At 69.8% G+C, this 46,660-nt stretch carries 43 protein-coding genes; 26 read left to right on the top strand and 17 right to left on the bottom strand.

The genetic code is table 11. From position 1 onward, the window contains the following. Positions 1-843: transposase (locus tag ACE3N6_RS09775; protein WP_374245222.1), on the top strand; the 843-nt coding region annotated here is incomplete at its 5' end. A gap of 65 nt (positions 844-908) precedes the next feature. Here ACE3N6_RS09775 and ACE3N6_RS09770 read toward each other — a convergent pair. The 8 genes from ACE3N6_RS09770 to ompR all read right to left on the bottom strand — a co-directional run bounded on the left by ACE3N6_RS09770 (position 909) and on the right by ompR (position 6,201). After that, on the bottom strand, positions 909-1,688 hold the full coding sequence (locus ACE3N6_RS09770) for a peptidylprolyl isomerase (protein WP_374245220.1): 780 nt from the start codon (positions 1,686-1,688) through the stop codon (positions 909-911). Positions 1,689-1,718: 30 nt separating this feature from the next. Next, positions 1,719-1,982: a BolA family protein gene (locus ACE3N6_RS09765; RefSeq protein ID WP_374245218.1), complete on the bottom strand. Its 264-nt coding sequence runs from the start codon at positions 1,980-1,982 to the stop codon at positions 1,719-1,721. Beyond that, positions 1,979-2,278, bottom strand: coding sequence for a YciI family protein (locus ACE3N6_RS09760; RefSeq protein ID WP_374245216.1), 300 nt, complete (start codon positions 2,276-2,278; stop codon positions 1,979-1,981). Before ACE3N6_RS09760 ends, ACE3N6_RS09765 begins: the two co-directional genes overlap by 4 nt. After that, entirely contained in the window at positions 2,278-2,814 is a 537-nt protein-coding gene (locus ACE3N6_RS09755; RefSeq protein ID WP_374245214.1) for a septation protein A, read from the bottom strand. Before ACE3N6_RS09755 ends, ACE3N6_RS09760 begins: the two co-directional genes overlap by 1 nt. Positions 2,815-2,957: 143 nt before the next feature. Beyond that, positions 2,958-3,371 carry a group II truncated hemoglobin gene (locus ACE3N6_RS09750; protein WP_374245212.1) on the bottom strand — a complete coding sequence of 138 codons (414 nt, stop codon included), beginning with the start codon at positions 3,369-3,371 and terminating at the stop codon, positions 2,958-2,960. Further along, complete coding sequence (locus ACE3N6_RS09745; protein WP_374245210.1) at positions 3,361-4,071, bottom strand: MBL fold metallo-hydrolase; 711 nt, start codon at positions 4,069-4,071, stop codon at positions 3,361-3,363. The genes ACE3N6_RS09750 and ACE3N6_RS09745 overlap by 11 nt, the downstream gene beginning before the upstream one ends. Positions 4,072-4,110: 39 nt before the next feature. Next, on the bottom strand, positions 4,111-5,460 hold the full coding sequence (locus tag ACE3N6_RS09740) for an ATP-binding protein (RefSeq protein WP_374245208.1): 1,350 nt from the start codon (positions 5,458-5,460) through the stop codon (positions 4,111-4,113). A gap of 9 nt (positions 5,461-5,469) precedes the next feature. After that, positions 5,470-6,201, bottom strand: coding sequence for a two-component system response regulator OmpR (gene ompR / locus ACE3N6_RS09735; protein ID WP_374245206.1), 732 nt, complete (start codon positions 6,199-6,201; stop codon positions 5,470-5,472). Between the two features lie 163 nt (positions 6,202-6,364). Between ompR and ACE3N6_RS09730 the strand changes: the two genes are divergently transcribed. The 7 genes from ACE3N6_RS09730 to ACE3N6_RS09700 all read left to right on the top strand — a co-directional run bounded on the left by ACE3N6_RS09730 (position 6,365) and on the right by ACE3N6_RS09700 (position 10,821). Continuing rightward, on the top strand, positions 6,365-6,688 hold the full coding sequence (locus tag ACE3N6_RS09730; RefSeq protein WP_374245204.1) for a hypothetical protein: 324 nt from the start codon (positions 6,365-6,367) through the stop codon (positions 6,686-6,688). Between the two features lie 47 nt (positions 6,689-6,735). Further along, the gene (gene tsaB / locus ACE3N6_RS09725; RefSeq protein ID WP_374245202.1) at positions 6,736-7,434 is read left to right on the top strand and encodes a tRNA (adenosine(37)-N6)-threonylcarbamoyltransferase complex dimerization subunit type 1 TsaB; all 699 of its coding nucleotides are present in this window, start codon (positions 6,736-6,738) and stop codon (positions 7,432-7,434) included. 2 nt (positions 7,435-7,436) lie between these two features. After that, entirely contained in the window at positions 7,437-7,883 is a 447-nt protein-coding gene (gene rimI, locus ACE3N6_RS09720) for a ribosomal protein S18-alanine N-acetyltransferase (protein ID WP_374245200.1), read from the top strand. 29 nt (positions 7,884-7,912) lie between these two features. After that, positions 7,913-8,695: a uracil-DNA glycosylase family protein gene (locus ACE3N6_RS09715; protein WP_374245224.1), complete on the top strand. Its 783-nt coding sequence runs from the start codon at positions 7,913-7,915 to the stop codon at positions 8,693-8,695. Positions 8,696-8,805: 110 nt separating this feature from the next. Next, positions 8,806-9,423: a LemA family protein gene (locus tag ACE3N6_RS09710; protein WP_374245198.1), complete on the top strand. Its 618-nt coding sequence runs from the start codon at positions 8,806-8,808 to the stop codon at positions 9,421-9,423. 37 nt (positions 9,424-9,460) lie between these two features. Continuing rightward, positions 9,461-10,324 carry a YgcG family protein gene (locus ACE3N6_RS09705; protein ID WP_374245196.1) on the top strand — a complete coding sequence of 288 codons (864 nt, stop codon included), beginning with the start codon at positions 9,461-9,463 and terminating at the stop codon, positions 10,322-10,324. After that, the gene (locus ACE3N6_RS09700; RefSeq protein WP_374245194.1) at positions 10,324-10,821 is read left to right on the top strand and encodes a TPM domain-containing protein; all 498 of its coding nucleotides are present in this window, start codon (positions 10,324-10,326) and stop codon (positions 10,819-10,821) included. Before ACE3N6_RS09705 ends, ACE3N6_RS09700 begins: the two co-directional genes overlap by 1 nt. A gap of 22 nt (positions 10,822-10,843) precedes the next feature. Here ACE3N6_RS09700 and ACE3N6_RS09695 read toward each other — a convergent pair whose 3' ends face one another. Further along, on the bottom strand, positions 10,844-13,726 hold the full coding sequence (locus ACE3N6_RS09695) for a PAS domain S-box protein (protein ID WP_374245192.1): 2,883 nt from the start codon (positions 13,724-13,726) through the stop codon (positions 10,844-10,846). 107 nt (positions 13,727-13,833) lie between these two features. Here ACE3N6_RS09695 and tadA point away from each other — a divergent pair, with 107 nt between their 5' ends. From tadA to ACE3N6_RS09680, 3 genes are read left to right on the top strand one after another with little or no spacing between them, the layout of a single operon-like run. Beyond that, positions 13,834-14,331 (top strand): tRNA adenosine(34) deaminase TadA, encoded by a 498-nt coding sequence (gene tadA, locus ACE3N6_RS09690; RefSeq protein WP_374245190.1) that lies wholly within the window; start codon positions 13,834-13,836, stop codon positions 14,329-14,331. After that, positions 14,325-14,804 carry a L,D-transpeptidase family protein gene (locus ACE3N6_RS09685; protein ID WP_374245188.1) on the top strand — a complete coding sequence of 160 codons (480 nt, stop codon included), beginning with the start codon at positions 14,325-14,327 and terminating at the stop codon, positions 14,802-14,804. The genes tadA and ACE3N6_RS09685 overlap by 7 nt, the downstream gene beginning before the upstream one ends. Next, positions 14,801-15,226, top strand: coding sequence for a GNAT family N-acetyltransferase (locus tag ACE3N6_RS09680; RefSeq protein ID WP_374245186.1), 426 nt, complete (start codon positions 14,801-14,803; stop codon positions 15,224-15,226). The genes ACE3N6_RS09685 and ACE3N6_RS09680 overlap by 4 nt, the downstream gene beginning before the upstream one ends. A gap of 56 nt (positions 15,227-15,282) precedes the next feature. Here the strand turns inward: ACE3N6_RS09680 and ACE3N6_RS09675 are convergent, their stop codons facing one another. From ACE3N6_RS09675 to ACE3N6_RS09655, 5 genes are read right to left on the bottom strand one after another with little or no spacing between them, the layout of a single operon-like run. Continuing rightward, positions 15,283-15,954 carry a dienelactone hydrolase family protein gene (locus ACE3N6_RS09675; RefSeq protein ID WP_374245184.1) on the bottom strand — a complete coding sequence of 224 codons (672 nt, stop codon included), beginning with the start codon at positions 15,952-15,954 and terminating at the stop codon, positions 15,283-15,285. A gap of 46 nt (positions 15,955-16,000) precedes the next feature. After that, positions 16,001-17,080: an AmmeMemoRadiSam system radical SAM enzyme gene (gene amrS, locus ACE3N6_RS09670; RefSeq protein ID WP_374245182.1), complete on the bottom strand. Its 1,080-nt coding sequence runs from the start codon at positions 17,078-17,080 to the stop codon at positions 16,001-16,003. Between the two features lie 4 nt (positions 17,081-17,084). Beyond that, on the bottom strand, positions 17,085-17,654 hold the full coding sequence (gene amrA / locus ACE3N6_RS09665) for an AmmeMemoRadiSam system protein A (protein WP_374245180.1): 570 nt from the start codon (positions 17,652-17,654) through the stop codon (positions 17,085-17,087). After that, positions 17,641-18,459 (bottom strand): AmmeMemoRadiSam system protein B, encoded by an 819-nt coding sequence (amrB, locus tag ACE3N6_RS09660; RefSeq protein ID WP_374245178.1) that lies wholly within the window; start codon positions 18,457-18,459, stop codon positions 17,641-17,643. Before amrB ends, amrA begins: the two co-directional genes overlap by 14 nt. A gap of 43 nt (positions 18,460-18,502) precedes the next feature. Then, positions 18,503-19,771: an MgtC/SapB family protein gene (locus tag ACE3N6_RS09655; protein ID WP_374245176.1), complete on the bottom strand. Its 1,269-nt coding sequence runs from the start codon at positions 19,769-19,771 to the stop codon at positions 18,503-18,505. Between the two features lie 142 nt (positions 19,772-19,913). Between ACE3N6_RS09655 and ispD the strand changes: the two genes are divergently transcribed. From ispD to thpR, 3 genes are read left to right on the top strand one after another with little or no spacing between them, the layout of a single operon-like run. Continuing rightward, on the top strand, positions 19,914-20,621 hold the full coding sequence (gene ispD / locus ACE3N6_RS09650; protein WP_374245174.1) for a 2-C-methyl-D-erythritol 4-phosphate cytidylyltransferase: 708 nt from the start codon (positions 19,914-19,916) through the stop codon (positions 20,619-20,621). After that, positions 20,618-21,109: a 2-C-methyl-D-erythritol 2,4-cyclodiphosphate synthase gene (gene ispF, locus ACE3N6_RS09645; protein ID WP_374245172.1), complete on the top strand. Its 492-nt coding sequence runs from the start codon at positions 20,618-20,620 to the stop codon at positions 21,107-21,109. Before ispD ends, ispF begins: the two co-directional genes overlap by 4 nt. Continuing rightward, on the top strand, positions 21,102-21,647 hold the full coding sequence (gene thpR, locus ACE3N6_RS09640; protein ID WP_374245170.1) for an RNA 2',3'-cyclic phosphodiesterase: 546 nt from the start codon (positions 21,102-21,104) through the stop codon (positions 21,645-21,647). The genes ispF and thpR overlap by 8 nt, the downstream gene beginning before the upstream one ends. Before the next feature lie 44 nt (positions 21,648-21,691). Here the strand turns inward: thpR and ACE3N6_RS09635 are convergent, their stop codons facing one another. The 3 genes from ACE3N6_RS09635 to ACE3N6_RS09625 form a co-directional block, all read right to left on the bottom strand. Further along, positions 21,692-22,522 carry a PEP-CTERM sorting domain-containing protein gene (locus ACE3N6_RS09635; protein ID WP_374245167.1) on the bottom strand — a complete coding sequence of 277 codons (831 nt, stop codon included), beginning with the start codon at positions 22,520-22,522 and terminating at the stop codon, positions 21,692-21,694. 214 nt (positions 22,523-22,736) lie between these two features. Next, positions 22,737-23,177, bottom strand: a complete 441-nt coding sequence (locus ACE3N6_RS09630; protein WP_374245165.1) for a host attachment protein — start codon at positions 23,175-23,177, stop codon at positions 22,737-22,739. Between the two features lie 91 nt (positions 23,178-23,268). Then, the gene (locus ACE3N6_RS09625) at positions 23,269-24,048 is read right to left on the bottom strand and encodes a zinc-dependent peptidase (RefSeq protein WP_374245163.1); all 780 of its coding nucleotides are present in this window, start codon (positions 24,046-24,048) and stop codon (positions 23,269-23,271) included. A 113-nt stretch (positions 24,049-24,161) separates the two neighbouring features. Here ACE3N6_RS09625 and ACE3N6_RS09620 point away from each other — a divergent pair, with 113 nt between their 5' ends. The 12 genes from ACE3N6_RS09620 to ACE3N6_RS09565 form a co-directional block, all read left to right on the top strand. Next, positions 24,162-26,369 (top strand): bifunctional (p)ppGpp synthetase/guanosine-3',5'-bis(diphosphate) 3'-pyrophosphohydrolase, encoded by a 2,208-nt coding sequence (locus tag ACE3N6_RS09620; RefSeq protein WP_374245161.1) that lies wholly within the window; start codon positions 24,162-24,164, stop codon positions 26,367-26,369. Positions 26,370-26,372: 3 nt separating this feature from the next. Next, on the top strand, positions 26,373-27,245 hold the full coding sequence (locus tag ACE3N6_RS09615; RefSeq protein ID WP_374245159.1) for a cation diffusion facilitator family transporter: 873 nt from the start codon (positions 26,373-26,375) through the stop codon (positions 27,243-27,245). A 23-nt stretch (positions 27,246-27,268) separates the two neighbouring features. Further along, the gene (yaaA, locus tag ACE3N6_RS09610) at positions 27,269-28,054 is read left to right on the top strand and encodes a peroxide stress protein YaaA (protein WP_374245157.1); all 786 of its coding nucleotides are present in this window, start codon (positions 27,269-27,271) and stop codon (positions 28,052-28,054) included. A 14-nt stretch (positions 28,055-28,068) separates the two neighbouring features. Next, positions 28,069-29,337: a DUF445 domain-containing protein gene (locus ACE3N6_RS09605; protein ID WP_374245156.1), complete on the top strand. Its 1,269-nt coding sequence runs from the start codon at positions 28,069-28,071 to the stop codon at positions 29,335-29,337. A 13-nt stretch (positions 29,338-29,350) separates the two neighbouring features. Then, the gene (locus ACE3N6_RS09600; RefSeq protein ID WP_374245154.1) at positions 29,351-30,493 is read left to right on the top strand and encodes a M14-type cytosolic carboxypeptidase; all 1,143 of its coding nucleotides are present in this window, start codon (positions 29,351-29,353) and stop codon (positions 30,491-30,493) included. 282 nt (positions 30,494-30,775) lie between these two features. After that, on the top strand, positions 30,776-32,287 hold the full coding sequence (locus ACE3N6_RS09595) for a methyl-accepting chemotaxis protein (RefSeq protein WP_374245153.1): 1,512 nt from the start codon (positions 30,776-30,778) through the stop codon (positions 32,285-32,287). A gap of 130 nt (positions 32,288-32,417) precedes the next feature. Next, positions 32,418-32,702, top strand: coding sequence for a hypothetical protein (locus ACE3N6_RS09590; protein WP_374245151.1), 285 nt, complete (start codon positions 32,418-32,420; stop codon positions 32,700-32,702). A gap of 255 nt (positions 32,703-32,957) precedes the next feature. Beyond that, the gene (locus ACE3N6_RS09585; RefSeq protein ID WP_374245149.1) at positions 32,958-34,307 is read left to right on the top strand and encodes an HlyD family efflux transporter periplasmic adaptor subunit; all 1,350 of its coding nucleotides are present in this window, start codon (positions 32,958-32,960) and stop codon (positions 34,305-34,307) included. A 1-nt stretch (position 34,308) separates the two neighbouring features. Further along, a complete protein-coding gene (locus tag ACE3N6_RS09580; RefSeq protein ID WP_374245147.1) occupies positions 34,309-36,459 on the top strand; it encodes a PqqD family peptide modification chaperone in 2,151 nt (716 codons plus the stop codon). Beyond that, positions 36,459-38,408 carry a preprotein translocase subunit SecA gene (locus tag ACE3N6_RS09575; protein ID WP_374245145.1) on the top strand — a complete coding sequence of 650 codons (1,950 nt, stop codon included), beginning with the start codon at positions 36,459-36,461 and terminating at the stop codon, positions 38,406-38,408. The genes ACE3N6_RS09580 and ACE3N6_RS09575 overlap by 1 nt, the downstream gene beginning before the upstream one ends. A 5-nt stretch (positions 38,409-38,413) precedes the next feature. Beyond that, positions 38,414-39,358: an efflux RND transporter periplasmic adaptor subunit gene (locus tag ACE3N6_RS09570; RefSeq protein WP_374245143.1), complete on the top strand. Its 945-nt coding sequence runs from the start codon at positions 38,414-38,416 to the stop codon at positions 39,356-39,358. A 5-nt stretch (positions 39,359-39,363) separates the two neighbouring features. After that, the coding region (locus ACE3N6_RS09565; protein WP_374245141.1) for a DUF4347 domain-containing protein at positions 39,364-46,660 on the top strand (7,297 nt) is incomplete at its 3' end.

Here is a 46,660-nt window from a genome sequence, read left to right as displayed (position 1 = left end):
GTGCTGCGCCAGACCTTCGAGAAGGAAGGCCGCAGCCTCAAGCGGCGGGCCGGCGGCTACGCCCACGCCAAACAGTACCGGCGCCTGCGCCGGGTGCTCAAGCGCCAGCGCACGATCCTGGGCCGGGTCATGCGTGACCTGGAACGCCGTTTGCCGACGCTGGCTGACGGCATGAAGGAGATCACCACCCTGTGGCTCGAGCGGGCCCGGCGCATCCACACCCAGCGGCCCAAGGACAAGAACAAGCTCTACGCCCTGCACGCGCCGGAAGTCGAGTGCATTGGCAAGGGCAAGGCCCGCCAGCCCTACGAATTCGGGGTCAAGGTGGGTATCGCCACCACCGAGAAAGGCAACCTGATCGTCGGCGCCCGGGCCTTTCCCGGCAACCCCTACGACGGCCACACCCTCGCCGAGCAGATCGAGCAGGCGACGATCCTGATGCAGGACGTCAAAGGCGCCCCGAAGCCCCACACCGCCATCGTCGATCTGGGCTATCGGGGGGTTGAAGTGCCGGGAGTCGAGATCATTCACCGCGGCCGGATCAAGAGTCTGAGCGCCCAGGCCCGCCGTCTGCCCAAACGCCGTCAGGCGGTGGAACCCGTGATCGGGCACCTGAAGGACGACTGCGGACTACGGCGGAACTGGCTGAAAGGATCGGAAGGGGATGTGCTGCACCCGGTGCTGTGTGCTGCCGGGTACAACCTGCGTTGGCTGATGCGGGCGGTGGCCCGTCTGGGGCTGAAGGCCCTTTTTGCGCTCTGGCTTCTGGTTGGGATGCTTGGGCGGGTGGTCAGCGACAACGCGGCCTGGCCGTCAGGCTGGGGGCTGGAAGCGGCGAATTGAATATTTCAGGACCGACTAAAAAAGCCGACGCACCAGCGTCGGCTTTTCAGGCGAGGTTCGTCGGGTTACTTGACGGTTGCCTTGGCGCGTAGGTCGGCGATATGGCGTTCGACACTCTGCTGCTCAAGACGTTGCTTGAGCTGGCCCTTCACTTCGTCGAAAGCCGGTGCCTTGAGGGCGCGGCTGTCTTCGAGCTTGATGACGTGGTAGCCGAAGTCGGTCTTCACCGGGGTGGCGGTGATCTTGCCCTTTTCGAGCTTGGTGAGTGCTTCGGCGAACGGCTTCACGAAGCTGGCCGGGTTGGCCCAGCCCAGATCGCCGCCCTTTTCGCGGGAGCCCGGATCTTTGGACTGCTTGGCGAGCTCGTCGAACTTTTCGCCCTTCTCGAGTTTGGCGATGATGGCCTTGGCGTCTTCTTCCTTCTCGACCAGGATGTGGCGGGCCTTGTATTCCTTGTCGCCAAGCTGGGACTTGATCTTGTCGTACTCGGCCTTCACGTCGGCGTCGGAGATCGGGTGGGTCTTGACGTAATCCTGCAGGTAGGCACGGATGAGGATGGCCTGACGGGCCAGATCCATCTGGGCCTGGACTGTGCCGTTCTTCTCGAAGCCTTTCTTGCGGGCTTCCTGGGACAGAATCTCGCGGCGGACCAGTTCTTCCTTGACGGCGTTGCGCAGTTGTTCGGAGTCAGGGGCGCCCTGAGCCTTCTGCTCCGAGATCATCACGTCGGCGCGGGCCTGGGGAATGGCGGTGCCATTGACGGTGGCCGCAGTCTGGGCAAGGGCGGGCAGGGCGACAAAGGCCGCGAAGAGGGAGACGACCAGACGGCTCGGGAGGGTTTTCATCGGTTTTCCTTGCTGGGTGTGTAGGGGTGTTCAGTGGTCTTGCGGGGTATCGGCCTGGATGGCGAGGGCGTGGATTTCCTTGCGCATCATCTCGCCAAGGGCATCGTAGATCAGGCGGTGGCGCGCGACGGTGTTCTTACCGGCGAACGCGGCCGATACGATGGACAGGCGGTAATGACCGCCGCCGGAGCGGGCGCCGACATGACCGGCATGCAGGGCGCTGTCGTCGATGAGTTCGAGCCTGAGCGGCGCAAGCACTTCGAGGCGCCGGCGGATTTCGTCCGTGACGCTCACGGGAGGGTCTTCCGGAAGGGTTTGACGGTGCAGCGGGTGAATACCCCGGTCGTGATGTAGGGGTCGGCGGCGGCCCAGGCTTCGGCATCGGCCAGCGAGGGAAACTCGGCGACGATCACGCTGCCGGTGAATCCGGCCGGGCCGGGGTCGGGCGAGTCGATGGCAGGGCAGGGGCCGGCCAGGACGAGCCGGCCGTCGGCCTGCAAGGCCTGGAGGCGGGCAACGTGCTCAGGGCGCGCGGCCATACGCTTGTCCAGGGAGCCGGGGGCGTCTTCGCCGATCAGGACATACAGCATTACTTGGGTTCCTCTTCAATGTAGCGGGACAGCAGCATTCCCTGGGCCAGCACGAACACGAGCATCAGGCCCATGCCGCCGAACAGCTTGAAGTTGACCCAGGTTTCTTCGGAAAAATTGTAGGCGACAAACAGGTTGAGGACGCCCATCAGGGCGAAAAAGCCTGCCCAGGCAAAATTGACGCGCTGCCACAGGGGGTCGGGCAGCTTGAGCTGGGCCTCGAGCATCTTGCGGATGAGGTTCTTGTGGAGCACGAGCGCCGAGAAGATCAGCGCCACGGCAAAGAACCAGTACAGCACGGTGGGCTTCCACTTGATGAAGGTGGGGTTCTGGAAGACCAGGGTGGCGCCGCCGAAGATGCCGATGATGGCCAGACTGACCCACAGCATGGTGTCGACCTTGCGATGACGGAACCACACCCAGGCGATCTGCCCCACGGTGGCGGCGATCGCCACGGCGGTGGCGGCGAAGATGCCTGCCGACTTGTAGGCGGCGAAGAACAGGATGATCGGGAACAGGTCGAAGAGAAATTTCATCGCGGGACGCAGGGGCTCAACGGGTTGCCGGTTTGGCGACGGACGGGGTGGCGGGCAGGGCAATGCCCCGTCGGTCGTGAACGGTTGTACTGTACCGAATTACAGCCGATACTGGAAGCGCCCGGCCGAAAACGGCGGGCGATTTACTCACGGGGCTCCGGTGGATCAGCCTTGTTGCGCATGTGATCGGCCAGGCCTTCGATGGCGCCCCACAGGCGCGGGCGGAGCGGGTGATCGGGCAGGATCTCGTCGAGCGCCAGATTCATGCACATCAGCCACTGGTCGCGTTCGGCGGTGGTGATGGTGAAGGGCAGATGGCGGGCGCGCAGGCGGGGATGGCCGTTGGCCTGCTCGTAGAGCGGTGGGCCGCCGAGCCAGCCGCTCAGGTACATGAACAGCTTTTCTTCGGAGCTGGACAGGTCTTCCGGGTGCATCTGCCGGATGCCCCAGGCTTCCGGCAGCGTGTCCATCAGTTCGTAGAAGCGGTGCACCAGGCGGCGCAGGGTGGCTTCGCCGCCGAGCAGGGCGTAGGCGGTGGAGGCTTGCTCAGGTGCCATGGACATCCAGCGAGCGGCTACGGCCGCAGTTGAGGTTGGCGGGCAGCGCTTCGTCCATCATTTCGGGGCGGGGCAGGCTGAGGGCTGCCATCTGCTCGATGAAGCTCTGCCGGTTGTGGCCGACGAAGCGGGGGTTGCTTTCCTTTTCCTGGACGACGCAGGATACCCGGGCGCCGCGGTAGTCGTGACCGGGGTAGATCAGGGTCTCGTCGGGCAGGGTGAACAGCCGTTCGGTGACGCTGTCGTAGAGCTGGCCGGCGTCGCCGCCCTGGAAGTCGGTGCGGCCGCAGCCGCCGATGAGCAGCGCGTCGCCGGTGAAGATGCGGTCGCGCCACTGATAGGTGACGCAGCCGGGAGTGTGGCCCGGGGTGGGGATGACCCGGATCACCTGGTTGCCGAAGACGATGGTGTCGCCGTCGCCGAGCAGACGGTCTGCGCAGCCGGCCCCTCCGGCGCGGCCCATGGCGGTGCGGGCGCCGGTGACTTCGCGCAGACCGGCCGAGCCGGTGATGTGATCCGCGTGGATGTGGGTCTCCAGAATCCAGTCGAGCTGCAGCTCCTGTTCCTGCAGGAAGCTGATGTAGGCGCCCAGGTGGGCCTTGACCGAATCGATGATGACGGCGTCGCCGGTGACGGGATCGGCGAGCAGGTAGGTCAGCGTGGAACTGGCCTCGTCGAAGAACTGGCGGAACAAGATCATGGGGTTTGCGCCATAAAGGGGATTGCTCCGATTCTAGCTTTAACTTGGGTCCTTGGGCGCAGCCTGGAGCAGGATGCAGGCGTCCAGGCCGCCGCCGGGGCGCGGCGCCAGCTGGAAGTCGCCGAACTGCCCGCGGACGATCCGGTCCACGATGGCCAGACCCAGGCCGGAGCCCTTGGTGTTGCTGCGGGCGGCTTCGAGTCGGGTGAAGGGGCGCTTGACCCGCTCGGTCTCCGCCGCCGGAATGCCGGGGCCGCGGTCGAGCACGTGCAGGGCGGGGCGGTCGCCGGACAGCCTGATCTCCAGCTCGGGCGCCCCGCCAGCGTAGTGCAGGGCGTTTTCGACCAGATTGGTGACGGCCCGGCGCAGTGCCTGGGGGCGTGCCAGCGCAGGCGGCGCGCCGCCGTTCCGGACCGCGATGGCGACCCCCCGCCGGGCATACACGCCGGCCAGCTCGTCGGCCAGGTCGCCCAGGTCGACCGCGGCAAGCGCCTCGCCGCCGTCGACGCGGGAGAACTCGAGGAACTGCCCGATGATCCGGTCCATGTCCTCGATGTCCGACACCATCGCGTCCACGTCGGCGGGGTCGGCGCCGCACATCTCGATGCCCAGGCGCAAGCGGGCGAGCGGGGTGCGCAGGTCGTGGGAGACGCCGGCGAGGATCAGCGCCCGGTCGGCGTCGAGCTGCTGCAGGTCGTGGGACATCTGGTTGAAGGCGTGGGCCAGATCGGCCAGCTCGGTGGGGCCGCTCTCGGACAGGCGCGGCGGAATCTCGCCCCGGCCCACGGTGCGGGCCGCGCCGGCCATCGCCCGCAAGGGGCGGTTGAGGCGCGAGACGATCATGTAGGCCCCGAGCATCGCCAGGCTGAGGGCGGCCAGGCCCCACCACATCCACTCGCGGGCGTGGGGGCGGATGATGCGCTCGGCGGGCAGCATCACCCAGAAGTCGTTGTGGTCGGCCGGGTCGTCGGCCTCGATCCGGAAGCTCACCCAGAACCCCGGCAGGCCTTCCCACGACGACCCGAAACGGGTTTCGGCACCCAGTTGCAGGCGCACGTCGGTCATCACTTGGCGGAGCACGGCGGTGTCCTCGAGCGGGTCGATCTTGTCCTGGGGCTCTGCCGGATAGATGCGGATGCCTTCAAGGGTGGCGAGGTCGAGGAGCAGATCCTTGCGCAGCGCCGGGTCGGCGTTGAGCAGCGCGGTGCGGGTGAGGTTGATGATGCTGACGACGGTCTGGGCAGTCTGCCGGGCCCTGTTCTGCTGATCGAAGTGGCTGAAGATGACGGACCAGACGGTGACCGAGGCGAGCATCAGCACCGCCACCAGCAGGAAGATCCGCCACAGCAGCGAGCCGGGCAAGAGGGCGCGGAGGCGAAGCGACGACACGGACCGGCGTTACTGGGCGGTGTGCTTGTTGCCGTCCGGCACGAAGACGTAGCCGAAACCCCACACCGTCTGGATGTAGCGGGGCTTGCCGGGGTCTTCCTCGATGAGCTTGCGTAGGCGGGAGATCTGGACGTCGATGGAGCGGTCGAAGACGTCGTATTCGCGGCCCCGGGCGAGTTCCATCAGGCGGTCGCGGGACAGGGGCTGGCGTGGGTGCTGGAGCAGCACCTTGAGCAGCGCGAATTCGCCGGTGGTGAGCAGGGTCTCCTCGCCGTTGCGGATCAGCACCCGGGAGCCCAGCTGCACCACGATCTGGCCGAAGCGCACGTCTTCGTCCTCGGTGGCGGGGGCGCCTGGCGGGGTCTGCGGCTGGCGGCGCAGCACCGCGTGGATGCGGGCGACGAGCTCGCGGGGGTTGAAGGGCTTGGGCAGGTAGTCGTCGGCGCCCATCTCGAGGCCGACGATGCGGTCCACGTCGTCGCCCTTGGCGGTGAGCATCACGATGGGGATCGGGTTGTTGGTGCCGCGCAGGCGCCGGCAGATCGACAGGCCGTCCTCGCCCGGGAGCATCAGGTCGAGGACCATCAGGTCGAAATGCTCGCGCAGCAGGGCGCGATCCATCTGGGCGGCGTCGCTCACCGTCTTGACGGTGAAACCCTGTTCGCCGAGATAGCGCTTGAGCAGGTCGCGCAGGCGGAGGTCGTCGTCGACGACCAGAATGCGGTAGCTTTCTTTTTCCATGGGCCGAATCGTAGCGCCTCGCCCGCGCGGCCGCCACCGGGGCGGATGGGGGCGGGTAAGCAAACGTAAGTGTTTTCGGGGGTCTAACATCTCCTTACAAAGGCGGGTTCCATGCCGGGGAGGGGCTGCCAGAATCCAATCGGTCAGGTTAGGATTCAGCCCCATGGAACGTCTCATGAGATTCTCGAAACGACGTGCGCTCGGCTTTCTGGTGGCCGGCGCGCTGGGTCTGGGTGCCGCCGCAGCGGCCTCGGCCGACGGCGTCGAGCGGGCTGGGACGTGGCTGCGCTCCTACGCGGGCCCCTACGACCGGCAAGGCCAGTTGCGCGACGCGCAGGGTTTTGCCCCGACCGATCCGCCGCGCCGACCGGAGGCCGAGGAGGCCCGCAACCCGCGGCGCTGGTCATCTGAAGAGCGTCGCCAACTGCGCAACGACGTGCACGAGGCCGGACGCGATCTGTATGGCCCGGTGCGTCGGCGAGACTGAACGCCGGAAGCGGCTCGCCGCGCCGGAAACGGTAGAATGCGCGGGCCATGAAAATCCTCGCCATCGAAACCTCCACCGAAACCGCTTCCGTCGCCCTGCTCGAAGGGGAACGCATCGGCGAGCGGTCGGTTGCCGGTCGCCCCGGCCACTCAGAAACCCTTCTTCCCGAGATCCTCGGCCTGCTCGCCGACGCTGGCGTTGCGCTGGCCGATCTGGACGCCATCGCCTATGGCGCCGGGCCGGGGGCCTTCACTGGTCTGCGTCTGGCCTGCGGCGTGGTGCAGGGTTTGGCGATGGGGGCGAACAAGCCGGCGATTCCGGTGGGCACCCTGGAGGCGCTGGCGAGCCAGTGCGCGGATGAGTCCGGCGCGATCTTCATCGCCGTGGATGCGCGGATGTCTGAAGTTTACTTTGCGGCCTATGAGCGCCGGGACGGTGCGCTGATCGAGCGGCTGGCACCGGCCTGCGCGGCCCCCGCCGACGTGAGGCTGCCGGCGGAAGGCGAGTGGTTCGGCTTCGGGTCGGCGTTCAAGGCGTACGGCGACACCCTGGTGCCCGCCCTTGGCGAGCGCCTGAAGGGCTTCGACGCCTCGCCGCTGCCCCAGGCGTCGAGCGTGGCCCGGCTGGCGGCGCAGCGCTTCGTGCGCGGCGAGACCATCGACGCAGCCCTGGCGGCGCCTCTTTACGTGCGCGACAAAGTGGCGATGACCACCGCCGAGCGGCTTGCCCGCGGTGGCAAGGCGTGAGCGTGGCGGCGTTCCGTTTCGCGCCGATGCAGGCGTCCGATCTGGCCTGGGTGGCCGCCCAGGATCGGGAGCTTTACCCGTTCCCGTGGTCGGAGGGCAACTTTTCCGACTCCCTTGCCGCGGGCTACGGCTGCTGGATGATGTTCGACGGCGCCGAGCCGGTGGGCTACGCGGTGCTGATGCGGGTGCTCGACGAAGCCCACATCCTCAACATCAGCGTGGTGACGGGGCGCCAGCGGGGTGGGCTTGGCCGGCTGCTGCTGGCCCATCTGGCTGATCGTGCCCGTGAAGCCGGCGCAGCCCAGCTCTTTCTCGAAGTGCGGCCGTCCAACGCGCCGGCGCTGGCCTTGTACGCCGGCGCGGGGTTTGAAACCATCGGGCGGCGCAAGGGCTACTACCCGGCGCAGGGCGGCCGCGAGGATGCGCTGGTGATGAGGTTGCCCCTGTGACCCGTCGGCGCGACGCGATCCTGCGGGAGATGGGGCTGGCGCCCCTGTGGCGCCTGCGCGGGGCCGAGCCGGTCGACGACCTGCCGGCCGAAGTGCCCGCCCCCGAGCCGGTTGCCCCGGCGCCTGCTGTGCCGACGTCCCGGCCGGCGCCGCTGGCCGATTTCATGCCGCCTCCGGTCGCCTCGGCGGCGGCGCCTGTGGTGGCGCCTGTCCCGCGTCCCGTCCCGTCCGGCGACCTCGCCGGGCTGGGCTGGGAGGAGCTGGAGGCGCGCATCCGGGCCTGCGACGCCTGCGCCTTGTGCAAGCGCCGCAAGCAGGCGGTGCCCGGGGTGGGCGACCGGCAGGCGGACTGGCTTTTCGTGGGCGAAGGGCCGGGCGCCGACGAGGACGAGCGGGGCGAGCCCTTCGTCGGCCAGGCCGGGCGCCTGCTCGACAACATGCTGGCGAGCATCGGCCTTCGGCGGGGCAGCGACGTTTACATCGGGAATGCGGTCAAGTGCCGGCCGCCCAACAACCGCACCCCGGAGACCGACGAGCTGGCCGCCTGCTTCCCGTATCTCGCGCGCCAGATCGCCCTCATCCAGCCGCGGCTGATCGTCGCCCTCGGGCGTCCGGCGGCTCAGGCGCTGCTCAATCAGGAGGTCCGCATTGCGGCGGCGCGGGGCAAGCTGTTTGCCTACGGCGAGATTCCGGTGGTGGTCACCTATCACCCGGCCTACCTGCTGCGCAACCTGGCGGACAAGGCCAAGGCCTGGGAAGACCTGTGCTTTGCCCGGGCCACGATGAAACGCCTCAAGGCCGACGCGGTCTGATTGCAAGATTTGATGGCGCCCGACGGGGGGCGGCTCGGGCCTGACCCGGGCGGCTAGAATGTCCGGCCCGGGCGCCGGTTCCCGGTTTTTTCACCAGACGAGGACACACCATGCGCATCAAGCTCTTCCTGTCGATGATCCTCTCGCTGCTGCTCCTGTCGGGCTGTGGCTACAACCAGATCCAGATCGACGACGAGCAGGTCGGCGCGTCCTGGTCGGAGGTGCTCAATCAGTACAAGCGCCGGGCCGACCTGATTCCGAATCTGGTTCAGGTGGTGCAGGGCTATGCCGCCCACGAGAAGGACGTGCTCACCCGGGTGACCGAGGCCCGCGCCAACGTGGCCGGCATGAAGGTGACGCCGGAGCTGGTGAACGATCCCGAGGCCATGGCGAAGTTCCAGAAGGCCCAGGGCGAACTCTCGGGCGCGCTGTCGCGCCTGCTGGTGGTGGCCGAGAATTATCCCAACCTGAAGGCCGACGCCAGCTTCCGCGATCTGCAGGCACAGCTCGAGGGCACCGAGAACCGGATCACCGTGGCCCGCAACCGCTACATCAAGGCGGTGCAGGAGTACAACGTGACGGTGCGCACCTTCCCCAACAACCTCACCGCGATGGTGGTTGGCGCCAAGCCGAAGGCCAACTTCTCGGTGGAGAACGAGGCGGCCATCAGCGAGGCGCCCAAGGTGAATTTCGGCGCGCCCACGGTGCCGGCCAAGCCGGCTCAGTAAGCCCGGCAAGGCGCATTCCGCCGTGGCGCCGGCGCGCGTGATCGGACTGCTGGTCGGGCTGTGGCTCGGGCTTTTCGGGCTGGCCTTTGCTCAGGAGTTGCAGCCAGTCCCGGCGCTCCGCGCCCACGTCACCGACACCGTCGGCCTGCTGCCCGAGGATCGGCGTCAGGCGCTGGAGGCCCGGCTCGTACAGCTGGAACGGGATAAGGGCGTCCAGCTGGCGGTGCTGATCGTCCGCACCACCCAGCCGGAGCCCGTCGAGGCCTACGCCCTGCGGGTGGCCGAGGCGTGGCGGCTGGGCCGCAAGGGCGCGGACGACGGCCTGCTTTTCCTGATCGCCCGGGACGACCGGCGGATGCGCATCGAGGTGGGCTACGGGCTGGAGGGCTCGGTGCCCGATGCCGTGGCCCGGCAGATTGTGGCCGATACGGTGGCGCCTCGTTTCAAGGCGGGGGATTTTCCGGGCGGTATCGAGGCCGGGGTGGCTGCTCTGGTGGCGCGCATCGAGGGTGAGGTGCTGCCGGCGCCTGCCGCCCGCCCGGACGGTGGCGGCGATCGGCAGATCGGGCTGGAGGAGCTGCTGGTGCTCGGGATCATCTTCACCATCGTGCTGGGCGGCGTGCTCAAGGCGATCTTCGGCCGGCTGGTGGGGTCGAGCCTGGCGGCCGGCGCGGTTGGCTTCGGTGCGTGGGCGCTGACCGGTGTGGTGCTGGTCGGTGTGGTGGGCGGGGTGCTGGCGCTGGTCTTCGCGCTGGCGAGCGGCAGCGGCGGCGGGCGCAGCGGCGGCCCGTGGATCGGTGGCGGCGGTTTCGGCGGCGGCTTTGGCGGCGGTCGGGGCGGCGGCGGTTGGTCCGGCGGTGGCGGCGGGTTTGGCGGCGGCGGTTCGTCGGGGAGCTGGTGATGCGGATCGGACGTTTGCTTCGCCATCTCTTCACCCCGTCGTGGGTGCTCGGGCGCACCTTCAGCCGGGCGGCGATGGCCGACATCGACGCGGCAGTCAAGGCGTCGGAGGCCCGCCATCGGGGCGAGATCCGGTTTGCGGTCGAGGCGGGGCTGGAACTGCCCGACCTACTGCGCGACACCTCCGCCCGGGAGCGGGCCGTGGCGGTGTTTGCCCGGCTGGGGGTGTGGGACACCGAGGAGAACACCGGCGTTCTGATTTACGTCCAGTGGCTCGACCGGCGGGTGGAGATCGTGGCCGACCGGGGAATCGCCCGGCGGGTGCCTCAGGCCGATTGGGATGCGGTGTGCCGGCAGATGGAGGCGGCTTTCCGCGACGGGCGCTTTGGCGAGGGCGCGGTGGCTGCCGTGCGTGCAGTGGGCGATCTGCTTGCCGGGCCGTTCCCGGCCGCGCCCGACAACCCCAACGAGCTGCCCGACCGCCCCGTGCTGCTGTAGGCGGCGCGCCCGTCGGGTGGTGTCAGTTGCCGCCGAGCAGGGGCGTCTGGCCGATGCTGAAGTAGAGCGAGGCGCCGTGGCCGACTTCGCCTTCGGCCCACACCTCGCCCCCGTGGCGGCGAACGATGCGGGCGACGGTGGCCAGCCCGATGCCGGTGCCGGGGAATTCCCGGTCGGAGTGCAGGCGCTGGAAGGGGCGGAAGAGGTTTTCCCGGTAGCGCATGTCGAAGCCCGCCCCGTTGTCGCGCACCACGAAGGCTTCGACGCCCTCGTGCTGCGTGGCCTCGAAGCGGATCTCCGGGTGCTCGACCCGCCCGGTGAATTTCCAGGCGTTGCCCAGCAGGTTTTCGAGCACGGTGCGCATCAGGCTGGGGTCGCCTTCGACCTGCAGGCTGGGGGCGATGTCGATGAGCACCTCGCGGTTGGGCTCCTGCTGGCGAAGCTCTTCGCAGATGACCTGGGCGAGCTGGGTGAGATCGACCGGGCGGCGTTCGAGTTCTTTCCGGCTGACCCGCGACAGGGTGAGCAGATCGTCGATGAGCTGGCCCATCCGATGGACCGCGGCGCGGACCCGGCGCAGCAGCTCCTTGGCCTCTTCGTCGAGCTTGTCGCCGTAGTCGGAGCCGAGGATGGCGCTGTAGCCTTCGATGGCGCGTAGCGGGGCCCGCAGGTCGTGAGAGACGGAGTAGCTGAAGGATTCCAGCTCGTTGAGGGCGGCACTGAGCTGGGACGTGCGCTCGGCCACCCGGCGTTCGAGTTCGGTGTTGAGGCGCTTGATGGCCCGCTCGGCGAACTTGCGTTCGGTGAGGTCGGTGCCCACCCCGACGATGTGCGGCTTGCCGTCCAGGATGACCCGGCGGCCCACCACCAGGAAGGGCACCGGCTCGCGGTCTGCGCGGCGCAGCATGACTTCGGCCGATGCCTCGCCGGAGAGCAGGGCGGATTCGATCCGGTGGGCCATCACCGGCTCCTGCTCGGGGATGACCAGGCTTTCGGCTTCGGCGTTCTGGAGCTGCGCGTCGGGCAGGCCGGTTAGCTCGGAGACGAAGCGGTTCCACAGCACCAGCCGGCCCTGTTGGTCGAACAGGAAGAAGGGAGCCGGCAGGCTGTCGATGAGGCCGCGGGAGAAGTCGCGCTCGGCCTTGAGCTGCTCTTCGGCCAGCTTGCGGGCGGTGATGTCGCCGATGGAGCCGACGATGCGCACCGCGCGGCCTTCCTGGTTGCGGTGGGCGAGGCCGCGGGCGAGCACCCAGTGGAACTTGCCGTCCTTGTCGGCGAGCCGGTATTCGGATTCGAAGTGGTCGGTCTCGCCCCGCAGGTGGGCGACCACGTCGGCCCGGTAGCGGGCGCGGTCGTCGGGGTGTATGAGCTTGAGCCATTCCTCGCCGGTGGTGCGCAGGGTGTCGCTCTTGAGCCCGAGCAGCGACAGCAGCCGCGACGACAGGTAGAGGTGGCGGGTGGTCGGATCCCAATCCCACAGGCCCTCGTTGGTGCCGCGCTGGGCGAGCACGTAGCGCTCCTTGGTGTCGCGCAGCTGGGCTTCGGCTTCGAGGTGGGCGGTGCGATCCTCGACGATGCCGACGCCGCCCAGGACCACCCGGCCGGTGGCGTCGAACTCGGGCGCGACCCGGATCGACAGGATGTGGACGTCGGTCGAGAGGGGCGAGACGAAGGGGCCGTCGTAGCTGCCGGGCTCGCCCGTGAGGGCCCGCTGCAGCATCGACAGGATGGCTTCGTCGCCCAGGCCGTGGAGGTCGACGCCCTGAAGCTGGGCGGGCGACGAGTGCAGGATGTCGGCGAGCCGGTTGTTGCAGTAGCGGATCTTGAGATCGCTGCCGTAGTGGAAGATGCCGACCGGGGCGTTCTCCACCAGCGCCCGGTAGTGGGCCTGCAGCTCGGGCAGGCAGTCGCGGAACACCAGCACCTTGCCCAGGCGGGCGTGGCCGGCGTCGGGCGGCGTGCCCCGGGCGATGGGCCGGCGCTGGCCCAGGCGGTCGATGAGCACCGTCTGGCCGTCGGTGCTGTCTTCGGTGCGGAAGACGCTGGCGAGGGCTTCGCCCCGGGCCTGCTCTTCGGTCCAGCCGGTGAGCGTTTCGGCCACCGGGTTCATCAGGACGATCCGCGCTTGCGGGTCGGTGGCGATCACCCCCTCGCCGATGCTGCGCAGCATCACCTGCAGGTAGTCGCGGGCGACCCGCTCGGCGGTGTGGTCGATGGCGCTGCCGACGATGGCCTTGAGGCTGCCGTCGGGGTTGCGCAGGAGGGTCATGTTGTCGCGGATCCACAGGGCGTTGCCGGTGGTGGGTTCGAGACGGTATTCGAGGGTGATGCCTACCGGGGCGGTGCCGGGGCTGGCCAGCGCCTCGTTGATCCGCGCCCAGGCCCGGCCCAGATCGTCGGTGGGGATGCGGCGGGCGAAGTGATGCCAGCCGCCGGGGGCGCACAGCAGGTCGGTGGTGGTGCCCAGCCAGGCTTCGGCGCAATCCGAGATGTAGTCGTAGCACTCGTGGGTGGGGTTGAAGCGGTAGAGCACGTGCTGGATATCGGACAGCGCCTCGCGGAAGAGGGCGGGCGGATCGACGGGCAGCGGGCCGGCGCCGAACTCTGCGGGCTGGACGTCGCTGAGCAGGGGCTGGGCGAGGGCGGGCGCCGCGACCGCCTTGGCCGGGGCGCGCAGGAAGAACAGCAGGATGGCGGTGGCGCCGATCAGGATCGGGGTGGCGTGGCCGGGCAGCAGGCGCTCTGCGAGCAGCACGAGCGCGGTGGCGGCCGCGGCGTAGAGTGTCGCGAGCAGCGCCGGGGGGGCGTGCGGCAGCAGCCGCCCGGCCGCAGTGGCGGTGGGCGGGGCGGCGGCTGGCGTGGCGGGGGCGTCGAGCATCGGTTCCCGGCCTGGATCGGACGTCATCGGTTCGTTCCTGTCGGGCTGCGTGCCGGCGCGGTCAGGGCGAGCGTTTCCACGTGGGTGCTTTAAAATCTGTTCTTTTCGATCCAAGAGCCGGTTTCGGTCTTACCATGATTTCTCCATGTCCCGAGGCGGACGCGCACTTCATGCGTCTTGCCCTCGATCTTGCCGAGGAGGCCGGTCGCAACGGCGAGGTGCCGGTTGGCGCGTTGATCGTGGCGCCCGATGGGCGCATCGTCGGGCGCGGTTTCAACCAGCCGATCGGACGTCACGACCCGACCGCCCACGCCGAGGTGATGGCGCTGCGCGACGCGGCGGTCACGCTGGAAAACTACCGCATGCCCGGCTGCACACTCTACGTTACTCTCGAACCGTGCGTCATGTGCGCGGGGGCGATTATGCACGCCCGCATTGCCCGGGTGGTCTTTGGCGCACGCGACCCCAAAACGGGTGTTGCGGGTAGCGTAATCGATCTGTTCGGCGAGACACGCCTAAACCATCACGCCGAGGTGGCCGGAGGCGTGCTTGCCGACACCTGCGGCGGACTTTTGTCCGGTTTTTTTGCGGCTCGCCGCAAGCGGCTGGCGGGAGCGACGCCGTCGTGCTGATCCGCATTCGCATTCCCACCCAGACCCTCGAGCTGTTCGGCGACGATGGGGCGTGCATCCGGCGCTACGCGGTCTCCACTGCCAGGAACGGCCCCGGCGAGCGCACCGGCAGCCATTGCACGCCCCGCGGGCGGCATGTGGTGCGGGCCAAGATCGGCGCGGGCGAGCCGATCGGCGCGGCCTTCCGGGGTCGCCGCCCGACCGGCGAGGTGTGGACGCCCGAAGTGGGCGCGCAGATGCCCGGGCGCGACTGGATCCTCACCCGCATCCTGTGGTTGTCGGGCAAGGAGCCGGGCGTGAATCGCCTGGGCGAGGTGGACACCATGCGCCGCTACATCTACATCCACGGCACGCCCGACACCGAGCCGATGGGGGTGCCGCTGTCCATCGGCTGCGTGCGGATGCGCAACCGGGAGGTGGCCGAGTTGTTCGATCTGGTGCCGGCGGGCACGCCGGTGGAGATTCTGGCGTGAGCGTCGGGCTGGCGGTGCGCCTGGGCAGCTGGGGTGAGCTTGCCGACAAGGCGTCGGCGATCCGTTTCACGGTGTTCGTGGATGAGCAGAAGGTGCCGGCCGAGCTGGAACTGGACGAATTCGATGCCGTGTCGTGTCACGCCCTGGCGCAGGTGGGGGCGGCGGTCGTGGGCACCGGCCGGCTGCTGCCCGACGGCCACATCGGGCGGATGGCGGTGCTGGCCGGGTGGCGTGGTCAGGGGGTGGGCGCGGCCTTGCTGCGGGCGCTCATCGACGAGGCGCGGCGGCGGGGGATGGCGCGGGTGGTGCTCAACGCCCAGACCCACGCGCTGGGTTTTTATGCCCGTTTTGGGTTTTCGCCGGAGGGGGGTGAGTACGAGGAGGCCGGCCTGCCCCACCGGACGATGCACCGCGCGCTGTAAACGCTCTGTTTTAAAGGCAACGAATCTGGTTTTAACTGCAGCGACCGGCGGCAGGGTCAGGCCGCGCCTTCGTGAGTCGAGCGTGGCCGCAGGTGGCTGCGGAACCATGCCGTGGCGAGGGTGGCTGCGGCGTCCAGGGTGCCGGGTTCGCGGAAGAACTCGTCGGTGCCGGGCACCGTCTGCCACGCTTTGTGGGCGCCGATCAGGTCGAAGGCCTGGCGGACGTTGGGGAGGTGCTCGTCCCGCCCGCCGACGATCATCAGGGTGGGGCAGGCGAGCTGGCGCAGGGGGCTGATGCCTGCCAGGCCGGGGCGACCTCCGCGGCACACGAAGGCGTCGATCATCTCCTGCTCGCGGGCCAGGGCGCGGACGGCGGCGGCGCTGCCGGTGCCACTTGCCACCAGGCCGATCGGCAGGCCAACGAGCGGCGGCTGGTGGCGCAGCCATTCAAACAGGGCGTCGATGCGCTGGCCGAGGAGCGGCGTGTTGTAGCGGGTGTCGGGGTCGCGGCTTTCCTCGTGGCGGGTGAGGAGGTCGAAGATCAGGGTGGAGAAGCCGGCGTCCTGCAGCCGTCGGGCGAAGTGGGCCTCGCGGGATTCCCGGTGGTTGCCCACGGCGGTCTGGGCGATGACGATCAGCCCGGCGCTATCGGGCGCGTGGGCCTGGAGCGCTTCCAGCCAGACCGGGCCGGCGGGAATGCTGAGTTCGGTGTGGCGCAGTTTCATCATGGGCGGGACGATGGCACGAGCCCTTGCCGGCGGACAAGGGAATGCGTCACCCGTGCTCCGCGCGAATGTGAACGGGAACACGGCGCGGGCCGAAAGCGCCGTGGAATTCGCCGAAGCGCCCGGCTAGCGGGGTGCCGCAGCCGGTGCAGGCGCCGTGGGCGTCGAGCCGGTAGGCGCCGACGGCGTACCAGTCGCGCTCGATGACGACCTGACCGCAGCCGGGGCAGTAGGTGGCGCTGCCGTCGGGGTCGTGAACGTTGCCGGTGTAGACGTGGTGCAGGCCGGCATCGCGGGCGATGCGCCGGGCGCGGGTGAGGGTGGCGGGCGGGGTGGGCGGAATCCGGTCGAGCTTGTAATCGGGGTGGAAGGCGGTGAAGTGCAGGGGCACGTCGGGGCCCAGTTCGGTGGCGACCCACCGGCTGAGTGCGGCGATCTCGGCGTCGGAATCGTTGAGGCCGGGGATCAGGAGGGTGGTGATCTCGACCCACACGTCGGTGTCGTGGTGGAGCCAGGCGAGGGTGTCGAGCACCGGCGTGAGGTGCGCGCCGCACTGGTGCACGTAGAAGTCGTCGGTGAAGGCCTTGAGGTCGACATTGGCGGCGTCCATCGCGGCGAAGAAGTCGCGCCGGGCGTCGGGGTGGATGTAGCCGGCGGTGACCGCCACGTTGGCAATGCCTTGCGCGCGGCAGGCGAGGGCGGTGTCGATGGCGTACTCGGCGAAGATTACCGGGTCGTTGTAGGTGTAGGCCACGCTGCGGCAGCGGTGGCGGGCGGCGGCCGCGGCGATGTCGGCCGGGCCGGCGGTGTCCATCAGCCGGTCCATGTCGCGGCTCTTGGAGATGTCCCAGTTCTGGCAGAACTTGCACGCCAGGTTGCAGCCGGCGGTGCCGAAGGAGAGCACGCTGCTGCCGGGGTAGAAGTGGTTGAGGGGCTTCTTTTCGATGGGGTCGATGCAGAAGCCGGAGCTGCGCCCGTAGGTGGTGAGCACCATCCTGCCGTCGACCCTCTGGCGCACGAAGCAGGCGCCGCGCTGGCCTTCGTGGAGCCGGCAATCCCGCGGGCACAGGTCGCACTGCAGGCGGCCGTCGTCGAGGGCGTGCCAGTAGCGGGCGGGATGGGCGGTCATGGTGTCAATCCCGGCTGGGTGGCGGCTCGTACCACTTCTGGACCTGATACACCGCGATCATCACGTTGGGCCCCCAGAAATCCACCGGCAGCCGGGCCTTCTGTTTGAGGGCGGCCATGAAGCTGGCCTTGTCGGGCAGCTGTTCCCACACCTGGGGCAGGAAGGTGGCCTTCTGGCAGCCGTTGAAGAAAATCACGCCGTCGACGCCCGGGCGGAGCTGGGCGAGGGCGTCGGCTTCGTCGCGGAACTCGAGGAATTCCGGTTCGCTGAGGAGCGACACCTCGATGCGCACCTTGTCGAACTCATCGGCCGACAGGGGCGGGAAGCGCGGGTCGGAGAGGGCGGCGGCGACGGCGTTCTCGCGCACGTCGATGCCCAGCGCCCGGTGGGCGTTGAGGCTGCCGATGCAGCCGCGCAGCTCGCCATCGATGGTGAGGGTGACGAAGGTGGCGCCGCGCTGGGCCAGCTGCGGGTCGTCGAAGCTTGCCGGGGTGGGCAGGTCGAGGGCGTCGGCGATGGCCTTGCGGGCCTGGGCGAGGAGGACGCGGCCGAGGGGGTTGTCAGTGCTGGGCATGGTTGCGGTCTTCGGAGAAGGCGATGGAGGCGTAGCCGACCACCCGGTCGCGGTCGCCGGCGGTGTCGCCGGAGTTGCGCAGATCAAGCAGGTGGGGCGCAAGGCGATGGCGCTGGGCGGCGATGAGCAGGCCGTTGATGGCGCCGGCGCCGCAGGCTTGCTCGCCGTCCAGATGGGGGTCGAGCTGGGCGATCATGGCGATGGTGGCTTTGTCGCGCCACTGGGCCTGGCGGTAGGGGTGGTAGTGGGAGAGGTCGGAGCTGATGACGATCAGGGTCTCGGGCCCGCCCCACAGGGCTTCGAGCAGCCGGGCGACGAGATCGGGGTCGAGCTGCCCCACGGCCACCGGCAGGATCTCGAAGTGATCGAGGGTGGATTGCAGGAAGGGGAGCTGGACCTCGATGGCATGCTCTTCGGCGTGGGGGCGGTCGTCCACCAGCACGCCGGGCAGCTCGCGGGCGGCGAGCCAGGCGGCGCGGTCGACGGCCACCGTGCCCAGCGGGGTGACGAAGGACTGGGCGGCGGGAATGGCCATCCCGCGCACCGCGACCCGGTGGGTGGGGCAGAGGATCAGCACCCGGCGGACGATGTCGCGGCGCAGGACGAGTTCGGCGTAGGCGCTGGCGGCGACCGCGCCGGAGTAGATGTAGCCCGCGTGGGGCACGATGATCGCCTTGGGTGAATGGACCACCTCGGCCGGCAGCGCGCCGGCGAGGTAGCCCGAGATCTGGGCGTGGAGACTGTGGGGGTCGGCCGGGTAGAACAGTCCGGCAACCGCCGGCAGACGCTGTGACGCTTGAGCCATGATTTCCTCTTGCCTTGAATGCCGTGGGCGAGCCTTGATTCCATTATAGGGAGGTGTGCGCCAACCATGCGATGCCACCGGCGATGCCGGCCCCCACCGCCAGCATGCCGCCCAGCACCCGGCGGCCCAGGCCGCGCCCGCCGAGGGTGAAGGCCAGGGCCGACTTGAAGGCCAGATTGGCGAGCATCGCCAGCAGGATCGCCACCGCCGCCGGGGCCGCTTCGAGCTTGCCCACGCTGAGCAGGCGCAGGGTGGACAGGGTGATGGCGTCCACGTCGGTAAGCCCCGAGACGAAGGCCAGCAGGTAGAGCCCGCCCCGTCCGGCGATGTCCGACAGCCACGCGGCGCACAGCAGCACGCCGGCGTAGAGCAGGCCGAAGCCGAGGGCGGCGCGCAGCTCGGTGGGGTTGCGGGTTTCGGGCACCGGCAGGGCGTCGCGCCCGGCGAGCTGGCGCCAGTTGAGGGCGATCACCACCCCGCCGATCAGGATCGCCAGCGTGCAACCCAGCAGCAGTAGCGGCACCACCGACTGGGACAGCGCCCAGGCGATCCCCAGGATGCGCACCACCATGATGAGGTTGGCGAGGAGGATGACCAGCGTGGCGGTGGCGGCCATCGCGGGGTTCTCCCGGGCGTGGCGGGCGAAGACCATGGTGGTGGCGGTGCTCGACACCAGTCCGCCCAGCAGGCCCAGCAAGGGCGCGCCGTAGCGGGCGCCCACCAGGCGCAGCGCGGCGTAGCCGGCCAGGCTGACGCCGGCGATCAGCACCACCATCAGCCACACCTGATGCGGATTGACCGCCTCGTAGGGCCCGAAGCCGCGGTTGGGGAGAATCGGCAGGACGATCAGCGAGAGCACCGAGAACTGCAGGATCGAGCGCCAGTCCTGGGCGGTGAGCCGGGCCGCCACGCCGCGCAGCTCCGACTTGTAGTAGAGCAGCATGGTGGCGCCCACCGCCGCCATCACCGCCAGCCGTCCGTGGCCCAGCCACACCATGGCGCCGAGGATGAAGCACACCAGCAGGGCGATCACCGAGGTGGTGCCGGGATCGTCCGGTTCGGGCTGGCGCAGGTTGGTGGCGATGATCATCGCCGCCACCAGCACAAAGCCGGTGATGACGAAGGCCGGCGTGGCGAGCTGTTCGGCCAGCAGCGCCGACAGCGCCCCCAGCAGCCCGGTGAGACCGAAGGTGCGCACCCCGGCCCGGGCGGCGGGGCGGCGCTCCCGTTCGAGCCCCATCAGCAGCCCGATGGCGGTGGCGAGGGCGAGGGCTTCGAGCTGGCGTGGTTCGAAAGGCAGGGAGAACAGCATGGCGATCTCGACTGGGGTAGTGTCCCATTTTGCGGCAGGATTGGCCCGAGCTGAAGCCCGGCATCGAGCCGCGACGCGGTTTTCCGGCGGCGGGGCGGGTTGGTCGGGGCGGCCGCGGCGGGAGTGAGGTTAAAATGCGGCGATGCGAACCCACACCAGCCGTCGCTTCGCCATCGTCCCCGCTGCCGGCAGCGGCAGCCGGATGAAGAGCGAGCAGCCCAAACAGTATCTTTCCCTCCTTGGCGAGCCCCTCATCCGCCACACCCTGCGCGTGCTGTGCACCTCGCCGGTGATCGACCGGGTGTACGTGGTGCTCTCGGTGGGCGATCAGGAGTGGGACCGTCACGACTGGCGGCCGTTCGGCGATCGTCTGGTGCCGCTGTTCTGCGGCGGCGTGTCCCGGGCCGAGAGCGTGCTCAACGGCCTGCGGGCGATTGCCGAGCATGCGGCCGAATCCGACTGGGTGCTGGTGCACGACGCGGCGCGGCCGTGCCTCGCGCCGTGGCACATCGAAACCCTGGTGCAGACGCTCGCCCACGACGAGGTGGGCGGCATTCTGGCGGTGCCGGTGGCCGACACCCTGAAGCGCGAGGACAGCACCCACCGCATCGCCGACACCGTGGCGCGGGATGGCCTGTGGCAGGCCCAGACGCCCCAGATGTTCCGCTACGTGATGCTCAAGCGCGCCCTCGAGAGCGCGCGCCACGTCACCGACGAGGCCAGCGCCATCGAGGCCATGGGCCTGCGTCCGCGGCTGGTGCGGGGCGATCCGACCAATCTGAAAGTCACCTATCCCCTCGACCTGCACCTGGCCGAGTGGATTCTTCAACACCGCGAAGGCACAGAATGAACGTTCCGTTCCGCATCGGGCAGGGCTTCGACGTCCACGCCCTGGTCCCCGGCCGCCCGCTGATCGTTGGCGGCGTGACGATTCCTTACGCCCGCGGCCTGCTCGGGCATTCCGACGCCGACGTGCTGCTCCACACCATCACCGACGCCATCCTGGGCGCCGCCGGGCTGGGCGACATCGGCCGGCACTTTCCCGACACCGATCCGCGCTTCGAGGGTGCCGACTCCCGCGTGCTGCTGCGCGAGGCCGCTGCAGCTGCCCGCGCCGCCGGCTGGCAGACGGTGAACGTCGACGCCACCGTGATCGCCCGGGCGCCGAAGATCCTGCCCCATGTGCCGGCGATGATCGCCAACATCGCCGCCGACCTGGGCGTTGCGCCGGCGGCGATCAACGTGAAGGGCAAGACCACCGAGAAGCTCGGTTTCACCGGCCGTGGCGAGGGCATCGCTGCCCAGGCGGTGGCGCTGCTCGCCCGGGTGGATGGCTGAAGCCACCCGCCGGCTCTTCCTGGCCCTGTGGCCGGGGGAGGCAGTGGCGGAGCGGCTCTTCGCTGTTTCTGCCGATGCCTGGCGGGTGTGCGGCGGGCGGCGGATGCGCCGCGAGACGCTCCACCTGACCCTGGCCTTTCTCGGTGAGGTGGCCGAGGGCCGTCTGCCCGAACTGCGCGCGGCGCTGGCCCCGGTGCGGGGCGAGGCTTTCCGGCTGACCATCGACCGCCTGGGTTACTGGCCCCACAACCGCATCGTGTGGGGCGGCTGCCCGGCGACCCCGCCTGCGCTGGCCCGGCTGGTGGCCGACCTGCGGGCGGTGCTGGCGGCCGCGGGTTTCCTGCCCGGCACTGGGGCGGCCGGGCTCGTGCCCCCGTTCGTTCCCCATCTCACCCTTTTGCGCAAGGCGGCGCCTGCCGCGGCGCTGCCCGACTGTCCGCCCATCGACTGGCCGGTGACCGAGTGGGTGCTGGTGGCTTCCGCGCTGTCGTCGGCCGGGCCGGCCTACACGCGGCTGGGCGTGTGGCCGCTGGAATAAAAAAGAGCCGGCGGGTGCCGGCTCAAGTCCTTCAAGATCGCTCTTCAGTGCGGGGTTCGACGCCGGGTGAGGCCGGCCAGGGCAAGGCCGGTCAGCACCAGGGCCGGAATGGCGGGTTCGGGGACGGTCGTGGCGGCCACGTTGAGGGCCACGATGTCGTTGGCGCACAGCATCGTCCACTGGATGCTGAAGGCTTCGGACGGGTTCATGCCGTGCCAGTGGCTGCCAAAGGCATCCACCGGAATCTCCACTTCGTAGAACCAATGGTTGCCACCCAGGATGCCCATGTTGGTGAAGGCATTCGAGATCGCGACGCTGGCATTGCCCACGTCGGTGCCGCTGGCCACCTTGGTCACGTAGGGCGAGGATTCCGGCGCAAACACGCCGGGCGAACTCCACAGGCCGGTGGACCAGTCGGCGTTGGCGGTGGCGACCACGTCGCCGCGCAGCAGGGTGGCGCTGCGGTTGGCGGTGAGGATGCCGAAATCCCAGCTGCCGTTCTTGCCGAAGTCGATGGCGATGTCGCCACGGCCGTAGCTGTTGGCGGTGGTGGCGGTGCTGGGGTCGTGGCCGGTGACGATGCCCACGTCGAGGTAGGTCTTGCCGTCGGCCTTGGTCTGCCAGGTGACGTAGAGGGCTTCGGCGTCGTAGGCCTGACCGCCCCAGCCGGGGCTGAGGAAACCGTTCATGGCGTTGCTCTGATCTTCGACGGTGTAGACGACGCCGCTCTTGGGCGTCCAGCCGGCCGTGGTGCCGTTGTTTGCGATGCCCCAGTCGGTGAAGTTGCCGTCGATCGTCACGCTGGCCGCAGAGGCGCCGAGCGGGGCGAGGAGGGCGACGGTGGCGGCGAGGCCGGTAAGGAGTTCTTTTCTCATGATGCGCACCAAACTTGATGGGGTGCGCCGAGAATAGGTCTCCGGCCGGCCGCGGCCTGCGGCACTAACTCACGGATTACAGGTGGGTTTGAGGCAAAGAACAGGCGGATGAGACGGGTATCACATCCGCCTGAAAGCGCGGTGTTTCCCTCGGGCGGGAAAAGGATGTCCGGGGCGTTTCAGGCCGCCGGAGCCCGAGGGGCACGCGGGGAGGTCAGACGAGGATGCAGTTTCCGAGGTGGCCCCGGAGGGCGGGTTCGGTGGTCTTGGTGTAGTCCTTTTCGAGGCGGTCGGTGACCATCTGGGCGGTCGGGCCGTCGAGGTTGGCGTTGAGCATGCCCATGAAAGACGGCGGCGCGACGAGGATCGCGCGGGCGAACTCGTTGCGGCTGCGGCCGAGGTAAAGCTCCTTGGCCAGAGCCTGGGCGAACTGCTTGGCGGCGTTGAGCTTGGGTGGGGTCTGCTGCTCGCGGGCGCCATGACCGCTGCCGCTGGCCTGCATCTGGCCGGCGCGGTCGGAGGACAGCTCGGAATTCTTCATGCGGCTCTCGGGATGGACGAGTTCCTTGACGAGCTTGAGCCCCTGCTTGGGGCCGAAGTTCGCGTACAGACGGGCGAGGCTTGCGTTGGCAACCAGAATCCAGGTAATGGCCATGAATCACGCTCCAGTTTTGTCGGAAATGCCACAACGGCCTAATCACTTTAGACAGCCCCCGGCCAACTAGCAAAGTTTTGTTTCGGCGATGCTATCGGGGTGGTGCGGGCGGCGTTTCGCGCTGCGCTGGGTCCTGGCGGAAATAGCGGGAGAGCTGCCCGTAGACGGCCGGATACTGCTGGCGCAGCAGCCCCGGGGTCTCGAAGAAGGCCTCGCTCATCACCGCAAAGAACTCCGACGGGTGGTCGGCGCCATAGGGGTCGAGGGCGGTGTCTTCGCCGTCGTCCACCCGCTGGCAGAAGTCGTCGTAGGCGGGCCGGAAGGCCGCCGCCCAGGCTTCGGGGCTCATGTCGGCGGGCAGGGCGGGGAAGCCGTCCACCTCGCCGTTGCCCATGTCGAGCTTGTGGGCGAACTCGTGGATCACCACGTTGATGCCGTCGAGGGCCTCGTCGTCGTCGAACCACGACAGGATCACCGGACCGCCTTCCCAGGCTTCGCCCAGCACCTCGTCGTCGTATTCGTGCACCACCCCGTCTTCGTCGACGAAGCTGCGGGGGATCACGAAGTCGCCCGGGTACACCACGATGCCCACCCAGTCGGCGTAGGCGTCGAGGCCGATGTGCAGCACCGGCAGGCAGGCCTGCAGGGCGATGGAGAGCAGCATGTCGTCGGTGACGACGAGGCCCTCGGCGCCGTGGACTTCCTTGTCGGCGAGGAACTCCAGCGCCATCCGGCGCAGGCTCGGGCGATCCTCCGGCGGCAGGTAGGCGAGGAAGGGCAGGCGGGCTTCGACGCGGCTCCACTGCTCGGGGGGAACCTGCATCCGGTCGGCGGCGCGGCGGCGGCGCCAGTTTCGAAGGGCGGAGAACATCGGGCGGAATCGCTGGTCGAAGGGGCGGGTTGGCGGGATAGGGCGGGTTGCCCGTCACCGCCGATACGATCAAGATCAAACGCTGCAACGGCAGCCTATAGGATAATGTCGGCATGGTCGCCGTTACGCACTCGATTTCCCAGTCCGCATCCTCCACCCTCGCCCTGCTCTGCGAAGGCTTGCTTCCCGACGACGTCCGCCGGGTGGGCGAAGCCCATGAGTGGGTCCAGGGCCTTTATGCCGAGCGCAGCCTTGGCACCCGTGAGCCGGTGTGGCCCCACGCGCTGGGCACCGCCCTCATCGCGGCGTCGCTGCGCCTCGATGCCGACGCGCGGGTCGCCGCCCTGTGCTTCGCCGTGGGCGACGTGCTGCTTCACCCCACCGACGAGATCACCGCCCGCTTCGGGGACGGCGTCGCGCGGCTGGTGGATGGCCTGCGGCGCCTCAACGGGCTGCGCGTCATCACCCGCATGACCACCTCCACCAGCGCCCCCGAGATCCGCGCCCAGAGCGAGGTGCTGCGCAAGATGCTGCTGGCGATGGTCGAGGATATCCGCGTGGTGCTGCTGCGGGTGGCCTCGCGCACGCAAACCCTGCGTTATTTCACCGACCACCCGGGCCCGATCCGCGAGTCCATCGCCCGCGAGAGCCTCGACATCTACGCGCCGCTGGCCAACCGGCTGGGCATCTGGCAGCTCAAGTGGGAGCTGGAGGATCTGTCCTTCCGCTTCCTGGAGCCCGACACCTACAAGCGCATCGCCCGGATGCTCGACGAGCGGCGGGTGGAGCGCGAGCAGTTCATCGTCGATGCGGTGGCGCGCCTCAAGAGCGAGATCGCCGCCATCGGCATCAAGGCCGAGGTGTATGGCCGGCCCAAGCACATCTACAGCATCTACAACAAGATGCGCGCCAAGCGCCTGGATTTCTCGCAGATCTTCGACGTGCGGGCGCTGCGGGTGCTGGTGGATGAGGTGAAGGACTGCTACGCGGTGCTGGGCATCGTGCACCAGATCTGGACGCCGATCCCCAAGGAGTTCGACGACTACATCTCGATGCCCAAGGGCAACAACTACCAGTCGCTGCACACCGCGGTGTATGCCGCCGACGGCCGCGCTCTGGAGGTGCAGATCCGCACCCACGGCATGCACAACCACGCCGAGCTGGGCGTGGCGGCCCACTGGCGCTACAAGGAAGGCAGCGGCAGCGCCGCGAGCAGCGACTACGACGAGAAGATCGCCCTGCTGCGCAGCCTGCTGTCGTGGCGCGACGAGGTGACCGACGCCGCCGACTGGGTGGAGCAGTTCAAGCGCGCCTCGCTGGACGACACCATCTACGTGCTCACGCCCCAGGGCCGCGTGATCGACATGCCCCGCGGCGCCACGCCCATCGACTTCGCCTACCGGGTGCACACCGATCTGGGGCACCGCTGCCGGGGTGCCAAGGTCAATGGCCAGCTGGTCACCCTCAACACGCCCCTGGAGAACGGCCAGACGGTGGAGATCATGTCCACCAAGGAGGGCGGGCCGTCCCGCGACTGGCTCAACCCGCAGCAGGGCTACGTGGCCACGCCGCGCGCCAAGCAGAAGATCAAGCAGTACTTCAGCGCCCTCGAAGAAGAGGAGATGCTGGTGCGCGGGCGCAGCGTGCTGGTGAAGGAAATCCAGCGCGAAGGCCACGGCCAGGCCAACATCGACGAGCTTGCCACCCGGCTGGGCTTCAAGAACGCCGAGGCGCTGTTCATCGCCGCCGGCCGGGGCGAGGTGGGCCCGCGGGCGATCCAGACCGCCCTGCGTGGTGCCGACGCGGACGAATCCGCCCCCGAGGAGCCCGAGGTCGTCATCGGCCAGAGCCACGCGGGCGACGCGGGCGACACCATCCTCATCGTCGGGGTCGGCAAGCTGATGACCTCGCTGGGCCGCTGCTGCAAGCCGGCGCCGCCGGATGCGATACAAGGCTACGTCACCCGCGGCCGGGGTGTATCGATTCACCGGGTCGAGTGCCGCGACTTCCAGTCGCTGGTCAAACGCCATCCCGAGCGGCTGGTGAGCGCGGAGTGGGGCGGCAGCGGGCGCAGCGCGGCGAAGGACGCGGTGTTCCCGGTGGACATCCTAGCCCACGCGATGGACCGCCAGGGGCTGCTGCGCGACATCTCCGAGGTGCTCTCCAAGGAGCGCCTCAACGTGATCGCGGTGAACACCCTCAGCCGCAAGGGCGCGGCGCGGATGCGTTTCACCCTCGAGGTGCAGGGCGTGCAGCAGATCCAGCGGGCCCTCACCCTGATCCGCGAGGTGAAGGGCGTCACCGACGTGGAGCGTGGCTGAGCGATGACCGTCGGCGCCGGCCTGGACCGCCACCACTTTGCATGGCTGTCGATCGCCGCGGCGGTCTCCACCATCGCCCTCAAGGCCTTCGCCTGGTGGATCACCGGCTCGGTCGGGCTGCTCTCGGATGCGCTGGAATCCTTCGTCAATCTGGCCGGGGCCTCGTTCGCCCTGTGGATGATCGTCGTCACCCGGGCGCCGGCCGATCGGGGGCACCCGTTCGGCCACGGCAAGGCCGAATACTTCTCCAGCGGCTTCGAGGGCATCCTGATCCTGGGGGCCGCCGTCGGCATCGTGTGGGCCGGCGCCGAGCGGCTGATTCAGCCCCGGCCCATCGAATCGCCGGGCTGGGGGCTGGCCTGGTCGGCGGTGGCCACGGCCATCAACCTGGCGGTGGCCCGGGTGCTGGGCCGCGCCGGCGAGCGCTTCAACTCCATCGCCCTCAAGGCCGACTCGCGCCACCTCATGACCGATGTGTGGACCTCCGCCGGGGTCATCGCCGGGGTGGCGCTGGTGGCGTGGACGGGCTGGCTCGCCCTCGACCCGCTGATCGCCATCGCGGTGGGCCTCAACATCACCCGCGAGGCCATCCGGCTGGTGGGCGAGTCGGTGGATGGGCTGATGGACCGCAGCCTGGAGCCCGACGCCCTGGCCCGGGCCGAAGCAGTGCTCGACAGCTTCCGGGCCCGCGGCGTGGGCTATCGCAACCTGCGCAGCCGCCGGGCCGGCGTGTCGGCCTTCGTCCAGCTCACGGTGCTGGTGCCCGGCGACTGGACGGTGCGCGAGGGCCACGCGCTGCTGGACGAAATAGAATCCGCCCTGGCCGCGGCCCTGCCCGGCACCGAGGTGACCACCCACCTCGAACCCCTCACCTGAATTTCCACGGTTTTGCTTGCACCATGATCTTCGTGCTGTCCCCCGCCAAGGCGCTCGACTACGCGACGCCGCTCGTCACCGCCCGTCACACCCAGCCCGACTACCTCGACGACGCCGCCGAGCTGATCGACGGCCTGCGCGCGCTCTCCCACGCCCAGGTGGCCGAGCTGATGAGCCTGTCCGATCAACTCGCCGCCCTCAACGTGGCCCGCTACGCCGAGTGGTCGCGCCCGTTCTCGCCCGACAACGCCCGCCCGGCGGTGCTTGCCTTCAACGGCGACGTCTACGACGGCCTCGACGCCCGCACCCTCACCGAAGCCCAGCTCGACTACGCCCAGCGCCACCTGCGCATCCTCTCCGGGCTCTACGGCCTGCTGCGGCCGCTGGATCTGATGCAGGCTTACCGCCTGGAAATGGGCACCCGCTTCAAGAACGGCCGTGGCAAGGATCTGTACGCCTTCTGGGGCATGACCCAGACCGACGCCCTCAACCGGCTGCTGGCCGACGAGGCCGACGCCGGGCGCGAGCCGGTGCTGGTTAACCTGGCTTCCGAGGAATACTTCAAGTCGGTCAAGCCGGCCAAGCTCAAGGGGCGGCTGCTCAACGTGGCGTTTGAAGACTGGAAGGGCGGGCGCTACAAGATCATCAGCTTCTACGCCAAGCGCGCCCGCGGCCTGATGGCCCGCTACGCCATCGCCCACGGCGTCGAGGCGGTCGAGCAGCTCAAGGGTTTCGACAGCGACGGCTACGCCTTTGTGCCCGAGGCCTCCGACCAAGGCCACTGGGTCTTCCGGCGGCGGCTCGACTGAGGAGGGCAGGGCAGATGGCATCTCCCGAGAAGGCGGCCGCGCTGGCCCGCATGAAGTTCCTCGCCACCGGCCTGCTGGTGGCCGTCACGGTGCTGTTCGTCTTCGCCCGCCGCGAAGGCCTGCCCTGGCTGGCGGCCTTCGCCGAGGCGGCGATGATCGGCGCTCTGGCCGACTGGTTTGCGGTGGTGGCGCTGTTCCGCCGGCCGCTTGGCCTGCCGATTCCCCACACCGCCATCCTGCCCCGCAACAAGGCACGGCTGGCCGACAACCTGGCGGTGTTCATCCGCGACAAGTTCCTCGACACCCACTCGCTGGTCAGCCGCCTGCGCGCCGCCAACCCGGCCGAACGCATCGCCGCCTGGCTGCAGGACGAGCGCAACGCCCGCCTGCTGGCCGACCGGCTGGCGGTGGTGGCGGTGCAGTCGCTGGATTTCATGGACGACCGGCGGGTCCGCCGGCTGATCCTCCACGCTCTGCGCCGCCGCGCCGGCGATCTCGACCTGGCCGGCACGGTGGGGCGCATCCTCAACCTGCTCACCGAAGATCGCCGCCACCAGGGCCTGCTTGACGACGGCCTCGCCAAGCTGGCCGACTGGCTGGGCCAGCCCGGCGTGCAGCAGGGCTTCGCCGGCATGATCGTGGACGTGGCCAACAAGGAGTACCCGAAGATCGTCGCCATGCTGGGTCTCGTCGGCATCAACCCCGCCGAGCTGGGCGAGAAGGTGGCTCACGGCATCGTGGGCGGCGTAAACGGCCTGCTCGAAGAGGTGGCCAAGGACCCCAACCACCCGCGCCGCGCAGCCTTCGACGAGGTGATCCAGCGCTACATCGAGCGCCTTCAGCACGACGAGGGCTTCCGCGCCCGCATCGAGCAGGCCAAGCGGGATTTCCTCGCTCACCCCGGCGTCGGCACCTACCTGCAGGGCTTGTGGGACGACCTGCGCGGCTGGCTGGCGCGCGACCTGGGCAAGCCGGAGTCCCGCGTGCGCCGCAAGATCGCCTCGGTGGCCGGCGCCATCGGTGCCAGCCTCGCCACCAACCCGGCCCTGCGGGATTCGGTCAACGAGCACATCGAGCACAGCGTCGAAGCCCTGGCGCCCGAGCTGCGCGAAGGGCTGTCGCGCCACATCGCCGGCACCGTGCGGGCCTGGAACGACGACGACCTGGTGCGCGAGATCGAGCAGAGCGTCGGCCGCGACCTGCAGTTCATCCGGCTCAACGGCACCCTCGTCGGCGGCCTGATCGGTCTCGTGCTGTACGCCGTCACCCACCTCATCGGCTGATTTCCGCCTCGCCATGACCCTCCGCATCAGCAGCAATTTCGACGCCGGCGCCATCGAGGTGCTCGCCATCGACCGCCCCGACGACATCCGCCTGCGCCTGCGGGCCGATCAGGGCGTGGATGGCGATTCGACCTTCCGCCAGTGGTTCCACTTCCGGCTCCACGGCGCGGCCGGGCAGGACGTGCGCCTCATTTTCGAGAACGCCGCCGACGCCGCCTATCCCGACGGCTGGCCCGGCTACCGCTGCGTCGCCTCCTACGACCGCCGCCACTGGTTCCGCATCGCCGGCACGCGCTTTGAAAACGGCCAGCTCATCGTCGAACACCGGCCCGAGCGCAACAGCATCTACTACGCCTACTTCGAGCCGTACTCCCACGAGCGTCACCTGGATTTGCTGGGGCGGGTCGAGATGTCGCCCTTCGCCTCCGTCACCAATCTGGGCGCCACCGTGGATGGGCGCGATCTCGACCTCGTCACCGTCGGGCGCGCCGGCCCGGGCAAGCGGCCGATCTGGATCGTCGCCCGCCAGCATCCGGGCGAAAGCATGGCCGAGTGGTTCGTCGAAGGCCTGCTCGAGCGCCTGCTCGACGCAGCCGACGCGGTGGCCCGGCGCATCCGCGAGAAGGCCGTGCTGTACGTGGTGCCCAACATGAACCCGGACGGCGCCATCCGCGGCAACCTGCGCACCAACGCCGCCGGCGCCAACCTCAACCGCGAGTGGCGCGACCCCAGCCCCACCCGCAGCCCCGAGGTGCTGCGGGTGCGTCAGGCCATGGAAGCGAGCGGAGTCGAACTCTTCCTCGACATCCACGGCGACGAGGCGCTGCCCTACGTGTTCTTCTCCACCGCCGAAGAGGTGCCGGGCTTCTCCGACGTGCAGCGCGCCCGCCAGGCCCGCTTCGTCGAAGCCTTCCAGGCTGCCAGCCCGGATTTCCAGACCGAACACGGCTATCTGGCCGGGCGCTTCCAGGACGAGCTGCTGACCCTCGCCTCGAAGTGGGTCGCCCACCGCTTCGGCTGCGTGTCGATCACCCTCGAGATGCCCTTCAAGGACAACGCCAACCTGCCCGACGGCGTCACCGGCTGGAACGGCGAGCGCAGCAAGCGCCTTGGCGCCGCCATGCTCAACCCGATCCTCGCCCATCTCGCCGGCTGAGGGCAGCGGGCGCCGGGCCCACGCCGGCTTAAAGCCCCGGGCGCTTGTGTCGATATTGGACAGGTGTTCAACCTGTTCAATTGGAGTCACGAACTTGCCCATCGGAAATCAAGCCCGGCCCGCCCTTGCGCGCCGGCTCCAGGCCGCCTGGCCCTGGATGCTGTTGGGAGGATGGCTGGCCGTGGCGGCCGTCCAGTTGTGGTCGATGCAGCTTGAGGCCGTCCAGCGCGGCGACGCGTGCAGCACCGGGCCGCGCGGCCCGCTGTGGGGCGGAGGTGGATCATGACCCGCCACCCGAACGCGCCGTCCGCCGACGACCTCTCCAGCTTCCGCGCCCGTGCCGACAACCTGCTGGTCGGCGCCCTGGGCCTGCACCTGCTGCTGTGCCTTGGCGTTGCCGCCTACTTCGGCGACTGGAGCGCGGCGCTCGCCGTGGGGCTTCCCGCCTTCCTGGTGCCCCTCGCGATCAGCCGTGGCGCCCCTGGCCGGCTGGTGACGCGGATCGCCGTGGCCTGTTCGGCGATGATCTTCTCCGCGCTCCTGATCCACCAGACCCGCGGCACCATCGAAGCCCACTTCGGCATCTTCGCGCTGCTCGCCTTTCTGGTGCTGTACTGCGACTGGCGTCCGCTGATCGCCGCCGCGGGCCTGATCGCCGTGCACCACCTCGCGTTTGCCTGGCTCCAGGCCACCGGCGCCGGCGTGTTCGTCTTTCCCCAGGTGGACGGGGTGGGGCGGGTGCTGGTGCACGCCGCCTACGTGGTCGTCGAGACCGGCCTGCTGTGCTACATCGCCGGGCTGTTGCGAGGCATGGTCATGGACGGGGTGATGGTGGCCGAATTTGCCCAGCGCGCCTCGGCCGGCCATCTGGACTACGTCTTCGACCGGTCGGCCGTCGAATCCCGCCCGCTGCTGAAGGCAGTGGCCCGGATGCAGGACGAGCTGCGCCGCACGCTCAGCGAGGCCCGCGACACCGCCGACGCCCTCCAGGCGCTCGCCGCACGCCTTACCGAAGCGTCGGTCGGCATCGCCGAGGGCGTGACCGACCAGACCAACTCCACCGGCGCGATGGCCGCCGCTGTGCAGGAGATGACCGCGTCGATCAACCAGATCGCCGACAGCGCCGGTGAAGCCCGGCGGCTGGCCTCCGATTCCAGCCTCGCGGCGGTCGAGGGCAGCCAGGTGGTGAAGGCCGCCGTGGGCGAGATGTCGGGCATCGCCGGCGTGATCGGCACCGCGGTCGAGCGGGTCGAGGCGCTCGGGCGCGAGTCGGAACGGGCATCGGAGGTCGTCACCATCATCAAGGGCATCGCCGACCAGACCAACCTGCTGGCGCTCAACGCGGCCATCGAGGCGGCCCGGGCCGGCGAACTCGGGCGTGGCTTCGCGGTGGTCGCCGACGAAGTGCGCAAGCTGGCCGAACGCACCACCACCGCCACCGACGAGATCGGCCGGATGATGAACGACATGCGGGGCGCCAAGGAGTCGGTGCTGGCCTGCATCGAAAGCGCGGTGAGCCGGGTCAATACCGGGGTGAGCCACGCCGGTCAGGCCGGTGAGTCGATCGACCTCATCACCGGCCGCGCCGATGGTGTGGGCGACATCGTCACCCGCATCTCCGACGCGCTGGTGGAGCAGAGCGTCTCCGCCCAGGAAATCTCCCGCCATGTGGAACTCATCTCGCGGATGGCCGACCGTTCGGCGATGGCGACCCAGTCCATCACCGGCGAGGCCCAGGCCCTCGCGCGGAGCGCCGACGGCCTGCGGACGGCGCTCGATCGGTTCCAGATCTGACACCTTGGCGGGTGTCGGACGCGTGACCGAAAAAAGTCCGAAATTTTTTCGAAATCGTGTCATCCACCGTTCGATTCGGTGCGTTAAGGGAACACAGGCGAGAGATCGCCGGATTTGACAGGAGAAGTCGATGGGCAGTTATTGCAACGAGTCCTACGCAGAGTTTCTGGATTCCCTCAAGGCAGCGGGTGTCGTCATCAGCAACGAAAGCGAAGTGCGTGAGCGTCTGGCCGAATGCCAGCGCTGGCGGACGGCTTTCATGACCCTGGCCGCCAACGGCCGTCAGCTCGGGATCGAGTTTTCGGTGGCGGGCGAGGGTGGCGACCCTGGCGCAGTCCAGCGCGTGATGGCGCAGCATGCCTTCCCGGCCGAAAAGGAAGCCGCCTTCCTGGCCCAGCTGACCAGCCAGCGCTGAACGTACCCGATCTGCCCGGCAGCCTGCCGGGCGTGATCGCAGCACCCGACCGATGCCCCCCTCACCCACGGTGACGGGGGCATCGGTTTTTTGCGTGCCCGCAGGGGCCGTCGCCGTGACGGTGTGCCGCTTTGGCAGTCGAGACGCTTAAAGTTTCCGGTCGCCGCGTCGTCAATACGAGGACGATATTCTCTAAGGACGGCAGCCCTGAACTCCCAGTCTCCGGTTCCCACTCCGGGCATCTCGGCCCTCGACGTGCTTGCGCTGCAGGCGGCGGTGGTTTCCCACCCGCGCCTCGGGCCGGCGGCGACGGCCTTCGCCTCGGAGCTGGCGACCAAGCTCGGTTGCGACCGGGTGGCGATCGGTTTCGTCGAGGACCGCTTCTCCCGCGTGGTCGCGCTTTCCCACGGGGTGCTCGGCGACGGGCGGACCGAAGCCCTGCGCGCCATCGGCGCGGCCATGGACGAGGCGATCGAGCAGGCGGCCACGGTGATCGCGCCGGCGCCGCCCGAGCTGCCGCCGCGGATCGTGCTGGCCCACGAGGCGCTGGTCCGCCAGGAGGGGGGCACCGTGTGCACCCTGCCCATTGTGGTTCAGCACGATCTGGTGGGTGCGGTGTTGCTGCAGTTTCGCCAGGGCGGTGCGCCCGACCCGGCGGTGCTGGTGGAGTGGGAGCACGCGGTGGCGCTGGTGGGCCCGGTGCTGCACTACATGCGCCACGGCGAGCGGCCTTGGCGCAAGCGGCTGCGGGATCGTCTGCGGCGGGGCTGGACGGCGCTCCGGTCGCCGGCCGGCGCGCGGCTGCGGATGGGCCTGGGCGCGCTGCTGGTGGCCTTGGCGGTGCTGTTGCTGGTGCCCTTCGAGTACCGGGTGGGCGGCAATGCGCGGGTGGAGGGGGAGATCCAGCGGGTGATGGTGGCGCCGGTGGATGGCTTCCTCAAGCGCAGCCTGGTGCGGCCGGGCGACGCGGTGAGGGCCGGGCAGGTGCTGGCCGAGCTGGCGGAGCAGGATCTTCAGCTGGAGCGCAACAAGTGGGCGAGCGAGCTTGCCCAGCACGAGAACGCATACGGCGCGGCGATGGCGCGGGCCGACCGGGCCCAGCTGGTCATCAGCCAGGCCAAGGCCGAGGAGGCGCGGGCCCAGCTGGCGCTGGTGGATGAGCAGCTGGGCCGGATCCGCCTCGAGGCGCCCTTCGACGGGGTGGTGATCCGGGGCGATCTGAGCCAGTCTCTGGGCGCGCCGGTGCAGCGGGGCGACGTGCTGCTGACGCTGGCGCCGCGGGACCGCTTCCGGGTGATCGTGGAGGTGGATGAGCGCGACATCGGCCGGGTGAGGGTGGGGCAGACGGGGCGTCTGGCCCTGTCGGCGCTGCCCTGGGACAGCCTGCCGCTGGCGGTGACGCGCATCACGCCGATGGCGAGCGCGGTGGAGGGGCGTAACGTGTTCGAGGTGGAGGCGGCTCTCTCCGCCCGTCCGGACGCGCTGCGGCCGGGGCTGCGCGGGGTGGCGAAGATTGCGGTGGGGCGCGAGCCGCTGGCCTGGGCGTGGACGCATCGGCTGATCGACTGGATGCGGATCGGCCTGTGGTCGTGGCTGGGGCATTGAGATGAGCGGGCCGAGCGCCTTCAGCGGCCAGTGGTACCGGGTGGCGGGCCTGCACCCGAGCCTGCGCCCCCACGTGCGGGTGCGTCGGCAGATCTACCGGAACGAGGTGTGGTACGTGCTGGCCGATCCGGTGAGCGGGCGCTTCCACCGGATGAACGCCGCCGCCTATGCGTTCGTGGGTCGCTGCGACGGAACCCGCAGCGTGGACGCCCTCGCCGAGGCCTTGCTGGCCGACGACCCGGACGGCGCCCTCACCCAAGACGAGATCGTGCAGCTGCTGGTGCAGCTCAACCAGCGCGGGCTGATCCAGTGCGAGGTGACGCCGGACGTGGAGGCGATCTTCCAGCGCCAGCACCAGGAGCTGCGCCAGGAGCGCCGCCTGGGGGTGAATCCGCTGGCCTTCCGGGTGCGCCTGGGCGACCCGAACGATTTCCTGAAGCGCTTCGACCGCTGGCGCTACGCGATCTTCTCGTGGCAGATGTTGCTGCTGTGGCTGTGCGCGATCGGTGCCGGCGGGCTGGTGGCGGGCACCCATTTCGACGAGCTTTCCCAGGCGGCGCGCACCTGGATGGGCTCCCCGCGCTACCTGCTGATGGCGTGGTTGCTGTATCCGCCGATCAAGGCGCTCCACGAGCTGGCCCACGGGCTGGCGGTGCGGCGCTTCGGCGGCGAGGTGCATCAGGCCGGGATCAGCCTGCTGCTGCTCACCCCGGCGCCGTATGTGGATGCGTCGGCCGCCGCGGCCTTCCGCCACGCCGGCCAGCGGGTGATCGTGAGCGGGGCCGGCATCGTCACCGAGCTGGTGCTGGCCAGCGGGGCGCTGATCCTGTGGGCGCTGGTGCAGCCCGGCGCGGTGCGGGATCTGGCCTTGGTGGTGGCCGTGGTGTGCGGGGTGTCGAGCCTGCTGTTCAACGGCAACCCGTTGCTGCGCTTCGACGGCTACTACGTGCTGTGCGATTTGCTCGACCTGCCCAACCTTTACATGCGCAGCCGGGCGTTCTGGCGCCACCTGCTGCTCAACCGGCTGCTCCACGTGTCCGGCGTGCCCTCGCCCGAGCCGGGTCGGGGCGAGCTGCCGTGGCTGATCTGCTACGCGCCGGCGTCGTGGGTCTACCGGGTGGGGCTGTCGATCGCGATCGTCGGCTGGATCGGGAGCTGGTCGATGGTGCTCGGTACGCTGGCCGGGGCCCTGGCGGTGATCGCCCTGATCGGCAAGCCGGTGCTTGGCTTCTGGCGGGGCTTGCTGCGCATGGCCTTGCCGGAGCGGCAGCGGCGTCGCGCGCTGCGGATCGCCGGTGTGCTTTCGGTGGCGGTGGTGGCGCTGGTGGGCGTGGTGCCGGTGCCGTTCTCCACCCTCGCCCAGGGGGTGGTGTGGATTCCCGAGCAGGCCCAGCTGCGCGCCGGCACCGACGGTTTCATCGTGGCCATGGAGAGCCGGCACGGCGACCGGGTGGAGGCCGGGCAGGTGGTGATGCGGATGGGGGACAGCCGCTTGGTTGCCGACGAGGCCCGGCTGCGCAGCCAGCTCGAGGGCCTCGGCGCCGACCTGTTCCTGGCCATGCAGCGCGACCCGGTGAAGGCACGGGACGTGGAGGCGGAGATCGGGCGGGTGACGGCCCAGCTCGGGCGGGTCGAGGAGCTGCAGGCGGCGCTGGTGCTCAAGGCCGGGGTGGCCGGTCGATTGGCGATGCCTCGCCCGGCAGACGTGGAGGGTGCCTTCGTGCCCCGCGGGGCCTTGCTGGGTCATGTGTTCACCGGCGAGCCGGCCACGGTGCGGGTGGCGGTGGAGCAGGACGTGGCGGCGCTGGTGCGGGCCGACACCCGCAAGGTGGACGTGCGGCTGGCCGACGCCCTGGGCGACGTGCTGCCGGCGCGGCTGCTGCGGGCGGTGCCGGCCGCTACCGAGAAGCTGCCCAGCCCCGCTCTGGGCGAGTTTGCCGGCGGCCGCTTTGCGGTGGACCCGGCCGACAAGGATCACCAGCGCACCCCGTCGCCGGTGTTCGTGTTCGATCTGGCGGTGGATGGCCTGATCCCGGAGCGGGCCGGCGGACGGGTGTGGGTGCGCTTCGACCACGGCTGGGCGCCGCTGGCGGTGCAGTGGGCGCGCCAGCTCAAGCAGCTCTTCCTCAGCAACTTCAATCCGGCCACGTGATGCCCCTCGATCTGCGCGTGCCGCTGCCCGGGCTGGTGTGGGGCGCTTATCCGGAACGCCGGGAGCCGCCCCGCTCGAGCTGGCCGTGGCAGCGCGCGCCGTATCGCCGGCAGCTGGCGGCGGTGCGGGCCGCGCTGGGCGCCTGGCGGGGGCTCGACGAGGCGGCCTTCGGCGCCCGCCTGCGCGGCGTGCAGGGCCGGCTCGGGCGCGAGGGGCTGGTGGGCGAGGGCTTGATCGAGGCGCTGGCGGCGGTCGCCGAGGCCGCCCGGCGCAGCCTGGGCCTGGCGGCCTACGACACCCAGCTCCACGCGGCCTTGGCGATGCTCGACCGGCGTCTGGCCGAGATGGCCACCGGCGAGGGTAAGACGCTCTCCGCGGCCCTCGCTGCCGCCGTGGGCGCCCTGGCGGGCATGCCGGTGCACGTGCTGACCGCCAACGATTATCTGGTGGAGCGCGACGCGACGCGGCTCGCGCCGTTCTATGCCCGCCTCGGGCTGCGGGTGGATTTCGTCGTCGGCGGGATGGGCGAGGCCCGGCGGCGGGCGGCCTACGGGGCGTCGGTGTGCTATGTCACCGCGCGGGAGCTGGTCTTCGATTATCTGCGCGACGGGCAGCGGCGCGGCTTTGCCCGGAGCGACCTGCAGCGGCGGGTGGCCGCCATCGGCGGTGCGGAGGGCCTTGAGCCGCTGCTGCGGGGGCTGTGCATGGCGGTGGTGGATGAGGCCGACAGCCTGTTGATCGACGAGGCGATGATGCCGCTGATCCTCTCCCGGCAGGTGCGCGACGGCGGCGCGCGGGCGTTCTTCTGGCAGGCGTGGTCGCTGGCGGGCGAGTTGCTGCCGGGGGTGGATTTTCGGGTGGACGCGCCGGCCATGCAGGTGCACCTGACCGATGCCGGGCGGGCCCGGCTGGCGGCGCGGGCGGCGGCGCTGGGCGGGCGCTGGCGCTCCGCGCGGCTGCGCGACGAGGCGGTGGGGCTGGCCCTGGTGGCCCGCCACGTGTATCGCCGGGATGTGCACTATCTGGTGCGGGACGGTCAGGTGGAGATCGTCGATGAGATCACCGGCCGGGCGGCACCGGGCCGGGTGTGGTCGCGCGGGCTGCACGGGCTGGTGGAGCTGAAGGAGGGCTGCCGCCCGTCGCCTGCCACCGAGACCCTGGCCCAGATCACCTTCCAGCGTTTTTTTCCGCGCTACCACTGGCTGTGCGGGATGAGCGGCACCCTGCGCGAGGCGCGAGGCGAGCTGCGGGAAATCTACGGGCTGGATGTCGTGTGCATTCCGTCACGCCGGCCGTCCTCAAGGAAATCGCTGCCGAGCCGTTTATACAGGGCAAGACACGCTTTGTGGGACGCCGTCGCCCGTCGGATCGTCGAGATCCGCCGGACGGGGCGCCCGGTGCTGGTGGGCACGGCGTCGGTGGCGGATTCGGAGTCGCTGTCGGCGCGGCTCACGGCGGCCGGGGTGGCCCACGCGGTGCTGAACGCCCGGTTCGATGCCGAGGAGGCGGCCATTGTGGCCCGCGCCGGCGAGCCGGGGCAGGTGACGGTGGCCACCAATATGGCCGGTCGGGGAACGGATATTCCGCTCGCGGCCGGTGTGGCGGCGGCAGGAGGGCTTCACGTGATGTGCTGCCAGTTCAACGCGTCGCGCCGGATCGACCGGCAGCTGGAGGGCCGCTGCGCCCGTCAGGGCGACCCGGGCAGCGTGGAAACCTGGATCAGCCTGGACATGGCCCGGGTGGCGGAGGTGCCGCTGCTGGGCCTGCTGGCGCGCCGGCATGGCGTGGCGCCGGATGGCACGGTGCGGCTGCGCCCGCAGTGGTTGCGGCCCTTGCTGAGCGCGCATCAGTGGCGTCGGGCGAGGCAGGAACGACGGGCACGGAGAGGCCTGCTGGAGGCGGATCGGGAGTGGGAGCGGGGCTTGTCGTTCGGCGGCCCGGGGGAATGAGGACAATGATGAGATGGATGCTGGGTTGCGTGTGCTGGGGGCTGGCCGGTCTGGCAGGCCTGGCCGCGGCTGCCGGTCCGCAGGGGGCGGGGGGCGGCGGTGCGGCTTCGGCGCCCGGAACCCTGGGCTGCCTGATCGAGCCCGACAAGGTGGCCGATCTGGGCAGCGCCGTCATCGGCGTGCTGGACAGCCTGCGCGCCGAGCGCGGCGACGCGGTGCGCAAGGGCCAGGTGCTGGCGACGCTGCGCAACGACGTGGAGCGGGCCACCGCGGAGGTGGCGCGCACCCGTGCGACCACCGAGGCCGACCTGCGCAGCGCCGAGGCCAGCCGCGATCTGGCGCGCCAGAAGATGCGCCGGGCCGAGGATCTGGTGGCCAAGAACTACGTGGCCCAGCAGGCGCTGGATCAGGCCCGGGCGGATTTCCAGGTGGCCGAGCAGAAGGTGCTGCAGACCCGCGAGCAGCTGCGGGTGTGGAGCCGCGAGGTGGGCGTGGCAGAGGCCCAGGTGGGCCTGCGGACGATCCGCAGCCCCTTCGATGGGGTGGTGGTGGAGCGCTATCTCTCGCTGGGCGAGCGGGTGGAGGAGAAGCCGATCTTCAAGGTGGCCAAGATCGACCCGCTGCGGATCGAGGTGATCGTGCCGGCGGCCCGCTTCGGCACCATCCGGGTGGGGGAGGTGGCCAGCGTCAAGCCTGAGCTGCCCAACGCCGCGCCGGTGGAGGCCACCGTGGCGCTGGTGGATCGGGTGGTGGACGCGGCCAGCAACACCTACCGCGTCCGGCTGGCGCTGCCCAACCCGGGCAACGCGCTGCCGGCCGGCCTGCGCTGCCGCATCACCTTTGGCGACAGCGTGCCGCAGACGCCGGTGGATGCCGCCGGGGCCCGCCTGGTGGGCGGCATGCGCATGGCGCCCAGCCTGGCGTCGTTCAAGGAAAAGGTGCGTCACTAGCCGCCATGAGCCGCCGTCGCCACCGCCGGGCGCTGATCGAAACCTTCGAGTCGCGCATCCTCTATTCGGCCGATCCGGGGCCGGCGGGGATTGCCGCGGCGGTGCTGGGTGCGTCGCTGCACCCCGGCGACGGCGCCGCGACGGCCGGGCAGGGCGGCGCCGAGCTGGTCTTCGTGGATGCCCGGGTGCCGGACCTGCAGCGCCTGCTGGACGACCTTTCGGCCCAGCAGCAGGCCGGGCGGCCCATCGAGGCGGTGGTGGTGGGCGACGACGAGGACGGCATCGCGGCCATCGGCCAGGCCCTGGCCGGGCGCAGCGACGTGGCCGCGGTGCATGTGATCGGCCACGGCAGCAGCGGCGTTGCCCAGATCGGGGCGAGCGCCCTGGATGAAGCGTCGATCTTCCGGCGGGCCGGCGAGATCGCCGCCTGGGGCGACGCCTTTGCGGCCGACGGCGACCTGCTGCTGTACGGTTGCGACGTGGGCGAGGGCGACGCCGGCCAGTCTCTGGTGACGACCCTGTCCCAGCTCACCGGCGCAGACGTGGCCGCCAGCGACGACCCCACCGGCAGCGCGCTGCTGGGGGGCGACTGGGCGCTGGAAGTGCAGAGCGGCGCGGTGGAGGCGCTGCCGTTTGCGTCGGCCAGCCTGCAGGCGGAGTGGGGCGGCGTGCTGGCCCTGACGGCCCAGGGGTCGGAGACGCTGGTCAATACCACCACCGTCGGCACCCAGACCGACAACTGGTCGGCCAAGACGGTGGCGATGGACGCCAATGGCAACTACGTCGTGATCTGGATGGACGGTTCGGGCGCCACCGACACCGGCATCGGCATCTACGGTCAGCGTTACAACGCCAGCGGCGTGGCCCAGGGCGCCCAGTTCCACGTCAACACCTACACCACCGAGAACCAGCGCAACCCGGCGGTGGCGATGGACGCCAACGGCAACTTCGTGGTGGTGTGGGAGAGCAGCGGTCAGGACGGCAGCAGCTACGGGATCTACGCCCAGCGCTACAACGCGAGCGGGGTGGCCCAGGGCAGCGAGTTCCGGGTCAATTCCACCGTCACCCAGGACCAGCTCGAAGCCTCGGTGGCGATGGACGCCAGCGGTAACTTCGTGGTGGCCTGGCAGAGCTGGAGCCAGGACCTGGCCAACGGCCACGGGATCTACGCCCAGCGCTACAACGCGAGCGGGGTGGCCCAGGGCGGCGAGTTCCTGGTCAACACCTACACCACCGACAGCCAGACCGAGCCCAGCGTGGCCATGGACGCGTCGGGCAACTTCGTGATCGCCTGGCAGAGCTTCGGGCAGGACGGCAGCAACGAGGGCATCTACGCCAAGCGCTACAACAGCAGCGGGGTGGTTCAGGGGGCGGAGTTCCACGTGAGCACCTACACCGCCAACAACCAGGATCTGCCGGTGGTGGCGATGGACAGCACCGGCAACTTCGTGGTGGTGTGGGAGAGCGCCCAGGACGGCAGCGGCAACGGCATCTACGGCCAGCGCTACAACGCCAGCGGCGTGGCCCAGGGCGGCGAGTTCCAGATCAACACCACCACCGCCAACCAGCAGCAGAACCCGGTGGCGACGATGCTGGCCGGCGGCGGCTTCGTGGTGGTGTGGCAGAGCACCGCCCAGGACGGCAGCTTCGACGGCGTGTACATGCGCCAGTACAACGCGTCGGGCACGGCGCTCACCGGCGAGACGCTGGTGAACACCACCACCACCGACTACCAGGACGTGCCGAGCATCGCCGCCGACGAGAAGGGGCACCTGGTGGCGGTGTGGCACGGCAACGGTCCGGGCGACACCGACGGCATCTTCATGCAGCGCTACCAGTACGCGGCGCCGCCGGTGCTGACCCGGACCGGCTACAGCGGCACCTACGTGGAGAACGCGGGGGTGATCTACGACGCCGGCGCCACGCTGACCGATTCCGATACAGCTGTGCTCACGGGCGGCCAGCTTGTGTATCAGATCACCGCCAACGGCACGGCCAGCGACGAGCTGGGCATCCGCAACCAGGGCACGGGCGCCGGGCAGATCGGGCTCTCCGGCACCAACGTGACCTACGGCGGCACCACCATCGGCACCTACAGCGGCAGCTTCGGCAACGGCAGCACGCCGCTCACCGTCACCTTCAATGGCAACGCCAGCGTGGCGGCGGTGCAGGCGCTGGTGCGCAACGTCACCTTCCGCAACACCAGCGAGAACCCCAGCACCGCCACCCGCAGCATCAGCCTCACCGTGTCGGACGGCACCGGCATGACCAGCACGCCGGCCGTCGTCTCGATGGCCGTGACGGCGGTGAACGACGCCCCGACGATCACCAGCGCCGCCAGCGCCAGCGTGGCCGAGAACACCACCGCGGTGCTCACCGTCACCTCGTCCGACGTGGACGGCGGCACGCCGGTGTACTCGATCAGCGGCGGGGTGGATGCGGCCAAGTTCTCCATCAACGGCAGCACCGGCGCGCTCCGCTTCGTGTCGGCACCCGATTACGAGACGCCCACCGATTCGGGCGCCAACAACGTCTACGACGTGACGGTGCAGGTGAGCGACGGCGCCGGCGGCACAGCCAATCAGGCGATCGCGGTGACGGTGACCGACGTGTCCGGCGCGCTCATCGTCACCACTACCGCCGACACCAACGACACCGGCCTTGGCAGCAGCTTCACCGCCGAGCAGCTCAACGCCAGCAAGGGCACCGACGGCAAGATCTCGCTGCGCGAGGCGATCATCGCCGCCAACACCACCGCCGGCACCGACACCATCAGCTTCAACATCACCGAAGCGCTGGTGAGCGGCACCCATACCATCAAGCCCACCACGGCGCTGCCCACCCTCACCGGCGCGGTGGTCATCGACGGCACCACCGAGCCCGACTACGTGGTCGGCCGGCCGGTGATCGAGATTGACGGCAGCCTCACCGGCACCGGGGTGAATGGCCTGGTGCTGGGCTCGGGTTCGGGCGGGTCCACCCTCCGCGGCCTGGCGATCAACAGCTTCAACGCGGGCGACGGCTACGGCGTGTACATCGCGTCCGGCTCCGACGGGAACGTCATCGAAGGCAACATCATCGGCCTGGACGCCGACGGCACCACCGCGGTCGCCATCACCAACAACTTCGGCGTCTACGTGCTCTCGTCCGGCAACACCATCGGCGGCACCACCGCCGCGGCGCGCAACGTGCTGTCGAACAACGCCAACGCCGGCGTCGTGCTGTATGGCTCGAACAACGTCGTCGTCGGCAACTACCTGGGCACCGACGCCAGCGGCACGCTCGTGCGGGCAAACGGCCACGACGGCGTCGACGTCTACGGCGGCGCCAACAACCGGGTGGGCGGCACCACGGCCGGCGAGCGCAACATCATCTCGGGCAACGTGCGCAACGGGATCGAGGTCTCCACCGGCCAGACGGGGACGCTCATCCAGGGCAACTACATCGGCACCGACGTCACCGGCACCCTGTCCCTGGGCAACAGCTACGGCGGGGTCTGGATCGGCTCATCCACCACCGGCGTCACCGTGGGCGGCACGACGGCCGGCGCCGGCAACGTCATCGTCAACAACCCCACCGGCGGCTTCTACACCGACAACTCCACCGTCAGCGTCGCGCTGCTGGGCAACACCTTCTACAACAACACCGGCCTGGCGATCGACCTGAACTTCGACGGCGTCACCGCCAACGACGCCACGGACGCCGACACCGGCCCCAACAGCCTGCAGAACTTCCCGGTCATCTCCACCGCCCGCACCGACGGCAGCGGCCACGTGGCCCTGGTGGGCACCCTGGCGAGCGCCGCCAGCAGCTACTACCGGATCGAGTTCTTCGCCAACGCCGCCCAGGACGGCTCGGGCTACGGCGAAGGCCAGCGCTACCTGGGCTACGTGAATGTGGCCACCAACGGCTCGGGCAACGCCAGCTTCAACACCCTCCTCACCGCCAGCGTGGCGGCGGGCGAGTACGTCACCGCCACCGCCACCAAGAGCAACGCGACCTACAGCAGCTTCACCGACACCTCCGAATTTGGCGCCAACGTGGTGGTGGCCGCCAACCAGCTGCCGGTCGTCGCCACCACCGGCACCACCCTGGCCTACACCGAGAACGCCGCCGCCACCGTGATCGACAGCGGGCTCACGGTGAGCGACGCCGACAGCCCCAACCTCACCGGCGCCACGGTGAGCATCACCAGCGGCTTCGCCGGCGGGCAGGACACCCTCGCCTTCACCGATCAGCTGGGCATCGTCGGCAGCTGGAACGCCACCACCGGCGTGCTCACCCTGAGCGGCAGCGCCACCGTCGCCAACTACCAGACGGCCCTGCGCAGCGTCACCTACATCAACACCGCGGAGACCCCCGGCACCGCCACCCGCACCGTGTCCATCCGGGTCACCGACGGGCTCGGGACGAGCACCGCGGCCACCCGCAGCGTCTCGGTGGCGGCGGTGGACGACGCGCCCAGCTTCAACGCCGCCGACTACACCGCCATCGTCGCGGCGGGGGCCGCCGCCGACCGGGGCTACGCCACGACGATCCAGGGCGACGGCAAGATCCTGGTGGCGGGCTATTCGAGCAACGGCAGCAACCTCGACTTCCTGCTGATGCGCTACAACGTGGATGGCACCCTCGACACAGGCTTCGGCGGCGGCGACGGCATCGTCACCACCGCGGTGGGCAGCGGCGACGAGGAAGCCCGCGCCGTGGCGGTGCAGTCCGACGGCCGGATCCTCGTCGCCGGCTTTACCAGCAACGGCCTGCAGCGCGACTTCGCCCTGGTGCGATACCTGGCCAACGGCAGCCTCGACACCGGCTTTGGCGGCGGCGACGGCATCGTCACCACCGACATCGGCAGCGGCACCGGCGACGAAGCCTGGAGCATGGCGGTGCAGAGCGACGGCAAGATCGTGCTGGGCGGCCTCTCCGGCACCGATCTCGCGGTGGTGCGCTACAACGCCGACGGCAGCCTCGACACCGGCTTCAGTGGCGACGGCAAACTCACCCTCGACATCGCCGGCAGCACCGACAGCGGCTACGGCCTGGCCCTGCAGTCTGACGGCAAGATCGTCCAGAGCGGCAGCGCCTACGTCGGCCCCACCCTGGATTTCGTCGTGGTGCGCTACAACGCCGACGGCAGCGTGGATACCGGCTTCGGCGGCGGCGACGGCATCGTCACCACCGCCATCGGCGCCAGCTACGACATCGCCCAGTCGGTGGCGATCCAGAGCGACGGCAAGGTCGTCGCCGGTGGCTACTACAGCAACGGCACCAACAACGACTTCGCCGCGGTGCGCTACACCGCCGCCGGCGTGCTGGACACCGGCTTCGGCGGCGGCGACGGCATCGCCACCGTGGATTTCGGCGGCTCCGACGCCGCCTGGGGCATCGCGATCCAGTCCGACGGCAAGATCGCGATGACCGGCGGCGCCAACGCCAGCGACATCGCCGTGGCCCGCCTGCTCGCCGACGGCAGCCTGGACACCGGCTTCAGCGGCGACGGCAAGTTCACCGCCCACCCGGCCGACAGCAGCTTCCTCTACGCCACCGCCCTGGCCAGCGACGGGCGCATCGTCGCCGCGGGCTTCGGCACCACCGCCACCGACGACGTGCTGCTCGTCCGCCTCACCGCCGACGGCCAGCTCGACACCCGCGCCAACCCGTCCGCCACCAGCCTGGGCGGCAGCGCCAGCTTCACCGAGGGCGGCAGCGCGGTGACGATCGACTCGAGCGTGTGCATCTTCGACGCCGAACTCAACGCCGCCGACAGCTACGCCGGCGCCACCCTCACCCTCGTCCGCAACGGCGGCGCCAACGCCCAGGATCTGTTCTCTGCCAGCGGCAACCTGGGCACCCTCACCCAGGGCGGCAGCCTGCTGCTCTCGGGGGTGAGCGTCGGCACCGTCACCACCAACTCGTCCGGCACCCTGCTGCTCACCTTCAGCGCCGCAGCCTCCCAGGTGCGGATCAACGAGGTGATGAGTTCCATCGCCTACGCCAACTCGTCCGACGCCCCGCCGGCCAGCGTCACCCTCAACTGGACCTTCAGCGACGGCAACACCGGCGGGCAGGGCAGCGGCGGGGCGAAGACCGCCACCGGCACCAGCACCGTCAACATCACCGGGGTGAACGATGCCCCCTCGATCACCAGCGGCAACACCGCCAGCGTGGCCGAGAACACCACGGCGGTGATGACGGTCACCTCGTCCGACGTGGACGGCGGCTCGCCGGTGTACTTGATCGTCGGCGGCGCGGATGCGGCGAAGTTCTCCATCAACGCCAGCACCGGCGCCCTCGTCTTCGCCGCCGCGCCCAACTACGAGTCGCCCACCGACAGCGGCGCCGACAACGTCTACAACGTCACGGTGCAGGTGAGCGATGGCAGCCTCACCAGCACCCAGGCGATTGCTGTGACGGTGACGCCGGTGAACGACAACACCCCCGCGATCACCAGCAGCGCCACCGCGAACGTCGCCGAGAACACCACGGCCGTCCTCACCGTCACCGCGACGGATGCCGACCTGCCGGCTCAGACCCTCAGCTACAGCATCGTCGGCGGCGCCGACGCGGCCAAGTTCTCCATCAACAGCGCCACCGGCGCCTTGAGCTTCATCGCCGCGCCTAACTACGAAGCCCCCACTGACGCCGGCGCCGACAACGTTTACAACGTCACGGTGCAGGTGAGCGACGGCAGCCTCACCAGCACCCAGGCCATCGCCGTGACGGTGACGCCGGTCAACGACAACACCCCCGCGATCACCAGCGCTGCCACGGCGAACGTCGCCGAGAACACCACGGCCGTCCTCGCCGTCACCGCCAGCGACGCCGACCTCCCGGCGCAAACCCTCAGCTACAGCATCGTCGGCGGTGCCGATGCGGCGAAGTTCTCGATCAACGCCAGCACCGGCGCGCTGAGCTTCATCGCTGCCCCCAACTACGAGTCGCCCACCGACAGCGGCGCCGACAACCTCTACAACGTCACGGTGCAGGTCAGCGACGGCAGCCTCACCAGCACCCAGGCCATCGCCGTGACGGTGACGCCGGTCAACGACAACACTCCCGCGATCACCAGCGCGGCCACGGCGAACGTCGCCGAGAACACCACGGCCGTCCTCACCGTGACGGCCAGCGACGCCGACCTGCCGGCTCAGACCCTCAGCTACAGCATCGTCGGCGGCGCCGACGCGGCGAAGTTCTCGATCAACAGCAGCACCGGCGCCCTGAGCTTTGTCACTGCCCCGGACTACGAAGCCCCCACTGACGCCGGCGCCGACAACGTTTACAACGTCACGGTGCAGGTGAGCG

The sequence above is a fragment of the Zoogloea sp. genome, assembly GCF_041904905.1.
GTDB lineage: Bacteria > Pseudomonadota > Gammaproteobacteria > Burkholderiales > Rhodocyclaceae > Zoogloea.
This window is presented reverse-complemented; position numbering and strand designations above follow the sequence as displayed.

Excerpts from the sequence above, each read along its gene's own strand:
- ACE3N6_RS09770 (WP_374245220.1), bottom strand. The coding sequence starts at position 1,688 with ATGAAAACCCTCCCGAGCCGTCTGGTCGTCTCCCTCTTCGCGGCCTTT.
- ACE3N6_RS09760 (WP_374245216.1), bottom strand. The coding sequence starts at position 2,278 with ATGCTGTATGTCCTGATCGGCGAAGACGCCCCCGGCTCCCTGGACAAG.
- ACE3N6_RS09755 (WP_374245214.1), bottom strand. The coding sequence starts at position 2,814 with ATGAAATTTCTCTTCGACCTGTTCCCGATCATCCTGTTCTTCGCCGCC.
- ACE3N6_RS09750 (WP_374245212.1), bottom strand. The coding sequence starts at position 3,371 with ATGGCACCTGAGCAAGCCTCCACCGCCTACGCCCTGCTCGGCGGCGAA.
- ACE3N6_RS09745 (WP_374245210.1), bottom strand. The coding sequence starts at position 4,071 with ATGATCTTGTTCCGCCAGTTCTTCGACGAGGCCAGTTCCACGCTGACC.
- ompR (WP_374245206.1), bottom strand. The coding sequence starts at position 6,201 with ATGGAAAAAGAAAGCTACCGCATTCTGGTCGTCGACGACGACCTCCGC.
- ACE3N6_RS09730 (WP_374245204.1), top strand. The coding sequence starts at position 6,365 with ATGGAACGTCTCATGAGATTCTCGAAACGACGTGCGCTCGGCTTTCTG.
- tsaB (WP_374245202.1), top strand. The coding sequence starts at position 6,736 with ATGAAAATCCTCGCCATCGAAACCTCCACCGAAACCGCTTCCGTCGCC.
- ACE3N6_RS09715 (WP_374245224.1), top strand. The coding sequence starts at position 7,913 with ATGGGGCTGGCGCCCCTGTGGCGCCTGCGCGGGGCCGAGCCGGTCGAC.
- ACE3N6_RS09710 (WP_374245198.1), top strand. The coding sequence starts at position 8,806 with ATGCGCATCAAGCTCTTCCTGTCGATGATCCTCTCGCTGCTGCTCCTG.
- ACE3N6_RS09700 (WP_374245194.1), top strand. The coding sequence starts at position 10,324 with ATGCGGATCGGACGTTTGCTTCGCCATCTCTTCACCCCGTCGTGGGTG.
- ACE3N6_RS09695 (WP_374245192.1), bottom strand. The coding sequence starts at position 13,726 with ATGACGTCCGATCCAGGCCGGGAACCGATGCTCGACGCCCCCGCCACG.
- tadA (WP_374245190.1), top strand. The coding sequence starts at position 13,834 with ATGATTTCTCCATGTCCCGAGGCGGACGCGCACTTCATGCGTCTTGCC.
- ACE3N6_RS09675 (WP_374245184.1), bottom strand. The coding sequence starts at position 15,954 with ATGATGAAACTGCGCCACACCGAACTCAGCATTCCCGCCGGCCCGGTC.
- amrS (WP_374245182.1), bottom strand. The coding sequence starts at position 17,080 with ATGACCGCCCATCCCGCCCGCTACTGGCACGCCCTCGACGACGGCCGC.
- amrA (WP_374245180.1), bottom strand. The coding sequence starts at position 17,654 with ATGCCCAGCACTGACAACCCCCTCGGCCGCGTCCTCCTCGCCCAGGCC.
- amrB (WP_374245178.1), bottom strand. The coding sequence starts at position 18,459 with ATGGCTCAAGCGTCACAGCGTCTGCCGGCGGTTGCCGGACTGTTCTAC.
- ACE3N6_RS09655 (WP_374245176.1), bottom strand. The coding sequence starts at position 19,771 with ATGCTGTTCTCCCTGCCTTTCGAACCACGCCAGCTCGAAGCCCTCGCC.
- ispD (WP_374245174.1), top strand. The coding sequence starts at position 19,914 with ATGCGAACCCACACCAGCCGTCGCTTCGCCATCGTCCCCGCTGCCGGC.
- ispF (WP_374245172.1), top strand. The coding sequence starts at position 20,618 with ATGAACGTTCCGTTCCGCATCGGGCAGGGCTTCGACGTCCACGCCCTG.
- thpR (WP_374245170.1), top strand. The coding sequence starts at position 21,102 with ATGGCTGAAGCCACCCGCCGGCTCTTCCTGGCCCTGTGGCCGGGGGAG.
- ACE3N6_RS09635 (WP_374245167.1), bottom strand. The coding sequence starts at position 22,522 with ATGAGAAAAGAACTCCTTACCGGCCTCGCCGCCACCGTCGCCCTCCTC.
- ACE3N6_RS09630 (WP_374245165.1), bottom strand. The coding sequence starts at position 23,177 with ATGGCCATTACCTGGATTCTGGTTGCCAACGCAAGCCTCGCCCGTCTG.
- ACE3N6_RS09625 (WP_374245163.1), bottom strand. The coding sequence starts at position 24,048 with ATGTTCTCCGCCCTTCGAAACTGGCGCCGCCGCCGCGCCGCCGACCGG.
- ACE3N6_RS09620 (WP_374245161.1), top strand. The coding sequence starts at position 24,162 with ATGGTCGCCGTTACGCACTCGATTTCCCAGTCCGCATCCTCCACCCTC.
- ACE3N6_RS09615 (WP_374245159.1), top strand. The coding sequence starts at position 26,373 with ATGACCGTCGGCGCCGGCCTGGACCGCCACCACTTTGCATGGCTGTCG.
- yaaA (WP_374245157.1), top strand. The coding sequence starts at position 27,269 with ATGATCTTCGTGCTGTCCCCCGCCAAGGCGCTCGACTACGCGACGCCG.
- ACE3N6_RS09605 (WP_374245156.1), top strand. The coding sequence starts at position 28,069 with ATGGCATCTCCCGAGAAGGCGGCCGCGCTGGCCCGCATGAAGTTCCTC.
- ACE3N6_RS09600 (WP_374245154.1), top strand. The coding sequence starts at position 29,351 with ATGACCCTCCGCATCAGCAGCAATTTCGACGCCGGCGCCATCGAGGTG.
- ACE3N6_RS09595 (WP_374245153.1), top strand. The coding sequence starts at position 30,776 with ATGACCCGCCACCCGAACGCGCCGTCCGCCGACGACCTCTCCAGCTTC.
- ACE3N6_RS09590 (WP_374245151.1), top strand. The coding sequence starts at position 32,418 with ATGGGCAGTTATTGCAACGAGTCCTACGCAGAGTTTCTGGATTCCCTC.
- ACE3N6_RS09580 (WP_374245147.1), top strand. The coding sequence starts at position 34,309 with ATGAGCGGGCCGAGCGCCTTCAGCGGCCAGTGGTACCGGGTGGCGGGC.
- ACE3N6_RS09575 (WP_374245145.1), top strand. The coding sequence starts at position 36,459 with ATGCCCCTCGATCTGCGCGTGCCGCTGCCCGGGCTGGTGTGGGGCGCT.
- ACE3N6_RS09570 (WP_374245143.1), top strand. The coding sequence starts at position 38,414 with ATGATGAGATGGATGCTGGGTTGCGTGTGCTGGGGGCTGGCCGGTCTG.